At 65.0% G+C, this 57,671-nt stretch carries 47 protein-coding genes (2 of these 47 cut by a window edge); 34 read left to right on the top strand and 13 right to left on the bottom strand.

The annotated features are described in order from the left end of the window. The 8 genes from F3J14_RS02675 to F3J14_RS02640 form a co-directional block, all read left to right on the top strand. Window positions 1–1,451: the 3' portion of a TolC family protein gene (locus F3J14_RS02675; RefSeq protein WP_166721648.1), read on the top strand. The gene continues 40 nt to the left of window position 1, outside the view; the window shows 1,451 of its 1,491 coding nt (coding positions 41–1,491); the start codon falls outside the window, past its left edge; the stop codon is at window positions 1,449–1,451. A 1-nt stretch (window position 1,452) separates the two neighbouring features. After that, complete coding sequence (locus tag F3J14_RS02670) at window positions 1,453–2,748, top strand: copper oxidase (RefSeq protein ID WP_166721647.1); 1,296 nt, start codon at window positions 1,453–1,455, stop codon at window positions 2,746–2,748. Between the two features lie 81 nt (window positions 2,749–2,829). Next, a complete protein-coding gene (locus tag F3J14_RS02665; RefSeq protein ID WP_166721667.1) occupies window positions 2,830–3,177 on the top strand; it encodes a copper-binding protein in 348 nt (115 codons plus the stop codon). Between the two features lie 14 nt (window positions 3,178–3,191). After that, window positions 3,192–3,587 carry a copper homeostasis periplasmic binding protein CopC gene (gene copC, locus F3J14_RS02660; protein ID WP_166721646.1) on the top strand — a complete coding sequence of 132 codons (396 nt, stop codon included), beginning with the start codon at window positions 3,192–3,194 and terminating at the stop codon, window positions 3,585–3,587. Then, a complete protein-coding gene (locus tag F3J14_RS02655) occupies window positions 3,584–4,525 on the top strand; it encodes a CopD family protein (protein WP_166721645.1) in 942 nt (313 codons plus the stop codon). The genes copC and F3J14_RS02655 overlap by 4 nt, the downstream gene beginning before the upstream one ends. A 215-nt stretch (window positions 4,526–4,740) precedes the next feature. Beyond that, window positions 4,741–6,555: an ExeM/NucH family extracellular endonuclease gene (locus tag F3J14_RS02650; protein WP_166721644.1), complete on the top strand. Its 1,815-nt coding sequence runs from the start codon at window positions 4,741–4,743 to the stop codon at window positions 6,553–6,555. A gap of 822 nt (window positions 6,556–7,377) precedes the next feature. After that, window positions 7,378–9,228: a peptidase S10 gene (locus F3J14_RS02645; RefSeq protein ID WP_166721643.1), complete on the top strand. Its 1,851-nt coding sequence runs from the start codon at window positions 7,378–7,380 to the stop codon at window positions 9,226–9,228. A 44-nt stretch (window positions 9,229–9,272) separates the two neighbouring features. Beyond that, on the top strand, window positions 9,273–9,701 hold the full coding sequence (locus tag F3J14_RS02640; RefSeq protein ID WP_050810674.1) for a hypothetical protein: 429 nt from the start codon (window positions 9,273–9,275) through the stop codon (window positions 9,699–9,701). Between the two features lie 186 nt (window positions 9,702–9,887). On the opposite strand, the gene F3J14_RS02635 is transcribed toward F3J14_RS02640, so the two are convergent. Continuing rightward, entirely contained in the window at window positions 9,888–10,892 is a 1,005-nt protein-coding gene (locus F3J14_RS02635; RefSeq protein WP_166721642.1) for a helix-turn-helix domain-containing protein, read from the bottom strand. Between the two features lie 237 nt (window positions 10,893–11,129). Between F3J14_RS02635 and F3J14_RS02630 the strand changes: the two genes are divergently transcribed. The 3 genes from F3J14_RS02630 (at window position 11,130) to glyA (ending at window position 14,759) form a co-directional block, all read left to right on the top strand. Then, complete coding sequence (locus tag F3J14_RS02630) at window positions 11,130–12,377, top strand: D-arabinono-1,4-lactone oxidase (RefSeq protein WP_166721641.1); 1,248 nt, start codon at window positions 11,130–11,132, stop codon at window positions 12,375–12,377. 33 nt (window positions 12,378–12,410) lie between these two features. Next, the gene (locus F3J14_RS02625) at window positions 12,411–13,190 is read left to right on the top strand and encodes an SDR family oxidoreductase (RefSeq protein ID WP_168736090.1); all 780 of its coding nucleotides are present in this window, start codon (window positions 12,411–12,413) and stop codon (window positions 13,188–13,190) included. A gap of 321 nt (window positions 13,191–13,511) precedes the next feature. After that, complete coding sequence (gene glyA / locus F3J14_RS02620; RefSeq protein WP_166721640.1) at window positions 13,512–14,759, top strand: serine hydroxymethyltransferase; 1,248 nt, start codon at window positions 13,512–13,514, stop codon at window positions 14,757–14,759. A 148-nt stretch (window positions 14,760–14,907) separates the two neighbouring features. On the opposite strand, the gene F3J14_RS02615 is transcribed toward glyA, so the two are convergent. Together F3J14_RS02615 and F3J14_RS02610 are read right to left on the bottom strand one after the other, a co-directional pair. Further along, window positions 14,908–16,440, bottom strand: a complete 1,533-nt coding sequence (locus F3J14_RS02615; protein WP_166721639.1) for an amino acid permease — start codon at window positions 16,438–16,440, stop codon at window positions 14,908–14,910. A 230-nt stretch (window positions 16,441–16,670) separates the two neighbouring features. After that, the gene (locus tag F3J14_RS02610) at window positions 16,671–17,681 is read right to left on the bottom strand and encodes a helix-turn-helix domain-containing protein (protein WP_166721638.1); all 1,011 of its coding nucleotides are present in this window, start codon (window positions 17,679–17,681) and stop codon (window positions 16,671–16,673) included. A gap of 130 nt (window positions 17,682–17,811) precedes the next feature. Between F3J14_RS02610 and F3J14_RS02605 the strand changes: the two genes are divergently transcribed. After that, window positions 17,812–18,891 carry a DJ-1/PfpI family protein gene (locus F3J14_RS02605; RefSeq protein WP_247682103.1) on the top strand — a complete coding sequence of 360 codons (1,080 nt, stop codon included), beginning with the start codon at window positions 17,812–17,814 and terminating at the stop codon, window positions 18,889–18,891. Window positions 18,892–18,955: 64 nt separating this feature from the next. Here F3J14_RS02605 and F3J14_RS02600 read toward each other — a convergent pair whose 3' ends face one another. Next, window positions 18,956–20,440 carry an aminotransferase class V-fold PLP-dependent enzyme gene (locus tag F3J14_RS02600; RefSeq protein ID WP_166721637.1) on the bottom strand — a complete coding sequence of 495 codons (1,485 nt, stop codon included), beginning with the start codon at window positions 20,438–20,440 and terminating at the stop codon, window positions 18,956–18,958. Between the two features lie 502 nt (window positions 20,441–20,942). On the opposite strand from F3J14_RS02600, the gene F3J14_RS02595 reads away from it, so the two are divergent. From F3J14_RS02595 to F3J14_RS02550, 10 genes are all read left to right on the top strand, one after another. Next, window positions 20,943–22,193, top strand: a complete 1,251-nt coding sequence (locus tag F3J14_RS02595; protein ID WP_165752415.1) for an MFS transporter — start codon at window positions 20,943–20,945, stop codon at window positions 22,191–22,193. A gap of 146 nt (window positions 22,194–22,339) precedes the next feature. Further along, entirely contained in the window at window positions 22,340–23,269 is a 930-nt protein-coding gene (locus F3J14_RS02590; protein ID WP_166721636.1) for a LysR family transcriptional regulator, read from the top strand. 114 nt (window positions 23,270–23,383) lie between these two features. Beyond that, complete coding sequence (locus F3J14_RS02585; RefSeq protein ID WP_166721635.1) at window positions 23,384–23,878, top strand: hydroxyquinol 1,2-dioxygenase; 495 nt, start codon at window positions 23,384–23,386, stop codon at window positions 23,876–23,878. 43 nt (window positions 23,879–23,921) lie between these two features. Next, the gene (locus F3J14_RS02580) at window positions 23,922–24,941 is read left to right on the top strand and encodes a hydroxyquinol 1,2-dioxygenase (RefSeq protein ID WP_126226489.1); all 1,020 of its coding nucleotides are present in this window, start codon (window positions 23,922–23,924) and stop codon (window positions 24,939–24,941) included. A 32-nt stretch (window positions 24,942–24,973) separates the two neighbouring features. Beyond that, window positions 24,974–26,440, top strand: a complete 1,467-nt coding sequence (locus tag F3J14_RS02575) for an aldehyde dehydrogenase family protein (protein WP_166721634.1) — start codon at window positions 24,974–24,976, stop codon at window positions 26,438–26,440. 7 nt (window positions 26,441–26,447) lie between these two features. Beyond that, window positions 26,448–27,515, top strand: coding sequence for a maleylacetate reductase (locus F3J14_RS02570; protein ID WP_166721633.1), 1,068 nt, complete (start codon window positions 26,448–26,450; stop codon window positions 27,513–27,515). Window positions 27,516–27,543: 28 nt separating this feature from the next. Further along, window positions 27,544–28,416: an intradiol ring-cleavage dioxygenase gene (locus F3J14_RS02565; RefSeq protein ID WP_166721632.1), complete on the top strand. Its 873-nt coding sequence runs from the start codon at window positions 27,544–27,546 to the stop codon at window positions 28,414–28,416. A gap of 5 nt (window positions 28,417–28,421) precedes the next feature. Continuing rightward, window positions 28,422–28,733 (top strand): YciI family protein, encoded by a 312-nt coding sequence (locus tag F3J14_RS02560; protein ID WP_012365279.1) that lies wholly within the window; start codon window positions 28,422–28,424, stop codon window positions 28,731–28,733. Window positions 28,734–28,736: 3 nt separating this feature from the next. Beyond that, window positions 28,737–29,072 (top strand): Rieske 2Fe-2S domain-containing protein, encoded by a 336-nt coding sequence (locus F3J14_RS02555; RefSeq protein WP_006759991.1) that lies wholly within the window; start codon window positions 28,737–28,739, stop codon window positions 29,070–29,072. A 245-nt stretch (window positions 29,073–29,317) separates the two neighbouring features. Next, the gene (locus tag F3J14_RS02550) at window positions 29,318–30,406 is read left to right on the top strand and encodes a porin (RefSeq protein WP_166721631.1); all 1,089 of its coding nucleotides are present in this window, start codon (window positions 29,318–29,320) and stop codon (window positions 30,404–30,406) included. Between the two features lie 72 nt (window positions 30,407–30,478). Here the strand turns inward: F3J14_RS02550 and F3J14_RS02545 are convergent, their stop codons facing one another. Beyond that, complete coding sequence (locus F3J14_RS02545) at window positions 30,479–31,138, bottom strand: glutathione S-transferase family protein (protein WP_166721630.1); 660 nt, start codon at window positions 31,136–31,138, stop codon at window positions 30,479–30,481. Between the two features lie 120 nt (window positions 31,139–31,258). Here F3J14_RS02545 and F3J14_RS02540 point away from each other — a divergent pair, with 120 nt between their 5' ends. Then, entirely contained in the window at window positions 31,259–32,074 is an 816-nt protein-coding gene (locus F3J14_RS02540) for a helix-turn-helix domain-containing protein (RefSeq protein WP_166721665.1), read from the top strand. A 254-nt stretch (window positions 32,075–32,328) separates the two neighbouring features. After that, window positions 32,329–33,141 (top strand): hypothetical protein, encoded by an 813-nt coding sequence (locus tag F3J14_RS02535; protein ID WP_166721629.1) that lies wholly within the window; start codon window positions 32,329–32,331, stop codon window positions 33,139–33,141. 94 nt (window positions 33,142–33,235) lie between these two features. Here the strand turns inward: F3J14_RS02535 and F3J14_RS02530 are convergent, their stop codons facing one another. Next, the gene (locus tag F3J14_RS02530) at window positions 33,236–33,742 is read right to left on the bottom strand and encodes an adenylate kinase (protein WP_247682102.1); all 507 of its coding nucleotides are present in this window, start codon (window positions 33,740–33,742) and stop codon (window positions 33,236–33,238) included. Between the two features lie 2,031 nt (window positions 33,743–35,773). On the opposite strand from F3J14_RS02530, the gene zorA reads away from it, so the two are divergent. The 5 genes from zorA to F3J14_RS35525 all read left to right on the top strand — a co-directional run bounded on the left by zorA (window position 35,774) and on the right by F3J14_RS35525 (window position 45,476). Beyond that, entirely contained in the window at window positions 35,774–38,116 is a 2,343-nt protein-coding gene (zorA, locus tag F3J14_RS02525) for an anti-phage ZorAB system protein ZorA (protein ID WP_166721627.1), read from the top strand. Further along, window positions 38,117–38,842, top strand: coding sequence for a flagellar motor protein MotB (locus F3J14_RS02520; protein ID WP_166721626.1), 726 nt, complete (start codon window positions 38,117–38,119; stop codon window positions 38,840–38,842). Next, window positions 38,842–40,659, top strand: a complete 1,818-nt coding sequence (locus tag F3J14_RS02515; RefSeq protein WP_166721625.1) for an EH signature domain-containing protein — start codon at window positions 38,842–38,844, stop codon at window positions 40,657–40,659. The genes F3J14_RS02520 and F3J14_RS02515 overlap by 1 nt, the downstream gene beginning before the upstream one ends. A 17-nt stretch (window positions 40,660–40,676) precedes the next feature. Next, window positions 40,677–44,462 (top strand): SNF2-related protein, encoded by a 3,786-nt coding sequence (locus tag F3J14_RS02510; RefSeq protein ID WP_166721624.1) that lies wholly within the window; start codon window positions 40,677–40,679, stop codon window positions 44,460–44,462. A 657-nt stretch (window positions 44,463–45,119) separates the two neighbouring features. Continuing rightward, complete coding sequence (locus F3J14_RS35525; protein WP_247682101.1) at window positions 45,120–45,476, top strand: hypothetical protein; 357 nt, start codon at window positions 45,120–45,122, stop codon at window positions 45,474–45,476. A 388-nt stretch (window positions 45,477–45,864) separates the two neighbouring features. Here F3J14_RS35525 and glmS read toward each other — a convergent pair whose 3' ends face one another. After that, complete coding sequence (glmS, locus tag F3J14_RS02500) at window positions 45,865–47,694, bottom strand: glutamine--fructose-6-phosphate transaminase (isomerizing) (RefSeq protein ID WP_166721623.1); 1,830 nt, start codon at window positions 47,692–47,694, stop codon at window positions 45,865–45,867. Window positions 47,695–47,850: 156 nt separating this feature from the next. Here glmS and F3J14_RS02495 point away from each other — a divergent pair, with 156 nt between their 5' ends. Then, on the top strand, window positions 47,851–48,342 hold the full coding sequence (locus F3J14_RS02495) for an Lrp/AsnC family transcriptional regulator (RefSeq protein ID WP_006761025.1): 492 nt from the start codon (window positions 47,851–47,853) through the stop codon (window positions 48,340–48,342). Window positions 48,343–48,371: 29 nt separating this feature from the next. On the opposite strand, the gene panB is transcribed toward F3J14_RS02495, so the two are convergent. After that, on the bottom strand, window positions 48,372–49,226 hold the full coding sequence (panB, locus tag F3J14_RS02490; protein WP_166721622.1) for a 3-methyl-2-oxobutanoate hydroxymethyltransferase: 855 nt from the start codon (window positions 49,224–49,226) through the stop codon (window positions 48,372–48,374). 77 nt (window positions 49,227–49,303) lie between these two features. Between panB and F3J14_RS02485 the strand changes: the two genes are divergently transcribed. Beyond that, window positions 49,304–50,122 (top strand): helix-turn-helix transcriptional regulator, encoded by an 819-nt coding sequence (locus F3J14_RS02485; RefSeq protein WP_166721621.1) that lies wholly within the window; start codon window positions 49,304–49,306, stop codon window positions 50,120–50,122. A gap of 13 nt (window positions 50,123–50,135) precedes the next feature. Here the strand turns inward: F3J14_RS02485 and F3J14_RS02480 are convergent, their stop codons facing one another. Together F3J14_RS02480 and F3J14_RS02475 are read right to left on the bottom strand one after the other, a co-directional pair. Beyond that, on the bottom strand, window positions 50,136–50,669 hold the full coding sequence (locus tag F3J14_RS02480) for a methylated-DNA--[protein]-cysteine S-methyltransferase (RefSeq protein ID WP_166721620.1): 534 nt from the start codon (window positions 50,667–50,669) through the stop codon (window positions 50,136–50,138). After that, entirely contained in the window at window positions 50,666–52,159 is a 1,494-nt protein-coding gene (locus F3J14_RS02475; RefSeq protein ID WP_166721619.1) for an AlkA N-terminal domain-containing protein, read from the bottom strand. The genes F3J14_RS02480 and F3J14_RS02475 overlap by 4 nt, the downstream gene beginning before the upstream one ends. Window positions 52,160–52,503: 344 nt before the next feature. On the opposite strand from F3J14_RS02475, the gene F3J14_RS02470 reads away from it, so the two are divergent. Next, on the top strand, window positions 52,504–53,796 hold the full coding sequence (locus tag F3J14_RS02470) for an MFS transporter (protein ID WP_166721618.1): 1,293 nt from the start codon (window positions 52,504–52,506) through the stop codon (window positions 53,794–53,796). Window positions 53,797–53,887: 91 nt separating this feature from the next. On the opposite strand, the gene F3J14_RS02465 is transcribed toward F3J14_RS02470, so the two are convergent. Then, window positions 53,888–54,991 carry a LacI family DNA-binding transcriptional regulator gene (locus F3J14_RS02465; protein WP_166721617.1) on the bottom strand — a complete coding sequence of 368 codons (1,104 nt, stop codon included), beginning with the start codon at window positions 54,989–54,991 and terminating at the stop codon, window positions 53,888–53,890. A gap of 114 nt (window positions 54,992–55,105) precedes the next feature. On the opposite strand from F3J14_RS02465, the gene F3J14_RS02460 reads away from it, so the two are divergent. Next, a complete protein-coding gene (locus F3J14_RS02460) occupies window positions 55,106–55,942 on the top strand; it encodes an NAD(P)-dependent oxidoreductase (protein WP_166721616.1) in 837 nt (278 codons plus the stop codon). Between the two features lie 19 nt (window positions 55,943–55,961). On the opposite strand, the gene F3J14_RS02455 is transcribed toward F3J14_RS02460, so the two are convergent. Continuing rightward, window positions 55,962–56,282, bottom strand: coding sequence for a DUF1330 domain-containing protein (locus tag F3J14_RS02455; RefSeq protein ID WP_166721615.1), 321 nt, complete (start codon window positions 56,280–56,282; stop codon window positions 55,962–55,964). Window positions 56,283–56,420: 138 nt separating this feature from the next. After that, on the bottom strand, window positions 56,421–56,888 hold the full coding sequence (locus F3J14_RS02450) for a MerR family transcriptional regulator (RefSeq protein WP_166721614.1): 468 nt from the start codon (window positions 56,886–56,888) through the stop codon (window positions 56,421–56,423). 74 nt (window positions 56,889–56,962) lie between these two features. Here F3J14_RS02450 and F3J14_RS02445 point away from each other — a divergent pair, with 74 nt between their 5' ends. Next, window positions 56,963–57,671, top strand: partial view of an NADH:flavin oxidoreductase/NADH oxidase family protein gene (locus F3J14_RS02445; protein ID WP_166721613.1) — the 5' portion only. 527 nt of this gene lie beyond the right edge of the window; 709 of the gene's 1,236 nt are visible here — the first part of the coding sequence; the start codon lies at window positions 56,963–56,965; its stop codon lies beyond the right edge, outside the window.

The raw sequence follows: 57,671 nt of genomic DNA, 5'->3' as shown, positions 1-57,671 counted from the left end.
CGCTCGTGCTTGCCTTCCTCGCCGGCTGTACGACGTTCTCGAAGGACGGCGGCTTCGACGCCGTGTCGTCCGCCGCATCGGAGCGCATCGGGAAAGACGCCGTCATCGTCAGGACCGACGCCGACCGCGACGCCGTCGACGCGCGCACGAAGGAACTGCTCGCGAAACCGCTGTCGATGGACGACGCGGTGCAGCTCGCGCTGCTGAACAACCGCGGCCTGCAGGCGTCGTACGCGGCGCTCGGGCTGTCGGAAGCCGATCTCGTGCAAGCCGGCCGGCTGCCGAACCCGCGCTTCTCGTTCAGCCGCACGCGGGCCGGCGACGGCGAGCTGAGCCTCGGGCGCACGTTCTCGGCCAACGTATTCGCGCTGCTGACCCTGCCGCTCGCGACGAACATCGAACGCCGCCGCTTCGAGCAGACCAAGCTCGAGACGGCCGATGCGATGCTGAAGGTCGCGGCCGACGCACGCCGCGCATACATCGAGGCCGTCGCCGCCGAACAGGCCGCGAACTATGCGCAGCAGGTGCGCGACGCCGCGAGCGCCGCCGCCGAACTCGCGCTGCGCATGCGGCAGGCCGGCAACTTCAGCCGGCTCGACTACGCACGCGAACAGGCTTTTCATGCGGACGCGGTCGCCCAGCAGGCGAAGGCGCAGCAGCAGGCCGTGGCCGCGCGCGAGAAGCTCACGCGGGCGATGGGGCTGTGGGGCGAGCGCACGCGCTACGCGCTGCCCGAGCGTCTGCCCGACCTGCCGAAGGCGCGCCCGGACCTGCCCGATCTCGAACGCTACGCGATGAGCCACCGTCTCGACATCCAGGCCGCGAAGCTGCAGACGCAGGGCGTCGCGTCGTCGCTCGGACTCAGCAAGGCGACGCGCTTCGTCAACGCGGTCGATCTCGGCTACGTGAACAACTACGAGACCGACAAGGGCCACGAGCACGGCTACGAGATCAGCATCGAGATTCCGCTGTTCGACTGGGGCGGCGCGAAGGTCGCGCGGGCCGAGGCCGTCTACATGCAGTCGGCGAACCGGCTCGCGCAGACCGCGATCGACGCACGCTCGGAAGTGCGCCAATCGTACGCGGCGTACACGACGAGCTATGACGTCGCGACGCACTATCGCGACGAAGTCGTGCCGCTGCGCAAGACGATCTCGGACGAGTTGCTGCTGCGCTACAACGGGATGCTCGCGAGCGTGTTCGAGCTGCTCACCGATGCGCGCGAACAGGTCGGCGCGGTCAACGGCTACATCGATGCGCTGAAGGACTACTGGCTCGCCGAAACCGATCTGCAGATGGCCGTCGGCGGCCGGCTGCCGACCTCGCAGCCACCCTCCCAGCCCCCCCCGCGCGCGGTCGCGCCGGCCGCCTCCGCGTCCGACGCTGCACCGCAGCCGGCTTCCTCTCCCGTGGCGCAACCGGCGCCCGCAACGCATCCGGAAGGTCATTGACATGGTGTCCCGTCGACAATTTCTCAGCGGCTCGGGCGCCGCGCTGCTCGGTGCGGCGATGGTCAGCAAGGCCGGCGCCGCGTCGCTGCCCGAAGCGCCCACGATGGCGAAGGCCGGCACGCAGCCGCCGCTCGTGCCGCCCAACGGCCGTCCGTACACGCCCGTCGCGACGCTGAACGGCTGGACGCTGCCGTGGCGGATGAAGAACGGCTGGAAGGAGTTCCACCTGACGGCCGAGCCGGTCGTGCGCGAAATGGCGCCCGGAATGAACGCGAACCTGTGGGGCTACAACGGCCAGTCGCCGGGCCCGACGATCGAGGCCGTCGAGGGCGACAAGGTCCGCATCTTCGTGACCAACCGCCTGCCCGAGCACACGACGATCCACTGGCACGGGCTGCGGCTCCCCAACGGGATGGACGGCGTCGGCGGCCTCACGCAGCCGCACATCCCGCCCGGCAAGACCTTCGTCTATGAGTTCCAGCTGGAGGCGCACGGCACGTTCATGTATCACCCGCACGCCGACGAGATGGTGCAGATGGCGATGGGGATGATGGGCATGTTCATCGTGCACCCGAAGGACCGCGCGACGATGCCGGTCGATCGCGACTTCGTGTTCCTGCTCGCCGCGTACGACATCGACCCGGGCAGCTACACGCCGCGCGTGAACGAGATGACGGACTTCAACATGTGGACGTTCAATTCGCGCGTGTTCCCGGGCATCGACCCGCTGCCGGTGCGCGCGGGCGACCGCGTGCGGATTCGTTTCGGCAACCTGACGATGACGAACCATCCGATCCACTTGCACGGCTACAGCTTCGAGGTCGCCGGCACCGACGGCGGCTGGATTCCGCCGGCGGTGCGCTGGCCGGAGGTGACGGCCGACGTCGCGGTCGGCCAGATGCGCGCGATCGAATTCACCGCCGATCGCCCCGGCGACTGGGCATTCCATTGCCACAAGTCGCATCACACGATGAATGCGATGGGTCACCAGGTGCCGAACCTGATCGGCGTGCCGCAGAAGGATCTCGCGCAGCGCATCGGCAAGCTCGTGCCCGACTACATGGCGATGGGCAGCACCGGCGGCGCGATGGGCGGCATGGAGATGCCGCTGCCCGACAACACGCTGCCGATGATGACGGGCACCGGCCCGTTCGGGCCGCTGGAGATGGGCGGCATGTTCACGGTGCTGAAGGTCCGGCAGGGGCTCGGCCGCAACGACTATCGCGATCCGGGCTGGTTCCGGCATCCGAAGGGCACCGTCGCCTACGAATACACCGGCGAATTGCCGGACGGCTGAGCGGCGGCCAACAGTGGCAAGCGGCGGCCGCGCGGTGCGGCCGCCGGTTTCATTTCACTCACTCTGGATGGAGCAGGCATGATGAAGAAGGGACTGGTTTCAATTGCAACGGGTTGCGTGCTGGTGTTTTCCACGGCGTCGTACGCGGCTGGCGACATGGCTGGCATGGACATGGGCGGCAACGCGAAGCAGGGCGCCGACGCGGCGCGCGGGATGTCGCACGGCGAGATCCGCAAGGTCGACACGGCCGCGGGCAAGCTGACGATCAAGCACGGCCCGCTCGAGAACCTCGGGATGGAGGCGATGACGATGGTGTTCAAGGTCAAGGACCCGGCGATGCTCGCGCAGGTCAAGACCGGCGACAAGATCGATTTCGTCGCCGAGGACGTAGGCGGCGCGTTGACCGTCGTCGAACTGCGCAAGCCGTGAAGCCGGGGCGGAACATGCACACGAAGATCACGATGCTCACACGGTTCGTCCGCTGCGTCCGCTTCGTCGCGGCCGGCGCGCTGATCGCCGCCGCGCCGGTTGCGGCCTGGGCGCACGGCAAGCTGGAGAGCGCAACGCCCGCGACCGGCAGCACGGTCGACGCCGCGCCAGACACGTTGCGGCTCGCGTTCAACGAAGACCTCGAACCCACCTTCAGTTCGGTAAAGGTGTCGGACGCGAACGGCAAGCCCGTCGCGCACGACAGCGCGAAGGTCGATCCGGCGACGCCGCGCGTGATGACCGTCGCGATGCCGAAGCTCGCGCCCGGTGCGTACACGGTGCAATGGGCGGTGATGACGGCCGACGCGCATCGCACCAAAGGCACCTATACGTTCAAGGTGAAAGGGTGAACGAAGGCTTCGTCGGCATGCTGCGGCTGGCGGCCGTGGCGATCCAGAACGCCGGCTTTGCCGTCGTCGTCGGCACGCTGCTCGGCAGCCGCTGGCTCGCGCGGGGCGAGTCGGCGTGGCAGCACGGCATCGCGCGGCGGCTCCTCGCGACGCTGCGCGGTGCGTCCGTCGTGTCGCTGCTCGCGAGCATCACGGCGTTCTGGGCGCACTGCGCGTTGATGAGCGAAGTGCCGCTGCTCGAAGCGGGGCCGGCCGTGTGCGCGATGCTCGCCGGCACGGGGTTCGGTCATGCGTGGCTGGCCGGCGCCGTGTTCATGCTGGCGGTCGTGATCCTGTCGTTCGTGCGGCGCGTGACCGACACGCGCTTTCCGTTCGCGATGTGGGCCGCGCTCGCATGCGTCGCGCTGGCACGCAGCAATGGCGGCCATCCGGTCGACGCGGGGCTGTTCAGCGTGCCGGTGTGGGTCGACTGGCTGCATCTGCTGGCGATCAGCGCGTGGGTCGGGCTCGTGCTCGTGACGGCGTTCGGCGTGATGCCGCGATTCACCGGGATGCCCGCGAGCGAGCGCACGACCGGCGCGTCGTTCGTGCAGTCGCTCTCCGATGCGTCGACGCTTGCACTGGCCGTGCTGTTCGCGACCGGTGCATACAACGGGTGGCGCGGCGTCGATACGCCGGACAACCTGCTCGCATCGACATACGGGCAGATCCTGCTGCTCAAGCTCGCGCTCGTGCTGATCGCGGCGGCGCTCGGCGGACACAACCGGTTCTTCGGGATGCCGAAGCTGCTGGCCGCGCTGAAGGATCCGGAGGCCGCGATGCCGGTCATCGCGTTGCGCGGGTTCGGCGCGGTGCTGCGGATCGAGGCGGTCGTGCTCGCCGGCGTGCTGATGGTGGCGGCCGTGCTCGTGTCGAGCGCGTTGCCGGGGACGGTCTAGCGTCGCGGCGGGGTGGGTGGTGACGCCGGCAGCGGGAAATCGTCGGAACGGGGCCGGCATTTGTCGGACGATTTCCCGCTTTTCGAGCGCGAGCGCGCGGCCGAGCGCCATGGCGCAGCGATACCGGGAATTACAACTGCCTATCTTCTGGTTACTAAAAACTGTCACCGAGCGCCGCTAAGCTTTCGCCACCCTCACAACCGGGATTCCCCGTCATGCGCTCGACAATCCGCCTGTTTGCTCCGCTATTGCTGCTGCCCACGCTTGCTGCACCGGTCTTCGCGGCGACCGCCGCTCCCGTCAGCCCGAACTGCGGCGGCAGCACGACGCCGATCGCCGACATCCAGGGGCCGGGCGCGCCGTCGCCGCTCGCCGGCCAGAACGCGTCGATCGAAGCGGTCGTCACGGCCGATTTCGGCGGCACGGACGGCTTCGGCGGCTTCTTTGTCCAGCAGGCGGACCCGCAGCGCCGCAACCAGCCGGGCGTGTCCGAAGGGCTGTTCGTCTATGCGCCGAAAGTGCGCGCAAAGGCCGGCGATCTCGTGCATGTGACGGGCAAGGTCGAGGAGAAATACGGGCAGACGCAGCTCACGCTGTCGAGCGCGATCGCGGTGTGCGCGAACGGCCAGACGGTCACGCCGGCGACGCTCACGCTGCCGGTCGACAGCCCGAACGCGTTCGCCGCATATGAAGGGATGCTGGTGCGCCTGCCGCAGACGCTCACCGTCACCGACAACTACGAGCTCGGCCGCTACGGCAGCACGATGCTGAGCAGCGGCCGACTGCGCACGCCGACGAGCGTGGTGCCGCCGTCGCAGGCGCAGACGCAGATCGATGCGAACGCACGCAACCGGCTGATCCTCGACGACGGCTCGAACAAGCAGAACCCGGCGAGCGTGCCGTATCCGGCACCGGAACTGTCGGCCGCGAACACGCTGCGGTCGGGCTACACCGTGCGCAACGTCGAAGGCGTGCTCGAGGTGCGCTACGGCGCATGGCGCGTGCAGCCGCTGCCCGGCGCGGCCGCGCCGACGTTCGACACGCGCTCGAACCCGCGCGCCAACGCACCGGCACGCGATCCGAAATCGAACCTGCGCGTCGCGTCGTTCAACGTCCTCAACTACTTCAACGGCAACGGCATGGGCGGCGGCTTCGACGATCCGAACAACCGCGGCGCGAAGAACTACGCGGAATTCCAGCGTCAGGAAGCGAAGATCGTCAGCGCGCTGAAGGCGCTCGACGCCGACGTGATCGGCCTGATGGAAATCCAGAACAACGGCTACGGCGAACTGAGTGCGGTGCGCCAGCTCGCGGCGAAGCTCGGCAGCAACTGGCGCGTCGTCGATCCGGGCACGTCGCGCCTCGGCGGCGACGCGATCACGGTCGCGATGATCTACGACAGCCGCGCGGTCGAACCGGTCGGCCGCGCGTCGACGCTCGCGATCGACGACAAGAACCGCCAGCCGCTCGCACAGTCGTTCCGCCGCGTCGGCGGCAACAAGCAGGCGCTGACGATCGCGGTCAACCACCTGAAGTCGAAGAACTGCCCGGACGCGGCGAACGACGACCTCGACCAGGGCGACGGCCAGGGCTGCTGGAACCCGACGCGCACGCGCGCGGCGGCGAAGCTGGCCGACTGGCTCGCCGGCACGCCGACGGGCGTCGCGGGGCAGGGCACGCTGCTGATCGGCGACTTCAACAGCTACACGTATGAAGACCCGATCCGCCTGCTCGAATCGCGCGGCTACCGCAACCTCGTGTCGCGCTGGATCGGTGCGAACGCGTACAGCTACGTGTACAACGGCGAAGCCGGCTACCTCGATCACGCGCTCGCGTCGCTGCCGCTCGCGTCGCACGTGAAGGCCGTGCACGAATGGCACATCAACGCGGATGAGCCGCTCGCGCTGCAGTACACGCTCGCGTACAAGTCGGCCGAGCAGCAGAAGACGTACTACGCGCCGGACGCGTATCGCTCGTCGGATCACGATCCGGTGCTGATCGATATCGCGCTGCCGGGCGGCGGGCGCTGATCGACGCTCGAACGTTCGAAGGACGGCGTGCGGCGTTGCCGCACGTCGTCGCGTGAGCGGGGCGTCGCCGCTCGCTCGCGCGGCCGCTCCATTCCCCACGCATCACGTGCCCGATTCGCGATTGCCGCAATGCAATCCGCAATGCGCGGCGCGAATGATTGCTTCTTCTTTGTGAATAACCCGCGTATTACGCATCTGTGCCCTTCGGTGCGATCGTGCGGCTTTATTCCGATATCGGGTAAATAATTCCGTCGCGTATCCTGAAAATCATAGAAATCGGTATTTCGTGGATAGAGCCGGGTTTTATTCAGCAATTCGCGTCAATCGGCTTCGGGTAATTAAAATGAAAGAATAACCTTGTCGATTTGAAGGCATTCCATGCGCACGGCCAATGCCCGCAAAGGATTGTGCGACAGGCGACAAAGCTGCGGCATTCCGGGGAAAACGACTCGGATGGCGAGCCGGATGCGAACAATCATGCTTTCTTTCAAAAGCCAGACACTGATCTCTGTTCGCATCATCGGAGATTTTTTAATATCGGAATGATCTTTGACAACGCGGCGCAACACCGCCTATTTTTTGTTCTGTCGTAAATTTCGGTAATACAAAAGTCGTCAACACTGCAAAGGGGGCGGCGTTCCCGTATCATTCTCCGCCAGCAGTTTGCTGTGTCTGTATCAAGTTCAGTCTCTCGAAGAAGTCCAATCCCCAACCGCCGTCTGCCGATCGTGCAACGCGAGTGGCGGGTGTGCCTGCGCGTTTTTCGTCGGCGATGGCGGCCTGTGTGTGAAGCGATATTCGACCCAACACAAGGACAGAGGCATGCAACCAGACAGGAGCAGTACCGGCAGCCGCCGCGAACGCCGCGGCCGGCTGGCCGGGCTAGGCGCATTGACCGTCTTGACCATGGTGCTCGCGAGCTGCGGCGGCGACGATTCGTCGTCGGTCGGCGCGTCGAGCCTCGCGCAGGCCACCGCCAGCCAGCAGGCCGGCGCGCAGCAGGCGGCCGGCAATCAGACGCCCGCGGCGAACCAGCCTTACGTCGACCCCGTTGCCTATTCGATGAACGCGACCGACGGCCTCGCGGCCGCGCAGGTGTCGGAGAAGGCGGCGGTGATGCATTACCAGTGGAAATCCGGCGGCACGACGGTCAACTACACGACGACCACCGGCCACCTGACCGCGCAGGACGCGAACGGCAATGCGGAAGCGTCGATGTCGTATGTCGCGTACACCGCGCCGAGCACGAACGGCAAGCCGCGCCCCGTCACGTTCGTCTATAACGGCGGCCCCGGCTCGTCGTCGATCTGGCTGCGGCTCGGCTCGTTCGCGCCGACGCGCGTCGCGACACCCGATCCGCTGTTCGGCAACAACTGGCCGAACTATCCGCTCGTCGACAACGCGGAAAGCCTGATCGATACAACCGACCTCGTGTTCATCGACCCGCCGGGAACCGGGCTGTCGGAAGCCGTGTTGCCGAACACCAACCAGAAGTACTGGGGTTCCGACGCGGACGTCAACGTCATGCGCGACTTCATCCAGCGCTACCTGAACGTGAACGGCCGCGGCACGTCGCCGATCTACCTGTACGGCGAATCGTACGGCACGCCGCGCACCGACATGCTCGCGCTGGCGCTCGAATCGGCCGGCGTGCACCTGACGGGTATCGTGCTGCAGTCGGCGATCCTGAACTACTTCGCGGATGCGGTGGAGGCGGTGGCGATCACGCAGTCGACCGAAGGGCTGCTGCTCGACACCGATACCGTGGCCGGCTATCTGCCCGGCTATGCGGCGGTCGCGGCGTACTTCAACCAGGTGTCGCCGGCGCCGGTCAACCCATTTCTGTATGCATTGCAGACCGAACTGTTCACGACGCTGATCTACAACCAGCTGCAGAAGTACTCGCAGTCGTGGGTGCTGAGCCAGCTCGGCATTCCGGATGCGCTCGGCACGCCGGTGTTCCCGAGCGATGCGACGCTGAAGCTGTGGTCGATCCCGTCGAGCCTGACGCAACAGGCGCTGCGCGACTACTTCAACGCGAACCCGTTCGGCACGAACCTGGTGCCCGGCACGACGATCGGCCGCTACGACGGACGCGTGTCGTTGCCGAACAGCGATCCGCGGCTGCAGGCGGACGGCGACCCGTCGGACATCCTGATCTCGCAGCCGTTCACGAACGCGCTCGCGACGCAGATGCCCGACTACCTCGGCTACACCGCGCCGAACGCGACCTACCTGCCGTTGAACGACAACATCATCCAGGTGTGGGACTTCTCGCATGACGGCCAGCCGATGCCCGACACGATCCCCGATCTGCTCGGCGCGCTGCAGCTCAATCCGAAGCTCCAGGTGCTCGCGGAGAACGGCCTCCACGATCTGGCCACGCCGTTCTTCAACACGGAGAAGCAGCTCGCCCGTCTGCAGACGGTGAAGGGCCTGAATCCGAAGCTGCAGGTGAACTTCTTCCAGGGCGGACACATGACGTATCTGGATGACGTGGCGCGTCCGCAGATGAAGCGCGACCTGGCGACCTTCTACAAGGGCGCGCGGATTCCGACGGCGCTGACGCTGAAGACCCTGCCGCCGCCGTGGCCGGACGAGAATCCGGCCGGCACGCCGACCGGCAGCGCGCCGGGCGCGACGGCCTCGACTTCGCTGGCAGCGGCACCGTAAACGACGGACTCCTTGTGAAAAGGAACCCTCTATTCATCCATTGAATGCGAGTGATCATGTCTCCAATCAACTTGATGCGACGTATGTGTTCGTTGATCGTCCTCGGTGCGGTGATGAGCGCCGCCCATGCGCTGCCGCCGCAGGCGGTGGCGCCGGTGAAGCTGCCGCACGGCGGCCACGGCGTCGACGGTCCGTTCTTTCCGTCGACCCGCGTGGCGCCGGTACTGCCGTCGACCGGCGCGACGCTGCAGCAGCAGGCGCAGAAGCGCGTCGACGCCCGGCTCGGCGGCAACACGGTGCTGGGCAATGGCGCGGCGGTGACGAAAGCGCAGGCGCAGAGCAGCGGGCTCGGGTTCGTCGCGAAGCACTTCGACGAGATCGATGCGAAACACACCGGTCGCGTGACGATGAGCGATGTCCGGCAGTTCATCCAGCAGCGGCAGGTGCAGGCGCAGCAGGAACAGCAGGAGTGACGGTGTAGCGAGGTCGTGCGCGGGAAGGCGGCCGGTGCCGGTTCGGTGCCGGCCGCCCAACCGCGGTGGCGACCTGCGTTCAACCTGCCGCGGCGCACGTTCGGCCGCGGCCTTCTTCATGGAAGTGCGGTACGTACGCGCGAAGCCGCGTCATGCATCACGCGTTACGCATCGCGCGATCGATGCTCACGCTTCCCGGTGCGCGTAGCGCCTCGCCGTCGCCGACGGCAACTCGCCGAACATCGCGCGATAGTCCTGCGCGAAACTGCTCAGGTGCCAGAAGCCCCACTTCGTCGCGGCCGACGTCACGGAGCCGCCGAGCCGCAGCTCGCGGCGAACGTGATTGAGCCGGACGGCGCGCAGGTAGGCGATCGGATTCAGATTGAGCGTGTCGTTGAACGCGTATTGCACGGTACGCCGGCTGATGCCGAGCTGCACGCACAGCTCGGCGATCGACAGCGGGCACGTCGACGCATCCTGCAGCCGCGCCTGCGCCGCGTTGACGAGCGACCAGTACTTCGTCGAACGCGTCGCGAGGGCGTCCGCGTCCGGCGCGGGCACCGTCATCGCTTCGGAAATCGCATACAGCACGGTCCGCTCGAGCAGTTCGATCCGGTCCTGCGTCGTAACGTCGTCGACCGGCGTGCTCTTCGCGGCCGCGGCCATCGCATGGCGCAGCAGGTGACGCAGGCGATCCGCGACCTGGGCCGTCATCGGGATCAGCGGTGCGAAGGTGCGGGCCCGCAGCGACGCGGCGAACGTGCGCAGCGCTGGCGTCGACAGCTTGTCGGGCGCAATCTCGACGTTCACGAGCACGTGCCGGTCGGGAGAATAGAACTCGAACACGGGCTGGCTCGAGAACACGTGCAGGCTGTCGCGCCCGCTCTTTTCGCCGCACATGCGCGCATGGCCTTCGAGCTCCAGCGGCACGGCCACGGCGACGCGGTCCGACGGCACCGCGCCCTGTTGCAGGATCACCTTGTCGAGGTCTTCGACCAGCAGCCGGATGCCGCCGAGCGACACGATGGACGACGAGCCATGAAACAGGCCGCCCGAGATCTGCGTGTAGTTGAGGTGCCAGCCGTCGAATATCCGCGCCTGCTCCTCCACGTCGGTGAACGCGCAGAACGTCACCCTCCGCGCGAGCGGCGGCGCGCCGGAGTAATCGCTCGGATCGGCAGACGGCGTCATCGGAGTCGGGAGGGGAGCGGGCGGATCGATTCATTGTAGCCGCTGCACGCGCCGGTCAAAAAACCCCGGAGAAAACCCTCGCTTGCCGAAATCCGATAGTGCAAAGCCGGCCGGCGAAATATCGTTGGCACGAACACGACGCATCGCGCCGGCACCGGGAATCTCCCGCTTCGTTGCCGGCCGCGCCGAACACGGCGGCCGGCGCGGGCCGGCCGCCGCACTTCTGGAGAGACGTTGATGGAGCTTCCACGTGGCGGATTCTGGCGGAACTGGGTCGGCAATCAGTCGTGCGTCGCCGCGCACATGGCGGCCCCCACCAGCGAGGCGGAGATTGCCGAGCTGGTGCATGCCGCGACGAGCCGGGGCAAGAACGTCCGCTGCGTAGGGTCGGGGCATTCGTTCACGCCCATCGTCGCGACGAGCGGCCTGCTGCTGTCGCTGAAGGACTATCACGGCATCGTCGCGGTCGACGAGCAGCAGAAGCGCGTGACGGTGAAGGCCGGCACGCGGATCAACGCGGTGACGCAGCATCTGAAGGGAATCGGCTTCTCGCTCGTCAACCAGGGCGACATCGATTCGCAGGCGATCGCCGGTGCGTTGGCGACGGGCACGCACGGCACCGGGACGACGCTGAGTAACCTGTCGTCACAGGTGGTCGGGATGCGCATCATTCGCCCCGACGGCTCGATCATGGAAGTGAGCGACAAGCAGGACCTCGACCTGCTGCACGCGACGCAGGTCAATATCGGCATGTTTGGCGTGGTCTCGGAGCTGACGCTGCAGGTGACCGATGCGTTCTGGCTGCACGACCGCGTGTGGCGCGAGGACTTCGACGCGCTGATGGAGCGGTACGATGAGCTCGCGGCGACGCACCGGCATTTCGGTTTCTTCTGGTGCCCGACGTCCGAAAGCCGCCACCTGTACTGCCTCCCCGACACCACCGCGGTGTCGAATTCGAAGAAGGACTACGACGTGTGCGAAGTCAAGGTGATGGACGTCACCGATGTGCGCACGTACCACGAAGGCGAGCACGAGAAGATCGCGTACAGCTCGGAGGTCTACGCGATCCACTACGTCGCGAACTTCCACGAGCTCGAGTACGCGGTGCCTGCCGAACACGGCAAGGAAGCGCTGCGCCGCGTGCGCGACCTGATCCTTACGAAGCATCGGGACTGCATCTTCCCGGTCGAGTACCGCTTCACGAAGGGCGATCCGGCGTGGATCAGCCCATTCAATCACCAGGACAGCGTGACCATCTCGTGCTCGGGCGGTCCGAACGGCGTCGATTACTGGCCGTTCCTGAAGGATGTCGACGACATCCTGCGCGACTACGGCTCGCGTCCGCACTGGGGCAAGCTGCACTTCACGAACCGCGACGACGTGGACCGCTGGTTCCCGAAGGCCGAGGCGTTCCGGGAACTGCGCCGCAGCGTGGACCCGGAAGGCCGTTTCCTCAACGATCATCTTCGGACCCTGTTCAGCTGAGGGGTCCTGACGAATCACACTGGAGAACGACGCATGAATGCCAAGATTGACGGTCGCCTTGCCGGCAAGGTCGCCATCGTGAGCGGCGGCGCGGGCGGATGCGGCGCCGCCGCGTCCGAGCTGTTCGCCGCGCAGGGCGCGAAGGTGGCGATCATCGACCGTGACGGCGACGCGGCCGACACGCTCGCGTCGCGGTTGCGCGATGCCGGCCTGCAGGCGATCGGCCTGCAAGCCGACGTGTCGAAGCAGGCGGACGTGCAGAGCGCGGTCGATGCGGCCCGCGCGCAGTACGGCAACGCGGACATCCTGTTCAATCATGCGGGCACGCTGATCGTCAAACCGTTCCTCGATATCGAGGAGTCGGAATGGGACTGGCTGATGGGCGTGAACGTGAAGAGCATGTTCCTGATGACGAAGGCGGTGCTGCCGCAGATGCTGGAAAAAGGGCGCGGCAGCATCGTCTGTACGTCGTCGATCTCCGCCGTCTTCGCGACGCCCGGCGAGGTGCTGTATGACGCGACCAAGGGCGCATGCCAGATGTTCGCGCGCGCGATCGCCGTCGAATACCGCGACCGCGGCATCCGCTGCAACGCGCTGGCGCCGGGCTTTATCCGCACGCCGCACGGAATGCGCGAGCTGAAGGATCTGCAGGCGATGGGCGTGGACGCGACCGAGGCGGCCATCGCGGTGCAGCAGGGCCGGCTGTGCGAGCCGTCGGAAGTGGCCGCGGCCGCGCTGTTCCTTGCGTCCGACGAATCGAGCTTCGTCAATGGCACCCAGCTGTTCGTCGACAACTGTTTTTCCGCCGTTTAGGCCCCCATATTCGCAAGAAGCCGACGGGCAGGCACGATCTCTCCAGGAGCGGCAGGTTCGGTCGAAGGTTCCGCAGCGATGCGGACCTTCGATTTTTTTTGGCCGTGTCGCCGCGCGATGTGTCCTAGCGGAATGTCGCAATCCTTCTATCTGAACCACCTGGCGTCTGCTGGAATGGCAATGACGAGTCACCGTTCAGCCGGCATCGCGAGGCGGCATGGTTGTCGACGTCATCGAGCGCCGGTCCGGCGCTCGGCTTCGCGGGTCCGGGCAAGTCCGGCATACCAGGATCAATCCATCACTCTCTTCTGATCAATCATCATGTTCAATCGCACTACCAGCACCGTCGCCAACGTCGATCCCGAACTCTGGACTGCCATTCAGGACGAGAACCGCCGTCAGGAAGATCACATCGAGCTGATCGCGTCGGAAAACTACACGAGCCCGGCCGTGATGGCCGCCCAGGGCTCGCAGCTCACGAACAAGTACGCGGAAGGTTATCCGGGCAAGCGCTACTACGGCGGCTGTGAATACGTCGACGTGGTCGAGCAGCTGGCGATCGACCGTGTGAAGCAGCTGTTCGGCGCGGAAGCCGCGAACGTGCAGCCGAACTCGGGTTCGCAGGCGAACCAGGGCGTGTTCTTCGCGATGCTCAAGCCGGGCGACACGATCATGGGCATGAGCCTCGCGCACGGTGGTCACCTGACGCACGGCTCGCCGGTGAACATGTCGGGCAAGTGGTTCAACGTGGTCAGCTACGGGCTGAACGAGCAGGAAGACATCGACTACGACGCGGCCGAGCAACTCGCACAGGAACACAAGCCGAAGCTGATCGTCGCGGGCGCGTCGGCGTTCGCGCTGAAGATCGACTTCGAGCGTCTGGCGAAGATCGCGAAGTCGGTCGGTGCGTACCTGATGGTCGACATGGCGCACTACGCCGGCCTGATCGCGGCGGGCGTGTATCCGAACCCGGTGCCGCATGCCGACTTCGTGACGACGACGACGCACAAGAGCCTGCGCGGCCCGCGCGGCGGCGTGATCTTGATGAAGTCGGAATACGAGAAGCCGATCAACTCGGCGATCTTCCCGGGCATCCAGGGTGGCCCGCTGATGCACGTGATCGCGGCGAAGGCCGTGGCATTCAAGGAAGCGCTGTCGCCGGAGTTCAAGGCATACCAGGAAAAGGTGGTCGAGAACGCGCGCGTGCTGGCTGAAACGCTGGTCAAGCGCGGCCTGCGGATCGTGTCGGGCCGCACCGAAAGCCACGTGATGCTGGTGGACCTGCGCGCGAAGAACATCACGGGCAAGGCAGCGGAAGCAGCACTCGGTGCCGCGCACATCACGGTCAACAAGAACGCGATCCCGAACGATCCGGAAAAGCCGTTCGTGACGAGCGGCATCCGCCTGGGTTCGCCGGCGATGACGACGCGCGGTTTCGGCCCGGTGGAAGCCGAACGGGTCGGCAACCTGATCGCCGACGTGCTGGAAGCGCCGGAAGATGCGGCGACGATCGAGCGCGTGCGCGGGCGCGTCGCGGAGTTGACGCAGCGTTTCCCGGTCTACGGCTGACGCGCTGCAATCTGGCACCCGGTCGGGTGTTCAACTGCTCAGGCGGTTGAACCTCGTCCGGTCCGAAGCGATGTAAAAAAATCCGGCTCGCCGTGTATGTGCGAGCCGGATTTTTGCGTTGTGAGCCTACGTGCGAGCCCCTATCGCTTCACACCGACGCATCGACGTTCGCCTCGAGTTCGCGAATGCGCGCGTCGTTGCGCGTGTCCTTGAGCACCGGCGGCCCCGCGAACGACTTGCGCACACCGAAGCCGTACCAGATCACCATCAGCACGACCACGAACGCAACCAGCACGTAGAGCACCTTTTCGTTCGGCGGCTGGATGCCGACGTAAGCCAGCACGCAGGCGCCCACCAGGGCGAGGAGCGCGCACGGCTTCGACCAGATGCCGAGCTGGAACGGGCCTTTTTCGGTCCACGTGCGCCCTTCGGCGAGCATCCCGGAGCCGATCGGCATCGCATACGAGATGAACAGGAACACGGCGCTGCCCGCGCTCAACACCGAGAACGCGTCGCCGTACAGCGTGACGACGATCGCCAGCACCGCACAGGTCCAGATCGCGGGGCCGGGCGTCCGATGGTTGTGATTCACGCTGCGCAGCAGCTTCGACGCCGGCAGCCCGCCGTCGCGCGCAAACGCATACATCATGCGCGACGTCGACATGATCGCGGCGAGCCCGCACACGTAGTTGATGAAGAACATCGCGAGTTCGAGGCACACGCGCAAGGTCTTCGGAATCGGCGCGAGGATCGCTTCGAAGAAACCGGTGCCCTGTTTCATCGCGGCCGTCAGGTCCGGCATGACCAGCACGAACGTGCACACCATCACGTAGCCGAACACCGCGGACCAGAACACCGAGCCGATGATGCCGCGCGGCACGTTCTTCGCCGCGTCGTGCGTCTCTTCCGACGTGTGGGCGGACGCGTCGAAGCCCGTGATCGTGTAGGTCACCAGCAGCAGGCCGGACAGGAACGCGAGCGGCAGGGTCTGTTTCGGCCATGCACCGCCGTCGACGCCCGTGAAGTTGGTGAAGGTGACGAGTCGATGCAGGTCGAACGCGACCGGCGAGTAGACCAGCAGCGACACGACCAGCGCGATCGTCACGACGAAGATCAGGTAGCCGGACAGGTCGGTGATCTTGCTCGCGATCTTGATGCCGCGTGCGTTCAGGATCGCCTGCGAGAGCGTGATGAACGCGATGAACGCGGTCTGATGCCACCACGTCAGGCTGTCCGAACTGACGCCGAACATCGGGGCGATCAGCGTCTTGAAGAACGGATCGTAGGTGCCGAAATTGATCGCGGCGATCACGAAGATCAGGCCGATCAGATTGAGCCACGCCGTCATCCACCCCCATTGCTTCCCGCCGAGGATGGCGCCCCAGTGATAGAGGCCGCCGGCGGTGGGAAACGCCGACGCGATCTGTGACATCGACACCGCGACGATCAGCGCGAACAGCGAGCCGAGCGGCCAGCCGAGGCCGATCGATGCGCCGCCGGCGGCGGAAAACGCAAGCTGAAATGCCGTGATGCCGCCCGACAGAATGCAGATCACCGAAAACGACACGGCGAAGTTCGAGAAACCGCTCATGCGTCTCGACAACTCCTGCGCATATCCCATCTTGTGGAGAAGGCTTACGTCACTGTCGGTGCCTGAGTCAGGCTGGATTTTCGCGTCCATGTTCGCTCCGTCACGAATGTCCTGCATGGCAGGACTGTCATCGCTGCCCGGGCCCGGCATTGCGGCCCGCCCCTGGAATTCGTCGGCGGCACGCGACGTCATGGGTGAATGACACGTCGCTTTCCGGTCCGATGCGGGAACGGTATGAAGCCAAATCTCGCGGCGCTATCGGATTTCGGCAATGCACCCGAAACTCCGGACGGATGCACCTTTCGGGGGCATCGAGCGGTCTATGGCGCCTTTTGCTCGTCGGGCAACCGCCCGAAGCGCGCCCGATAGTCGCGCGGCGATATCCCGACCCGCTTCGCGAATGCACGCTGCAACGCATCCACGCTGCCGAATCCCGACCGTTGCGCGATCCGCTCGAGCGGCCAGTCGGCCCGCTCCAGCAGCGCCTTCGCGCGCTCGACGCGTGCGGCCAGCACGAACTGCGCGGGCGAGCACCCCGTCTCCTTGAGAAAATTGCGCGCGAACGTCCGCTCGCTCATGTGCAGGCGCGCGGCCAGCGCGGCGATGCCGAGGTCGCCGGTCGGATCGTCGGCGAGCTCCGTGAGCAATGCGCGCATCCGCGGTGTCGCGCTGGCCTGGATACCGAGGCCGACGCTGAACTGCGACTGTCCGCCCGGACGGTGCATGAAGAGCACGAGTTCGCGAGCGACCGCGAGCGCGGTCGGCGCGCCGCAATCGGCCTCGACGAGCGCGAGACACAGATCGATGCCGGCCGTCACGCCGGCCGACGTATGAAACGGCGGGTCGCTCACGTAGATCGCATCCGGCTCGACCCGTGCGTCAGGACACAGCGCCTGCAGCGTCGCGCACTGGTTCCAGTGCGTGGTCGCGCGTTTGCCGTTCAACCATCCGCCCGCGGCGAGCACGAACGCGCCCGTGCAGATGCTCGCGATACGCCGCGTGTCGGCGATCCGCGTGCGCAGCCACGGCAGCACGCCGGCGTCCGACGCCGCGTGCCGCAGCGCCGCTTCGCTGCCGCCGGCGACGATGAGGGTGTCGATGCCCGCGGGCAATGCCGCGAGCGCGGTCGGGCCGGCCAGGCGCAGGCCCGCATGCGTGACGATGTCGTGACCGTGTTGCGACGCGAGCGTGAGCCGATAGGGCGCGACGTGGTCGGGAAGGTGGCGGTTCGCGACGGCGAACACCTCCATCGGGCCCGTGATGTCGAGTGACTGGACGCCTTCGAAGCCGACGACGACGATGTCGCGTGCCGAACCGGTTGACTGGGACATGGCGGAAAGTGCGGTGGGGTTGTCCTTGTGACCGCGAGCATGATCCTTGTAATTTTCCGGACGTGCAATCGATTGACGCGGGTGGGCGATGCGGGAACGGAACAGGAACTGGAACGGCGTGGCGTGCGCAATGGTTGCGCTGGTCATGTGCGCGGTGTCGGGCGCGTGCGCGCCGCGGCACGCCGGGCAGGCGGTGGGAGACGGCGCACGAACGGTCACGCAAACGCTGACCGTGAACGCGCCGAAAGCGGGCCGCACGCGGCCGCTCGTCGTGATCGTTGCCGACAACGCGGGAACGGAGACGACCGATTTCATCGTCCCGTATGCGATTCTGAAGACGTCCGGCGCGGCCGATGTGGTCGCCGTGTCGGCCGACGCCGGCGCGGTCGAACTGATGCCCGCGTTGCGGATGCTGGCCGATACGACCTTCGACCGGTTCGATGCCGCCGAGCCCACGGGCGCGGACCTCGTGATCGTGCCCGCGCTGCATCGTGCGGACCGGCCGGCCGTGCTGGCGTGGCTGCGCAAGCAGGCCGCCACCGGCGCCACGATGGTGGCGATCTGCGATGGCGCGGCGGTGCTCGCGAACGCCGGGTTGCTGCGCGATCGCATCGCGACCGCCCACTGGTATTCGCGCGACGGGCTGCGTCGCCGTTTTGCCGATACGGCGTGGGTCGCCGATCGCCGTTACGTGATGGACGGCAACGTGATGACGACGACCGGCGTGTCCGCATCGATTCCCGCGTCGCTTGCGTTGGTGAATGCGCTGGCGGGGCCGGCGGCGGCGCGCGAAACGGCGCACAACATCGGCGCGGATGGATGGAGCGATGTGCACGACGGCAGCCGCTTCGGGCTGACTGCGCGTGCCGTGGCGACCGCGCTGACGAATCGCGTCACGTTCTGGCGGCATCGGACCTTCGATCTGCCGGTCGCGGGCGGCTTCGACGAACTCCCGGTGGCGCTCACCGCCGATGCGTGGTCGCGGACATGGCGCAGCGATGTCGTCGCAACGGCGGACGCGCCCGTGATCGAATCGAAGCACGGGCTGCGGTTGCTGACGCAGCCGGCACATGCGACGCACGCGCGCGTGACGATTCCGGACGGGCGGCGTGGCGACGCGGTGCTGCCCGGTGTGCTCGGAGACGTCGCGGCGCGCTACGGCGACGCGACGTCAGACTGGGTGGCGCTGCAACTGGAGTATGCGAAGTAGCGGCGGAGAGCTTGCGCGTCGCCCGACGCGAACCGCGCTTTCCGGCCCGGTAACGGCGTTGCGCTCAGGCCGTTGCCGTCCGCCGCGCCGTCAGCCGGTTCCACAGCATCCCGGAGCGGCTCCCGCTGCGGCAATACGCGAGCACGGGCTTCGGCAGCGCATCGACCAGCGCGCCGAATGCGTCGACTTCCGCATCGGCGATTCGGTCGCGTTCGACCGGCAGATAGCGCGCGTCGAGGCCGAGTTCGCGCGCGGCGGCCGCGATTTCGTCGAAGGCCGGCTGATCGGCGCCTTCGCCGTCCGGCCGGTTGCAGATCACCGCGCGAAAGCCTGCATTGCGGATCGCCTTCAGGTCCGCCGGCGTGATCTGTCGCGACGCGGTGAACCCGGTGGCGGCCGCGGCCCGGCATTGCTCGATCGCACGCGCGAAACACGCGACCGCGAAATCGACGTCCTGCTCGGTCGTGAAGCGGCCGAAGCTGATGCGCACCGTGCGGCCCGCGGCTTCCCCATCGAGGCCGATCGCGGTCAGCACGTGGGACGGCGCGCCGCTGGTCGAGTTGCATGCGGAGGTCGACGACACGGCGAGCGAATCGCCGAGCATGAACGGGAAGAAGCCCGGCGCGTTCACCGTGAGGCTCAACGTGTGCGGGATGCGGCGCGCCGCTGCCGCGTTGTGCGTGATGTCGCCGAGCGCGAGCAGCGCGTCCTTCAGGCGCGTGCTGAGTGCCGCGATCCGCTCGGCTTCGCGCTCGAGTTTGTCGGCGGCCAGCTCGCACGCGGTGCCCATCCCGACGATCTGATGCGTCGCGAGCGTGCCCGAGCGCAGGCCGCGCTCGTGCCCGCCGCCGTGAATCTGCGGCGCGATGCGATCGGCGATGTCACGGCGGACGAACAGCGCGCCGATGCCCTTGGGGCCATACACCTTGTGCGCGGACATCGACAGCAGGTCGATGCCGAGCGCGCGCACGTCGATCGGCGTCTTGCCGAGCGCCTGCGCGGCGTCGACGTGCAGCAGCGCGCCCGCCGCGTGCACGATGCGCGAGATCGCGCCGATGTCCGTCAGCGTGCCGAGCTCGTTGTTGACGAGCATCAGCGACACGAGGCCCGTATCGGGACGAATCGCCGCGGCCACGGCGTCGACGGTGATTTCGCCGTCGGCGGTGGGGCTCAGGTAAGCGGCCGTCATCCCGCGCTTCGACAGGTTCGCCATCGTGTCGAGGATGGCCTTGTGTTCGATGCGGCTCGTGATCAGGTGGCGCTTGTCGGTCGCGGCTTCCGCGTAGCCCTTCAGCGCGAGATTGTTCGATTCGGTGGCGCCTGACGTCCAGATGATCTCGTCGGCGTGCGCGCCGATCAGCGCGGCAACCTGCGCGCGGGCGTGCTCGACTTTTTCCTTCGCCAGCCGGCCGGCGGCGTGCGAGCTCGACGCGGGATTGCCGAAGATGCCGTCGGCACCGAGGCAGGCCGTCATCGCTTCGATCACGCGGGGATCCGCAGGGGTGGTGGCTGCGTAGTCGAGGTAGTGCAGCGGGGTGGTATCGCTCATGTCCTTCTCTTGCTCTTCTCTTCGGAATGGGAGAAATGATACGAGGTCGGGTGGGGAAAAAGGATCCAAAAAGAGCTGAGAGTTCGCGGGTGCGTGAAAAAATATTCCCTCGATGTCCGTTTTGATGGAATCTGATCCTTTCGTCGCCGGATGGCTCCCCAAACCGATCCGACGATGTCTATGAGGGATTCCCCCCGTGACGCGGGCATTCGCGCCGTTTCGCCCCTGCCGCCGCGCGTTCCACGCTGGCCGCTGACGCCTCCCGCACCGCGCCCCCGATTATTTGCGTTTCGCGAATGGCGCGTTCGCCGGTTGTTCCATACCCGATCGGCGGCCGCGCCCCTATCGTTCGGGCGTCGGCTGATTGAATTCGACGCCTGCAACCGGAAAGGCGGCCGCCACTTTCTCGCGACTCGCGTCGCATCACACACCAAGACAACGGACCTGGCTTCATGCACCCGCGCTCCGGCGCGTGCAGGCGGACCGATCCACGGAGACAGACATGAAAGCAAACGAGTGGGATACCTCCTATGAGTGGAAGGCGGTGACGCTGCTGGCGCTCGGTTTCGGGCTGGTCGGCCTCGACCGCTGGCTCATCGCGCCGCTGTTCCCATCGATCATGAAGGACCTGCACCTGACCGCGCAGGACGTCGGCAACTGCATCGGCGTGCTCGGCCTGTCGTGGGGCATTTTCGCGGCGCTGATGGGCGGCATCTCCGACAAGATCGGCCGCCGCAAGGTCCTGATCCCCGCCATCGTCGCGTTCTCGCTGCTGTCCGGCTTCTCGGGGCTCGCGGGCGGGCTGCTTGGCCTGATCGCGATCCGCGGGCTGATGGGCGTGGCAGAAGGTTCGTTCTGCCCGACCAGCTTCGCGGCGACCGCCGACGCGTCGCACCCGCGGCGGCGCGGCCTGAACCTCGGGCTGCAGCAAAGCGGCTTCGCGCTGTTCGGGCTGGCGCTGTCGCCGATCATCGCGACCCAGTTGCTCAACGTCGTGTCGTGGCGCTGGGTGTTCGCGCTCGTGGCCCTTCCCGGGCTGATCCTCGGCGCGATCATGTTCTTCGTGATCCGCGAGCCGAAGCGCACCAAGGAGGTCGCGTCGGAACACGCGCCGGCCTCGCTCGGTCATGTGCTCAAGAGCCGCAACATCCTCGTCGCGATGGCCGCGCTCTGTTGCGCGATGACCGGCGTGTTCGTGCTCGGCGCGCTGCTGCCGTTGTACCTGACGGACTACCTGTCGCTCGGCACGCAGAAGATGGGCCTCGTGGTGTCGGCGATCGGCTTCGGCGGCTTTCTCGGGCAGTTCGGGCTGCCGGGCCTGTCCGACCTGGTGGGCCGCCGCCTCGCGAGCATCGTCGGCTTCGCCGGCACCGCGGTGATGCTCTACATTTTCCGCGGGCTCGGCCCGCAGCCGGTCGTGTTGTTCGTCGTCCTGTTCGTCGCGTCGTTCTTCACGCTCGGGCTGGTGTCGCTGCTGTCGGGCCCGGTGGCGACCGAAGCCGCGCCCGTCGGCCTCGTGTCGACGTCGATCGGCGTGGTGGTCGGCTGCGGCGAGATCTTCGGCGGCGGCATCGCGCCGGCGCTGGGCGGCTACGTCGCCGCGCACTTCGGGATCCAGAACATTCTGTGGCTGCCGATGATCGCGGTGCTGCTCGGCATCGTGGTCAGCATGCTGCTGCGGGAAACCGCGCCGGCCGTGCTGCAGCGCCGCGTGGGCGTGCAGCCGGAGCTGACGGCGGGCGAACAGCCGTAACATGCGGCTCGGTAGCACCTGCACCCGCGCCCGGCGGCCCTGCGAGATTGACACCTGCCGGGTGACAGTGTGACGCTTTGCGCATGCTCCAACCGGCCGGCAGGTGCGGTTAGACTGGCGGTTTCGCTTCCCGGAAAAGGCGCCGCATGGACCGCTTTCTGAGCATCGAGGCATTCGTCAGGGTCGCGGAGGCGAGCAGTTTTGCGGAAGCGGCGCGACAGCTTGGGGTCACCAGTTCGGTCGTGACAAACCGCATCCAGCAGCTGGAGAAGTTCGTCAACGCGCCGCTGTTCCATCGCAGCACGCGCCACGTGCGGCTGTCCGACGTGGGTGAGACCTTCTACCGCGAATGCGCGGAGGTGGTCGGGCGCGTCAACGAGCTGACCGACCAGATGCGCGAACTGCGCGCGACACCGACCGGGCGGCTGCGCATCCAGATGCTGCCCGGTTTCGCGCTCGATCACTTCGGCGTGCCGCTCGCCGAATTCAATCGGCGCTACCCGGGCATCCAGCTCGACATCATCGTCAACGACCGTGTGGTGGACCCTGTCGAAGAAGGGTTCGACATCGCGTTCCAGATCTTCCCGCCGATTTCCGAATCGCTGATCGAGCGGCGCCTGTTCGTGGTCCGACGCCTCTTCTGCGCGTCGCCCGCGTATCTCGAAGCGCATGGTGCGCCACAACATCCGCGCGAATTGCTGCAGCACACGACGGCGCTGTATTCGGGTTATCCATCGCGCAACCGCTGGACGATGACGCGCGGCGACGAGGTCGTCGAAATGGAATTGCCCGGCATGATCCGCTCGAACTCCGTGCATCTGCTGCGCGAGTACGCGCTGACGGGCGGCGGTGTCGTGTGCCTGCCCACGCTGGTCGCGAGCGAGGCGCTCGTCGCGGGCCGGCTGGTGCCCATCCTCACCGACTTCCAGATCGCGCCGCTGAGCTTCGCCGCCGTCTATCCCGCAACGCAGCGACAGGCGTTGAAGGTGAAAGCGCTGGTGGAATTCCTCGCCGAATACATCGGCGACGAGTCGCCGTGGGACCGTCCGCTGCTGGAGCGCGGCTGGGTCCGCTGAGCCGGGTGATTATTCGCGAAACGCAAATGCCGTAGTCGCGCTCCGTTGCCTTGTTGAGGGGCGCCCTTGCCCCTAGAGTTGAATCCAACAAGCGGTACAACTCAGGAGACAGCAATGACCGACACGGCATTCCACACCGTCTTTGGCTCGCTCGACAGCTACACCAAGGGCGAGATCGAAATCACCAGCGGCAGCGCGCAGCACTACGCCTTCTCGAACGTGTTCGAGGTGGCATCGAAGTCGGCCCCCTACGAGAAAGTCGTCGCCGGCAAGAACCTCGAATACGTGATCGAAGTGCTGCGCACCGACGGCCAGTCGCCGTGGTTTGCCTGCGCGCACGACGAGTTCGCGATCCAGATGGACGGCGAAGTCCGCATCGAATTCATCAAGCTCGACAACCCGCCGACCACCGGCCGCGGCACCGTGAGCGCCGGCACGCAGCCGGCGGGCCGCGAGATGGGCTACGTCGTCCTGCGCAAGGGGCATCAGGCGCTGCTGCCGGCCGGCTGCGCGTATCGGTTTTCCGCCGACAAGCCGGGCGTCGCGCTCGTGCAGACCGTGCTCGGCGAACTGTCCGTCGAGAAGTGGGCCGACATCTGCCTGCACTGACCGATCCGACCGCCCCCCATTCGACTATTCCAGGAGACACGTGATGGCCACTCTCGAGACCCTCGATCTTTCCGCAGGCTTTGCCGCCGATCTGGTGCAAGCCACCGAAGCCGATGCCGTCACCGGCTACCGCCGCTTCCACCTCGGCGCGTTCGCGTTCCAGCGCGACGAGTACTTCGTGAAAATCAGCTGGCCGGCGAAGGGCAGCACGCGCACGCATGCGATCCCCGCGGACGCGTTTTTGCGCGCGATGATGCGCGACGTGGCGTGGGGCTTCTTCTACGGCTGGGTGAATTTCGATCACGTGTTCGGCACGCGCAATCACTACGGCAAGGTGGACGTCTATGCCGGCACGTTCAACGGAATCCTGAAGGAAGCCGGCGTCGACTACACCGAGACCTTCGAAACGCCGACGATCATGGCGACCTTCAAGGCGATGCTGCACGACTGGACCAACGAGGGCTTCGACCCGTTCGCGGCGCCCGAGGAAACCGGCACGGCCTTCGGCCGCAAGCATGGCGAGAACGGCGCGGCGATCGAACGCACGCGCATCGCGACGCGCCGCATGCCGGGCCTCGAAGGCGACTCGCCGCTGCGCGACGAACTGCCGGTCAACCGCGCGTTCCGCGACGTCGGCCAGGACGAGCCCGAGGTGCATGTGAAGCCCGGCTTCGAAGGCGAGCTGCACGCGTTCAACCTGTTCAAGTACCTGTCGCGCTCGGACGTGACGTGGAATCCGTCGGTCACCTCCGTGTGCGGGCGCAGCCTGTTCTGCCCGACCACCGAGGAATTCATCCTGCCGGTGTTCCACGGCAACGACCGCGTCGAATGGTTCCTGCAACTGTCCGACGAAATCGTGTGGGACATCGGCGACAAGAACACCGGTGCGCCGCGCGCGCGCATCACGATGCGCGCCGGCGACATTTGCGCGATGCCCGCCGACATCCGGCACCAGGGCTACTCGACGAAGCGTTCGATGCTGCTGGTCTGGGAAAACGCGACGCCGGACCTTCCGCAGCGATACGAGAGCGGCGAGCTTGCGCCGTATCCGATCGAATTCTAAGCAGCGCATGCGCGCGATACCGAGGACGATTCATGCAAACCCAACTCTTCATCGACGGCCGCTTCGTTGACGCCGTCGAGCGCGGCACGATCGACGTGCTCAATCCGCACGACGGCTCGCTGATCACAAAAATCGCCGCCGCCACTGCGGCGGACGTTGACCTGGCCGTGGAAGCCGCCACGCGCGCGTTCCCGAAGTGGTCGGCCATGCCGGCGGCCGAACGCGGCCGGCTGCTGCTGCGTCTCGCCGACGCGATCGAAGCCAACGCGGAGGAACTCGCGCAGCTCGAATCGCTGGACACCGGCCACCCGATCCGCGATTCGCGCGCGCTCGACGTGCCGCGCACGGCAGGATGCTTCCGCTACTTCGGCGGGATGGCCGACAAGCTGCAGGGCTCGGTGATTCCGGTCGAAACCGGCTTCCTGAACTACGTGCAGCGCGCGCCGATCGGCGTCGTCGGCCAGATCGTGCCGTGGAATTTCCCGCTGATGTTCACGAGCTGGAAGATGGGCCCGGCGCTGGCCGCGGGCAACACGGTGGTGCTCAAGCCGTCGGAGATCACGCCGCTGTCGACGCTGCGTATCGTCGAACTGATGGCCGAGGTCGGCTTCCCGGCCGGTGTCGTCAACATCGTCCCCGGTTACGGGCATACGGCGGGCCAGCGGCTCGCCGAACATCCCGGCGTCGGCAAGATCGCGTTCACCGGTTCGACGGCGACGGGCCGCCGCATCGTCGAGGCATCGCAGGGCAACCTGAAGCGCGTGCAGCTGGAGCTGGGCGGCAAGGGCGCGAACATCGTGTTCGACGATGCGAACCTCGACGCTGCCATCAACGGCGCCGCGTGGGCGATCTTCCACAACCAGGGGCAGGCGTGCATCGCGGGTTCGCGTCTCGTGCTGCACGAACGCATCGCCGACGCGTTCCTCGAGCGCTTCGTGTCGCTGGCGTCGTCGATCCGCGTCGGCAATCCGCTGGACCCGGACACCGAGATGGGCCCGCTGACGTCGAAGCAGCACCTCGACCGCGTGCTGTCGTTCGTCGACGTCGCGCGCGAGCAGGGCGGCCGTGTGCTCGCGGGCGGCAGCGTGCCGCAGGATGCGGCGCTCGCCAACGGCTACTACGTGCGCCCGACGGTCATCGAAGCGAAGAGCGCGGCCGATCGCGTCGCACAGGAGGAAGTGTTCGGCCCGTTCGTCACCGTGCTGCGCTTCGGCAGCGACGAGGAAGCGCTGTCGATCGCCAATGCGACCGAATACGGGCTCGGCAGCGGCCTCTGGACCAACGATCTGTCCCGCGCGCACAAGATGGCGGCGCGCATCGACGCGGGCATGTGCTGGATCAACTGCTACAAGCGCGTCAATCCGGGCAGCCCGTTCGGCGGCGTCGGTCAGTCGGGCTACGGCCGCGAGATGGGTTTCGAGGCGATGCACGACTACACCGAAGCGCGCTCGGTGTGGGTCAACGTCGACGGCAACGTGCCGCCGCATTTCAAGCGCTGAGGCCGAGATGGAGCGCTTCGTCTATCAGGGAACGCCGTCGCGCGTCGTGTTCGAATGGGGCGCGCTCGAGCGGCTGCCCGACGAGCTGTCCGCGCTCGGCGCGCATCGCGCGCTGATTCTGTCGACGCCCGAGCAGCGGCCGCTCGCCGAACGGGTCAGCGGCGTGCTCGGCGAGCGGGCGGCCGGCGTATGCGCGCAGGCCGTGATGCACGTGCCGGTCGAGGTCGCCCGTGCCGCGCGCGAGAGGGCGGCCGAGCTGGGCGCGGACTGCTGCATCGCGATCGGCGGCGGCTCGACGATCGGGCTCGGCAAGGCGATTGCGCTCGAATCGTCGCTGCCGATCCTCGCCGTGCCGACGACCTACGCGGGTTCGGAGATGACGCCGATCTACGGGCTCACGGAAGGCCGGCTGAAGCGCACCGGGCGCGATGCGCGCGTGCTGCCGCGAACGGTGCTCTACGACCCGTCCCTGACGTTGTCGCTGCCGCCGGGGATTTCAGCGGCGTCCGGCGTCAACGCGATGGCGCATGCGGTCGAAGCGCTCTATGCGGAAGATGCGAACCCGGTGATCAGCCTGATGGCCGAGGAGGCGATTCGCGCGCTCGGCGAGGCGCTGCCGGTCATCGTGCGCGCGCCCGACGACCGCGAGATGCGCAGCCGCGCGTTGTACGGCGCATGGCTTGCCGGCACGTGTCTCGGCGCGGTCGGCATGGCGCTGCACCACAAGCTCTGTCATACGCTCGGCGGCACCTTCAACCTGCCGCACGCGCAAACACACGCCGCGATGTTGCCGCATACGGCGCACTACAACCATGCCGCGGCGCCCGACGCGCTGCGCCGGGTCGCGCGGGCGCTGGGCGGCACCGACGCGGCCGACGCTGGCCCGCTGTTGTTCCGGTTGAATCGGCAGCTCGGCCTGTCGGCGGCGCTGGCCGATATCGGGATGCCGGAAGCGGGCCTCGACGAAGCCGCCGACCTCGCATGCCGGAACCCCTACGCGAATCCGCGGCCGATCGAGCGCGCGCCGATTCGCGAATTACTTCAGCAGGCGTGGCAAGGGCACGCGCCGCAGTGAGCGGCCGGCCGCATCCAAGGAGACGAACGTGACGAATGAACATCATGACGGCGACACCCGGCTGACCGAGCAGGTCGTCGCCAGCTTCGACGGTACGCCGAACCCGCGCTTGCGCGTGCTGATGCAGAGCCTCGTGCGGCACCTGCATGCGTTTGTCCGCGAAACGGAGCTGACCGAGGCCGAGTGGATGACCGCGATCCGCTTCCTGACCGAAACCGGGCAGATGTGCGACGACGTCGTGCGCCAGGAATTCATCCTGTTGTCAGACACGCTGGGCGTGTCGATGCTGGTCGATGCGATCAACCATCGTTTCGCCACCGGCGCGACGGAAACGACCGTGTTCGGGCCGTTCTACATCGAGGGCATGCCTGAGCGTGCGTACGGCGAAAACATGGCGTTCACGCCCGGCACGCCGGTCGTCGTGCAGGGTCGCGTGCTCGGCACTGATGGTGCGCCGGTGCCGGGCGCCGTGCTCGACGTGTGGCAGACCGCCGACAACGGCATGTATTCCGGGCAGGACAAGGCACAGCCGCACGGCAATCTGCGCGGCCGCTACCGGACCGACGCCGAAGGCCGTTATGCGATCACGACGATTCTGCCGGTCAGCTATCCGATTCCGACCGACGGCCCGGTCGGCAAGATGCTCGATGCCACCGGACGCCATCCGTGGCGGCCCGCGCACCTGCACTTCATGATCGACGCGCCGGGCTACCGCAAGCTCGTCACGCATCTGTTCGACGAGGAGGACGCGTATCTGAAGTCGGATGCCGTGTTTGGCGTGAAGCCGTCGCTGATGGTCGCCTATCGGCCGCGTGCGGCGGACGATGAACTTGCACGCCGGTTCGGGTTGAGCGGCGCGTACCGCGAAGCGACGTATGACTTCGTGCTCGACCGGAGCTGACCGACATGGCTCGATTTTTCGCGGTGTTTGCGACCGACCAGCCCGGGATGCGCGACGTGCGCGACCGCGTGCGCGCCACGCATCGGACCTACCTGCGTTCCGCCGCGCAGCACGGCGTCTATGTGCGGCTCGGCGGGCCGACGCTCGATCCGCAGGGCGATGCGATGAACGGCACGCTGCTCGTCATCGAGGCGGACGACATCGATGCGGTGATGCAGTTCGTCGGCAACGATCCGTACGTGAAGGAAGGGCTGTTCTCGCGGGTCGAGGTTCGTCCGTGGGACTGGAGCCTCGGCAATCCCGAGCGGAGAGTGTGAGTCATGGGCGCCACGCAACTGTGTCGCTTCTCCGAGGTGCCTGACGGCGGGGCGCGGGTCGTCGACGAGGCCGGCATCGGGCGACCCGTCATCGTCGTGCGGCGTGGGGAGCAGGTGTGGGCGTACGTGAACCGTTGTCCGCATTTCTCGGTTCCGCTCGATTTCGTGCCGGGCAACGTTTCCTGTTACCGGTCGCAGGTGCTGATGTGCGCGCATCACAGTGCGCTGTTCCGGTTCGACGATGGTGTGTGCATCGATGGACCGTGCTCGGGGGCCGGGCTGGAAGCCGTGGCGGTCGAGGTGGATTCGGCGGCGTGGGTGGTCTGTCGGGGCGCTTGAGTCGGAAGGTGGGATTGCCCAACCGTGTTCGGGTGATCGGGCAATCGCATCGAGGTGGATGAAATCGGGAATGAGCGGGATTTCATCCATTCTATTAAATCAGTAAAGCTAAATACCTAGTTATTTTTCCGACCCGGATGAAAGCAACTCCGGGCTGGGGGAGTCGTTGTTTCACGAAACATCGGTCGAGTGCCCGCGAGACAGTAGGCGACCGTTCGCATTGACAGAAAAAAGACGGAGACGCAATGAAACTGAGGTTTGGAGCAGCCGCGATGCTTGTCATCGCGCAGGGCGCGTACGCGCAAAGCAGCGTGACCTTGTTCGGTCTGATCGACAGCGGCATCTCGTATGTCAGCAACGAGGGCGGAGGGAAGAACGTCAAGTTCGACGACGGCATCTTCACGCCGAACCTGTTTGGCTTGCGCGGCACGGAAGATCTCGGCGGCGGATATCGCGCGACGTTCGCGCTCGTGAACCAGTTCTCGATGGCGAACGGCAGCATCATCGGCACCGGGATCTTCGGCCGCAATGCGTACGTAGGCATCGAGAGCGACCGCTTCGGCAACATCACGCTCGGGAACCAGTACGACTTCATGGTCGATTCCCTGTTTGCGAAGGGGAACGCGATTTCGATGGATATCAGCGGGCTGTACGGGTTCAGGAATGGCCCGTTCCAGCGTCTTGCGCTGCCGAACAATCCGACCGGCGCATTCGATTGGGATCGAACGGCGGGCAGCAAGCCTGTGGCGAATTCGGTCAAATACAGTTCGCCGACGATTGCCGGTTTCTCCGGTGGCGTGATGTATGCGTTCGGCGGCGTGGCCGGTTCCATCGGCGCGGACAACGCCGTGAGCGCCGGGTTGAACTACGAAGTCGGGGCGTTCGGTATCGGCGCGGCCTATACGAACGAGAAGTACGGTCCGGCGCCCGGTACACCGTCGACCAGTGTGCGCAACTGGGGCGTCGGGATGCACTATGACTTCGGCGCGGTGACCGCGAAGGCGTTGCTGACCACCGTCCACAATTCCTTCAACGACGCCGGTGTGTGGATGGCTGAAGCCGGCGGCATGTGGCGCATCAGGCCGGACGTTTTTCTCGGCGCGAAGTACATGTACATGAAGGGCAACGAAGCCGTGAACGACAACCACGCGCATCAGGTCAGCGTCGCGCTTCAATACCTGCTGTCGAAGCGGACGATGGTTTATGTGTCCGGGGACTATCAACGCGCGAACAGCGGCGCGAACGCGCAGATCAACGGCGTGCTGGACCCGAACGGCGCGTCGAGTTCAGCGACCCAGGCGGTGGCGCGGATCGGGTTGCATACGATGTTTTGACGGAGGCGGAGGCGGCGCGCGGGTCGGCCGGCGTCGGGGCGGAGCTTGCGTCAAGGTCCGCCCGGCACCGGACTACCTCGCCGTCGCGGCTGTCTCCTTCGCTTTGTCCTGCTCCGCCGCCAGCGCTGCATCTGCGGCCTGTGCGCGCTGGATGGCCGGGCGCGCCAGGATGCGATCGATGTACGCGCGAATGCGCGGTGTCTCGGGGATCAGCTTGAACATCGTGGTCCAGTTCAGCGCCGCGCCCCACAGCACATCGGCCGCCGTGAAGCGCTCGCCCAGCAGGTACGGCCCCTTTGCCAGTTGCGCATCGAGCGCGTTGATGACGGCATCGAAATCGCCGTAGGGCGACATCGAATAGGCGGCGGGCGGACGATTCATCGAGCGGTCGACAATGGCCGGCTCGAAGCACGAACCGTAGAACGTCATCCAGCGCAGGTACGGTCCGCGCAGCGAGTCGCCCGGCGCCGGCGACAGGCCGGCTTCCGGATACAGTTCCGCCGCGTACAGGTAGACGGCGGCCTGCTCGGTGACGATCACGTCGCCGTGACGCAGCGCGGGAACCTTGCCCAGCGGATTGATGGCGAGGTAAGCGGATTCGTGATGCTTGCCGGTCGAGAGATCGAACGCGTGCAGTTCATAGTCGGCGCCCAGTTCCTCCAGCAGCATGCGGGCGCCCGCCGATCGGCTGCGCGGGGAGTGGAACAGGGTCAGGTGACGGTCTTGCGGCATCGCGGGCTCCGGTGTGCGTTCGGGACAAGGTTTCCAATGTAGGTGGGTTGCATGCCGCCGTCTTGGAAAAATCCGCTGTGGCGGTGCATCATTACGCAATCCCCCCACCCGTTCGTCACCATGGCCGACTTGCGTAACGTGACCGACCCGCCCAAGGGCGTCGTCGGCCCGAAAGCCTTCAACCAGCGCTTCCGCCTGAATCGCTACTACCCGTGTGCCGAACTGGCCGGGGTGCTCGATCACCACTGGATCGTCGAATGGGATCTGCGCGACCAGCCGCCGTACGTGCAGCGCACGCTGCCGTATCCGTGCGTGAATCTGGTGTTCGACCGGCGGCGCACGGGGATCTTCGGTGTGGTGTCGGGGGCGTTCGAGACGACGCTGGCCGGGGCCGGCAGGGTGATCGGCGTGCGGTTTCGGCCCGGGGCGTTTCGCGCGTTCCTCGGCAAACCCGTGCATGTGCTGACCGACAAGGTGGTGCCGGTGTCGACGCTGCTTGACTGCGGCGATGCGGAAGCCGAAAACGCCGTGCTCGGCGCCGAGGATGATGCTGCGATGGTGGCGGCGGCCGAGGCGCTGCTGTTGCGCGTGCTGCCACCGCCGGATCCGCAGGTCGAGCGCATTCATGCCATTTTGCAGATCCTGCAGCAGGACCTCGCGCTGACGCAGGTGCGTGATCTGGCCGAGCGTGCGGGGTTGAGCGAGCGCACGCTGCAGCAGCTCTTTTCCAGCCATGTGGGGGTAACGCCGAAGTGGGTGATCTGCCGATACCGGTTGCACGAGGCCGCCGACAAGCTCGCGGGCGGCGAGCCGGTCGATCTCGCGGAACTGGCTCATGCGCTCGGGTATTTCGATCAGGCGCATTTCACGCGCGATTTCCGCAAGCTGGTGGGGAAGGCGCCGGCGGAGTATCGGCGGGAAGATCGGCAGCAGTGAGGTGGCGGTTGCGGCTTCGTGACGGGCAACCGAATGTCATTGCCCGACGCACGTCGCGCCGCTGCTCGCCGGTCGTGGATTGTTGTAGTCCGGGCAATACGATAGTGTGGCGAGATGGCCTGCCGCCGAGCTGCAATTGAACCTACGATGTGACGCGTGGGCGCTCCGTGAGCTCGAACGGTTGACGCGCTGCACATCATTTCATCCTGCCGATCGCGTGGTCGGCCGGTCAGCCAGATAATCAGGAGTCTGTCGTGTTTTACCGAAAATCCATGTTGGGTCGTCGGAATGTCGTGTGCGTTGCCGCCGTGGCGATCATGCTGGCGCAAGTCGCGACGCGTGCAGAGGCCGCCAATGTCGGCGACACGGCGAGCGCTGCGATCGCCGTCACGCCCGACATGTCGCCCACGCGGCCGATTGTCGGCGACGATCCGGTTGCCATTCGGGACGCGCTGCAGAAGCAGCACATCAAGAGCGCGGCTCCGTCCCTGAGCGATCGCGTCCGCAGGCTGGTCCCCGGCGGGGCCGACCAGCATGGCCGGAACGCCGACCTGGCCGCGATCAATCTGGATCGTGAGGTGACTTTTCTGGTGCCGGTGTCGTATGGGCTGCTGTATCAGTCGAAGAAGCATGTGTTGAAGGTGAACGTCGACCTGGTCGACAGCGACGGCGAAGGTCGGACAGGCATCCTTCTGAGAAAGAGCATCACCGGGAAGCGCGGGCGACGGCTCGTGATCGCAGCCGAGGCAAAGGCAAAAGGCTATATCCAGCAGATCGACATCATCGAGCTCGATCCCGGAAAAGGCGGGAAGTCCACCGTTCGTGGCCGCGCGAACCTTTCACCGGCCGCATACGCGCAAACGCATGGCGACTTCGCGTTCGCTATTTCCGGGCGACTGGTCAGGCCGTATCTGACGGAGCATGTCGAGCACGCGGAGCCGAGCAACGACGAGCCGACCGACATCACGACGAGGACTTCCAGGTTGTATCTGGATGTCGAATCCATTTCGCTGGTGAGTCCGGCGAGTGGGATGGTGGTGTTGAAGAAGTTGAGTTTGTCGAAGTAGGGGTGTTGCGATCAAGTGCATTTCACGCGCGATATCCGACGCCGTCTTGACTCGCCGCGGTGAATTGGAGTAGCCGATTGACGCACCGCAGAGTCTAGGAAGACTGCGCGTCCCAACGATGGAGGAAGGCCAGTACGTCATCGCGTGATTGAAGAATCCGCTTGTCGGCCCCGTATTCCTCAAACAATTTCTGGTGGCCAACGTACGAACTCCATCCCTGACGACTTCGGTACGTCGAGGCCCAATCCAACAACGCGGCGAATGACGCCGCGTCTCCTCCTCGACGAATACCGCGTTGACGAATATTCTCAACGCATTCCGCTTCGTCGAGGCACAACCAGATCAGCGCGGTGGAGTCATCGCGGATCTCATTGACGAGCGAACCGTAAATGCCTTCGATGACCCATCGATCAGCTTTCGCGGCATCTCGCAGTAATTGAAGGGCATCGTTGCGCTCCCGAGCAACGCTGTATCCGCCCGGAAGCCAATGAATCGAATCCAGGTCTACACAGGGCGCCGCCAAGCGATTCGCGATTCGTTCGGCGAGCCAGCTTTTTCCGGAGCCCGAATTCCCCACTATGAGCGTTCTGTACAGATCCATACGTTGGCTCGTCTCGTTGGGTCCAACGGCTAATCTCTTGATCGTCATGGCCGCAGCTCAATTGATCGGCGACGGCTCAGAGCGTAAGCTCGCCAAGCCGGTCAATCGCATGATCGCAGATGCACGCGTAGCAACTTCGAATAGTTTCGCTTAAGCAGCGAAGTTTCACTTAACGACCAGACGGACTCTATATAAATCAAAAGCTTATTGGCGAGGTATTCTAGGCTTCGAGGGCCCCGTCCGGGAAACGTGATGTCGCGCTCGGTCCGTGTGGAAAATCATCGCTGTTCTAATAGTTTCACTTAAGGCCGAACCGTTCAGGCTGCGAACTGTTCGGCGTCTGTATCGTTGGGCCGCGATTCCGTGGGGAAGGTCGACGAACGCGACGTCAGCTTGGCAAAGCTTCCGTCCGGAGAGGCCTCACCTTGCAACATCTCCGCACGGGGTTTGGCTCGACCACAAGAGTATCGATACCGATTACATTTCCGATATGGGCGTGGTCGAGGCCACGCTAGACCAACTTTTTCACTCGGATTCAATTCACGATGAAGAAAGGCGATTCCATTTCGCGTGCGCTTACGGTCGTTGATACGTCGCTGAAGCAATTTTTCCCCCAAGATTTTCACTCCCGGTGTATGTACGCATCGCTAGGGCTACTCGCGCTACTTGAGGACGAGGGAATTTACGCACAGATGGTCGGCGGTGACTTTGTTTGCGCTGTCATTGAGAAGGGCGGAGACCGTCGAGGGTTGCATGGATTCGGTCGGTCTAGCACGGGGACACCGACGCACTTCTGGGTACAGACTAAGGATATGTTGCTGGACCTGGGGCCGACGTACCTACCATACAGCGCTTCGTTCCCGCTCTCAAAGCTACCGGCATTGCGGTGGAAAACGGAGAAGCCGTTGCCGGATTTCGTCGAGTACAAAGAGCAAAGTCGCTTTGAGCCCAATGTCCAGTTACAGGATAGCGTTCTGCAGCAACGCGCTATTGACTTTCGAACGCTTTGCCGCAAGAACGCGGAATCACTTGGTGTAAAGGCGACTCTGGGCACGTGGGAACTGATAGGGCATACATCGCTTCTTAGCGCCGCTCAAAGAGGTGACCGTTGGGCGAAAGCTATGCTCTCCTTTATCAAGGCGGGGCTCCGAGCACAGGTGCCTCAGTAATCGCGGGACAGTGTGGTCGACCAAATAATTCAGGCTGCCGGAGGGAAAGCTGTCGACGCGCTGCCTATGCCGCTTCGGCTCAGACTGCGAAGCCGCGAGCAGGCGACGGAACCTTGACTGTCCTGGTAGCCCTCGTCAACGCGACGTACTGTGGTCGGCAATGCCAGCGGCACTTCAGCCGCCACGGCGCACTTCGCATTCGCCATGCGGTCGCTGCATCGCCCACGGCAAACGCTCCTAGAACGGTTGTCTGCTGGAACTCGTTCACACGAATTGTTGGTTCCGTTGCCTTCGCGCTCAAGCCTTGGCCTCGGCCAGGGCACGTCGCAGTTCATTGAACACGGCTGACGAGTCGATGGACTGGCGGGCGGCGTTCTCCGGGAGAGGATAAAGACCCATTGGCCGTGTCTTTTCGTGTTTTCGAATTTATACGGCTAACTCTATAGTTCGCGAGCGTTCTAGCGGGGGGCGCAACTCCGTCAATAAACAGGGTCTGCTAGATAGTGCAGCCACCGCTGGGTGAGGCCCCGCTGCCATTGGTTGGCACGGTCAGGTTCGACGCGGAACAGGGGGCAATGCCAGCGCAGGCAAGAAGGGCCAAGGAACCTGTCCCGATTGCATTGCGTGCTGCAATACATCTACCATACGTTGCAGGTAACGGGGATACCTCTGATGAAAGAACGAAAAGACACGCCAATGAGCTTTCGGGCGTCCGCGCGCTTCAAGACAGGCACGTGCGGCTCAGCATGAAAACCGAAGTCAGGCCAACCTGCTCGAGACGCTCGTCTACGAGTTTTGCCGCCTGAAAGGTATCGAGGTGCCGGACACGCCGGTTAACCAACAAGACTAAGCAGATACTTCAATGATTGAGACTATCCTTGAAGCGCCCCTTGTGGCGAAGGTGTGCGCATTCTTCATTCTTCTGTTCGTCGTCTGGTTTTTTGCCCATTTTTTCTGGCGCGCCGCGGGGCGCTGGAGGGACCTGAACAGCATCATCACGGGGCTTACCCACCTCAAGGGTTCTGGCGGCGACCCGACGGCGTTGTTTTCCCGAAGGCAGGACTTGGCGCACCTGTGGAGTGAGTTCCGCAAGAGCCTCTTCGATCCGAAATCGTTTGATTCGGTAACCGGTGAATACGTCCCCGAAACGTCTCGACGGACGGTGCCGGCCGAGCAGATTTTCAATGCGCAAGTGGTGGTCGACAGCCGCGTCGGTGCCGAGTTCTTCCGGCACCTGCCAGGCATCCTGACGGGTATCGGGATTATCGGTACGTTTGCGGGGCTGTTGCACGGCCTGTATGGCTTCATCATTTCGGATAACACCCAGGTGGTTCGGGCCAGCCTGAGCGCGCTGCTGCACAGCGTGGCTGAAGCCTTTCTCGTTTCGGCTACCGCGATTTTCTGCGCGATGGTCATCACGGTCATCGAGAAGTTCTTCATCTCCCGGCTTTACCAGAAAACCGAAGAGGTGGCGTGTCTGCTTGACAGCCTCTACAAGGCAGGCGCAGGCGAGGAGATGCTCGAAGAGCTGCTTCACTCCTCAAAAGAATATGTTTCCAACAGCAAGACGCTGAAAGACGCCCTTGTTCAGGACCTGAAGGGCATTCTCACGTCGTTGACGGAGAGCCAGATTCAGGCCCAGCAGAAAATTATCGACGAGCAAATCAGGGCGCATAACCAGACGAGTGAAGAGCTTGGCCGGCAGATTGGCCAGCACATCACCGAAGGCTTGAAGGCGGCACTCGAAGAACCAATGAAGGCGGTGCAGCAGGCCGTGCAGAGCGCAACGGATGACCGTACAGGTGCCGTCCATACGCTGCTCACGGAAGTGGTGCAGGGGCTGAACCAGAGCCTGAAGGACCTGTTTGGCGACCAGATTGCCGGCATCAATACGATGCAGCAGCAGACCATTACAGCTTTGCAAACCGCTGTGGCCCGCATGGAGCAGATGTCTTCGTCGCTGGAAACCGCCGGCACACGCGCAACGGACACCATGGCCGCGAAACTGGGCGAAGCGCTCACCGGCATGGAGGCACGCCAGGAAATGATGGCCCGACAGATGGCGCAGATTGTCGAGGACATGAAGGCAACTGTTGCCAGCTCGCAGACCGAGACCAACAGTCGGTTGCAGGAAACGCTGGCAGCGGTGAGCGCCACCATCGAATCCCTCATTTCGTCGCTGTCCCAGTCCGTCGCTACCTCCCAGGACTCGACCAACGAAAAGCTTCAGGGCGCGCTCAATAGCGTGACGCAATCGGTTGAGTCGCTCATCAGCTCTCTGTCGCAGCAAGTGGCGAGCTCCCAGTCCGAAGTCAGCACGAAGCTTCAGGACACGCTTGCTAACGTCAGCAATGCGGTCGAGAACCTGGTGACGAACCTGTCGCAGTCGGTGGCGGCATCTCAGGCGCAAAGCAACGACCGCTTGGAGCAGACCGTCTCGAGTGTGGGTCAGACCGTCAATACGCTCGTCTCCGACCTGACCCAGCATGCCGCTTCGGCGGATGCGGAGCATCGGGAGCGGCAGGCACAGCTCGTCGCGCAGGCAGAAGCCGCTACGGCGGGCGTGAAGAGCGCCGTGGAGGCGCTGACTGCCGAAATGCGTACGCTCGTGGCCGGTACCCGCAGCGCGGTCGATACCATGCGTGTGAGCGTCGACTCCATGCGTACCGTCACGACCGACGCGGTCACCCGGATGAATTCGGGCGCGGAGACGCTCTATGTGGCGTCCACCGAATTCGGCAAGGCAGGCGCAGCGGTGACCGGCGTGCTCCAGCAGGCAACAGGCACCTCCGACAAGCTGGCTGCCGCCGCAGCCTCTGTCAGCACGGCCGCCCAGACCATGCAGGGCGTCGTAACGGACTATCGGGCAACGCGTGACCAGCTTGCGCAGATGCTCACGGAACTGACCCGGGTCGTGGACAACGCGCGGACCAACGCCTCCCTCACCAGCGATGTGTTAAGCCGGATTGAGGCATCCACCCAGGCGCTGAATGTCGCGCAGCGCAGCGCCGAGGAATTCCTCGAAGGTGTGGGCGACGTCATGACCGAATCCCTGACGACCTTCCAGCAGCGGCTGGCCGACTCCATGACTGAGGTAAACCGAGAGCTTGTCGACAGGACCGGAAGAGTGACCAGCCTGCTCAAGCAAGCCATTGCAAGCCTCGCTCAGTCAATCGAGCTGGCTGTGCCGAATCCGGAGGCTTAAATGCTAGGCACACGCATTGTCATCAAGCGTGGCGCCCGGTCCGAGGCGGAAAAGCCATTCTGGATTAGCTACGCGGACCTCATGACCGCCCTCATGGTGCTCTTTCTCGTGACCGTGTCGGTCGCGCTGCTCGCCGTGACCAAGCAGGTCAGTGAAGCCGAGCGCCTCAAGGCGCAACGCGAGAGGGACATCAGCGAACTGCTGCATCGCGTTGAGGTGGCCGCGAGCAAATATCCCGGCGTCAAGGTCGACCGTTCACGCAACGTCATCGACTTCGGCGACAAGGCCCACTTCGACAAGAATAGTTACGACCTGAAGCCAGACCAGCAGCGGTTGCTTCGCGCATTCGTTCCAGAGGTCCTGGCCATTGCACGCAACCCGCTCGGCAAAAAGTGGCTCAAGCAGATTGTGGTGGAGGGGTTCTCGAGTCCTGAGGGCGATTACCTCTACAACCTCAACCTGAGTCTTGAGCGCAGCCAGCGCGTTCTTTGCGTCCTCCTCGCCAAACCGTTCACGGACGAGCGCGTTATGAGCAATGACGAGCTTGAGCAGGTTCGGGACCTGTTCCTGGTGGGCGGGTACTCCTTCAATGCAGCCAAGGCGTCGTACGAGGACAGCCGGCGCGTCGAGCTGCGGCTCGAGTTTCTCGGCATTGGTGAGCAGCGGCCATCTGTCTCGGGCGCCCCACGGGGCAATTTCGGCACCTGCGCATTGGGAGCAGCCTGATGAACCTCCTCGACAGGATGCGCAGGTCGCTCGCACGTGGCCCCGAACCCGTCGTGTTGGCACATCCGCTCACCGAACTGGAGCATCAGGAACGCGCGCTTGAAAAACAGATACGGGAGAGGCGACCGGTGCCTCCTCCGATAGACTTTGTCATCGAAGCCATCGAGCTTTTCCGCGAAACGCGCCGGCTTGCCAATTCCCGGCAGGCCCGGCTCGTCGCGCTCGGCTGTATCGAACCGGTTGGCAAGATGCGGTACCGCCTGATTGAGGACGCGGAATGCTTCGGATACCTGCTCAAGGGCGTTGAGAACTTCCGCAGCCATCGCCAGACGTTTCGTAACTGCTACCAGGGGCTCCTCGACGCGTACCTTGATTACCATCCGGACACGAAAGGGAGTCTGTCGTCGGGGCGGCCGAACTGGGAGATGTTGCGCCAATGGCTGCACCGCAATGTGGCAGACATTCGTGAACAGAACGGCGTCGATGAGGCGTGGGTGACTGAGGTGGCGGAAAACCTGGATGTCTTTTCGGAATCACCCGTTGCCCGGTTTGGGGAGGAAGCCCTCCATGGCCACCAAGAGCTTTTCCTGCTTTTCAGGAAGGCGCTGGGCATTAAGGACTCGTCATGGATTATCGACCAGCTTGTTCTCGCGCAGGTGAATGCAGCTGGGCAGTTGAGCGGTTCTGAATTCCGGCGCCATCTGCCTGGGCTTATCCGCTTGCTGGGAACGGTCAGCGCCGACAACAAGACACTCTTTAACAAGGCGCTCGCGCAGATTCTGGCGTATTACCACGCAAAGCCACCGCGTGCCGCGCACAAAGCGTTGCAGGACTTCACGGTGTTGCATTGGGGCAATCCATGGCTCAAGCGTAATAACAGCGGCTGGGTACTCGTGTCGGAGCCCGTTCGTAGCATGGTGTCGTCGTGGCTCAAGCTCCATTACATCCAGCACTTCTTCAGCGTCCTCGCACAGGAGGGCAAGAGTGACCCTCGACGTCTGAAGTTCTGGGAAAAGTACTACGAGGCAGTCGGTACCGTAACGTTCGCCCTGGGCCCGCAGACCCGCTGGAGCACCGACCCGGATATGGTCCGCGCCCGCAAGCTCATGGACGGCCTGATTGTCGACCTCGTGGGCAACGGTGCCTCGAACAACAACGCGTTCATCATGCAGTTCGGGGAGTGGGTGGTTGTTGAGTTCGGCCAGAAGGGTAACGCCTGCTTCTTCTTCCGGGAATCGGACCTACCATTCGAACTGAACCGCGACGTCTCAGTGCCGGCCGTCAAGAATCACATCCAGGGCGATTCAGACGGTTCGCGTGCCCCGGTCCGACGCACGCACCGCGACCTCATCGAAGCCGTTTGGGAAACCAACTTCCAACGGGTACTGAGTGCACGCGGTATTTTCCCGGGCAAGCCGTCACTGTCGAGTCAATCGGCTGCGCGGAGTTCAGCTCCCGACACCGTGCGGCAGGTCGAGACACGTTCAGGCACCACCCAGCATGACGCGTCTCCTATGCAGCGGGCGGCAACAAGGGACACGCAACCCCGGCAGGCCGGGAATGGTACGAATGTCCAGCCTGGCAGTACGGCCCCCGTATCGCGGACGCGAGCGCACAGGCTGACACCCCAGCAGGAAGCTGGCGTCAAGGCGCTCTGCGGGAGGCTCGGTATCAAGTGCGAGGACCTTCGTGACAAAAACGGCAACCTGTGGATATTTCACGACTGGCCGCGCGATTCCCGCATCACGCCTCAACTGAACGAATGGGGTTTTACCTACAGGCCCGGCAAAGGCTGGTGGTACAAGGACCCCGCATAACAACAAAGGAATTGACCATGCTGAAGTGGCTCAAACGTACAGGCGCTGCCCGCAACGAGGAGAAGCCCGCCGAGGTATGGCGCCACCTGGATAGCCAGGGCCTCCTGCTCGGCACCTTCGAATCGGTCGGCGCTATCCCCGGGGCAACGCCACTTGCATCGCCCATGATGCCGGCGATGATTACGCAGCTTCATGACGAGGGCTATGCAGTCGCCGAAGAACAAAGCGCGCGCCTGTCGTGGGAGTCGCTGTACAGCCTGATGGAAGACCGAGCTTATGGCAGAAGTCTCGAGCTGCTCGAGCTTCCCCCTGCCTGCGACTACGTCCTGGAACTGAAAAGCCATAGCAGCCTGTCGGAACGGGACTTCGCTATTGGCGTGACCCGCTGGCGTGATGGCTGCGGGCGTGTCCTGGATGGAGCGACGCGAACTGGAGCGCTTATCCAGGTCGCCGGCCAATCCCATCTGCTCTCGCGCCGGGTATGGGATACGGCTGAGCAGGTCGCCCGGTTCCACAACCGACCGGAATCCGAGCGTGACGAAGCTTCGCAGCGACTGCGCTGGGGGCAAATTCGCCGCACCGCCATGGCGGCCAGGGCGCGCATGGACGAGTTCCTCTACCAAAGCATCGTTCTGACGCCCGACACCATCGACATTCACCTGCGCAAGACGGAAACGGGCGGAACACGCGTGGTTGAAATCATGCCCGGGTTCGAAGGAGCACCCGAGAACTGGCTCAAGGTCTTCGATTCGTACCAGAACGTGCCCCAACGGTATGACATCAACACCGACAAAGGCATTGTCCAGGTGCTCATCACGCCCGAGGTCCGCACGGTTCTCGACAACATCCGCCGTCTGCCCGGGCGCCTGGTTGCGGGCTCCCGGGCCGAGGCTTTCCTTCTGAATCCGTTTGCGACGCTGGGCGAGGATGCCAGTGCGGTCATTGATGAAGAGCAGTTCGAGCGCGCACGCATCGAAGCCGACATCTTCTTTGACCACTTCACGGCACTCATCGAGCGGGACGCCCTCGGATTTCCCGAGAAGATTGCTCTGGCCATTGAGACGCCGGGTCCGACCCACGTCTCCGCGGAGGAACGGTTTTTTGTAGATGACGCCGAGCTGGAGGACTTCATCCGGGGCGTGGAGCGGGCGCTGGCAACCGACAAGCAACTGTATGGATGGCAGGGGTACGACTTCGAACTGCTAGGCGACAGCGCCGCACAGGTCGAGCTGCTCAAGGCGGCGCTTGCCGAGTGGCAGCAGCCCCGCATTCTCGTGCGCTACGAGGATGTCTACGACCTGAGCGCCTACACCTCGCGCGTCAATAACATCGGTATCGAACAGCCGTACTATTCGCCGTACATTGCCAAGAAGGGCGAGGAATGGTGGCCGGAGAATCTGGTCAATGTCATCGTCTATACGCCTGAAGGCAGTACCGAGCCGGTTGCCGTGCCCGTCACCGATGCGGTGCGGGACGAATTGCAGGCAAAGGTCGAACAGGCCCAGGCAAGCGGCCTGTCGTCCGTCGAACTACCGGGCTTTCCCAAGCCGCTTCCGGTCACGGAGGCGCGGGACATCCTCGATGCGTTTGACCAGTTCGGCAAGAGCGTTCGCGACGGGCATGACAAGCCGCCCAAGTCGCGCGACGACGAGGGTGGGCGCGAGGGGGAGCGCGGTAAGCGACCCAAGGCGAAACAGCTGCTCATCAAGCCCAACGTCAATGCCGTCGACTACGAGGAAATCCGTCACGACATCCTGACGACGTTCTCTCCGGTGCCCGCGCTGCCGGCCGGTTTCCTGCCGACGACTCAACTGCTGCCACACCAGGACAGCGGCGTTGCCTGGTTGCAGCACCTCTTTCGCCACGCACCCAACCATTGCAGGGGAGCCGTGGTGGCTGACGACATGGGGCTGGGCAAAACCCTGCAACTGCTCACCTTCATGGCGCGCGCGTTTGAGGACGCCCCGACGCTGCCGCCCGCAATCGTCGTGGCACCGGTGTCACTTCTTGAGAACTGGGCGGAAGAAATCGGCAAGTTCTTCAAGTCCGGCACCTTCCGGCCGCTCATCGCGTACGGAGACAATCTCGCTTCGCTACGAGTGCCACGCGCCGCCATCGACGAAGAACTGCGCAGTGAGAACCTTGTCCGATTCCTTCGCCCAGACTGGGTCGGTGACGCCAATATCGTGCTGACGACCTACGAGACCCTGCGCGACCTGGAGTTCTCGTTCGCCGCACAGAAGTGGTCCATCATGGCGTGCGACGAAGCACAGAAAATCAAGAACCCGAATGCGATGGTCGCACGCGCTGCGAAGAAGCAGAACGTGATGTTCAAGATTGCCTGTACCGGAACGCCCGTTGAAAACACGCTGGTCGACCTGTGGTGTCTGTTTGACCTGGTGCAGGCCGGGTACCTCGGCGCACTCAACGAATTTGGAAAGCGGTATCGCAAGCCGATTGAAGCGGAGACGGACGAGGAAAAGGCTCGCGTAGAAGAGCTGCGTCGCTTGATTGAGCCGCAGATTCTGCGCCGGATGAAGACCGACGTCGCGACGCTCCCACCCAAGCATGTTGTGCCGACGTTCGTACCTATATCGAACCTTCAGCGCAGCTACTACACCAACGCAGTCAACGCATTCAGGGCAAGCAAAGACCCGGACAGCAAGGAAACGATAGTCTCGCCCTTCAAAAACCATCTCGGACTGCTTCAGTACCTGCGCTCTATCTGTACGACGCCTCACGCGCCGGGTATGGGGCGATTCAAGCCGCAGGCGCTTGAACAGGCGCGTAATGAAGCGCCCAAACTCGCGTGGCTCCTCGACACACTCGAGCAGATTCGAGCGAAGGGTGAGAAGGCCATTATGTTCGCGGAGTTCCGTGAAACCCAACAGATGCTGGCGCATTACATCAAGGAGGTGTTCGGATTCTCCCCGGACATCATCAATGGCGATGTGACGGCAACTGCAAAACACGTTGCGAGTCGTCAGAAGCGCATCAAGGCGTTCCAGGCCAAGCCCGGATTTGGGACCATCATTCTTTCGCCTGTCGCCGTCGGTTTTGGCGTGAACGTTCAAGAAGCCAACCACGTTATCCACTACACGCGCAACTGGAACCCTGCGAAGGAAGACCAGGCGACCGACCGGGCTTACCGTATCGGGCAGAAGCGGGAAGTGTGGGTCTATCTGCCGATTCTGAGTGCGACCGATTTCGCCACGTTTGAAGTGCGTCTTAACGAGCTGCTCGAAGCCAAGCGCAAACTGGCGAGCGACATGCTCAACGGTACAGGAACGGTTCTGCCGAGCGACTGGAATCTTCAGGACATCATCCCGGGGGGAGCCAATGACCCTGTGTTCAGCCGTGCCCTGACGGTCGACGATGTGTTGCGCATGGAATGGGATTACTTCGAGGCCCTGGTGGCCGCCATTTGGCAGAAGAAAGGTTTTCGCACGGTGTATCGCACGCCGCGTCAGGACGAGGGCGTCGATGTGGTCGCATTCACCGGCAACAAGGGCGACCTCATCCAGTGCAAGAGTTCGGGGAACGAGGGTGCCGCGCTTGATTCGCAGGGAGTCAAGGACGTCGTGTGGGGAGAGGCCGAATACCGGTTGCGGCACCCGGGCGTCGACTTCTCCAAATGGGCGGCGACCAACCAGTACTTCAACGAAACAGCGGTGGACAGCGCACGCAAGAACAACGTTGCCTTGCTGAACCAGAAAGATATCGAGACCCTGTTGGGGCAACATCCTGTGACGCATGGTGATGTGCAGCGTTTCCTGCACTCATACTGGGAAGACGCCGCGTGACGAAGCGCAGACCTTCTCGCTCAAATTCTTGGGTGCCGTCTGTCGAGCTTCAATCCCTCACATGCGACATATTTAGGCGGTCATCCTTCGACCGAAAAGACTATGTCTCGCCTTGGCATCGCACACGAAAATGGCCTCATCTATGAAGGCACCGATAGTCCGAGCCATCTCACGGTCCCGGTACCGATAATCTCGCAGTGTGTGCTCATCGAATCCCCGTCTGACCTCGAGAATTTGCCTCGCGGTATGCTGAGCGACCCGTTCCGATGGATTTTTCGAGAGGACTCGTTTGACCCGGTATCTCGAGTGCGGCGAGGTCGTCTATTTCAGTCATTCACCAAGACCAATCGGGAATTTGTCTTCGTCGAAGCTGATCCCAATTCACTATCTGACAACAGGCGGAGCCAGCTAGATGGTTGAGTATCTAAAGAATTGAATGTGTTTATCCACTGCACTGAATTGCTGGGACGTCCGAACCGGGGAGAAAGCCTCCAACTAGCGATTGGCCACGTAGGCGCGCACTCGCTTTGGCGGATATTGCAGACTAAACAAACCGTCAGTCAGGACGTGCTGGTTACTCTTCGAGCTGAGTCTGCATTTGGCATACTACCCGCTCTCGACATGGCACAAATCCCAGAGGAAAACCGGAAGCCAGTCGTGGATGCTTACGACCGCGTCATGAAGGTCGCGTACCGCGATTCCCCAACGTCCGTTGTCGACCAGTGCCGAAATCTGTGTGCGGTTCTTGCCGGCCGATGGTTACGGCAATTGACCGGTGAGGAGAAAGCAATCCACAAGGACCTGGGGTCATGCCTCACCGCAATCGGAAAGCATGTTGGCGAGAATGAGCGGCGCTTGATTCGTGCGGCTCTCGAGACAGTCAACCTTCTCCACCCTCGTGCGAAGGATAACGAGCGTGAGCGTCTCGACCTGCGAGAGGTATCGAGCGAGGACGCCGAGCTTGCCATGCATGCAACGGGATTCGTTCTCAGAGAGCTCGGTTGGGGGCATTGACGGCATCGCGCGGTCTCCTGCTTTCGTGGCGCCTCAAGGTTAATGGTGAGGCTATCCGCATTTCTCCCCCTCCAACCCTCCAACCCATCAACTCAGCGACGGCGATTCGGTTGTTGAGGCTGCACGCGCGGGAACGCATCGCAAGCGCGCTTGCCCATATCGGCCATATCAAATATGGAAGGTGGCATGGGGACGGCCACGCGACGGGACTTCGATTTTCCGTGACATTCTACACCTCGGCCACACGCAATTGCTGTTGGAATAGTTTCGCTTAAGCACCGCCCCGGTGTCCGTTTGCGGGAATTTAATGGGGCGTTAAGTGAAACTTTGCGAACCGCTTTAAGTAAAACTATTCGAAGTTGCCACGCGAGCACAAACAGCAGACACCTCACTCCACCGTCACCGCCTTCGCCAAATTCCTAGGCTTATCAATATCCGTCCCCCGCGCCAACGCCGCGTGATAAGCCAGCAATTGCATCGGCACCGTATGCAGAATCGGCGACAGCGGCCCGTAGTACTCGTTGAGCCGAATCACCTCGATCCCTTCACTCGGCACCAACCCGCAGTCCACATCCGCGAATACAAAAAGCCTGCCATTGCGCGCACTGACTTCATGCATGTTCGACCGGAGCTTCTCGAGCAGCGCATCATTCGGCGCCACCGCAATGACCGGCATTTCATTACTGACCAACGCCAGCGGCCCGTGCTTCAACTCTCCGGCGGGATAAGCCTCCGCGTGGATATACGAAATCTCCTTCATCTTCAGCGCGCCTTCCAGCGCGATCGGATAATGCATCCCGCGTCCGAGAAACAGCATGTTGTCGCGTCGCGCGAGCAACTCCGACCAGCCCATGATCTGCGGCTCCAGCGCGAGCACCTTCGACATCGCATCGGGCAGATGCCGCAGCGCACGCAGATGCTCCTTCTCCTCGTCATCGCTCAACCGCCCACGCACCTGCGCAAGCGCCAGCGTGAGCAGAAACAACGCGACGAGCTGCGTCGTGAACGCCTTCGTCGACGCTACCCCGATCTCGATCCCCGCACGCGTGACGAACTGCAGCGCACATTCGCGCATCAGCGCACTCGTCGCGACGTTGCAGATCGCGAGCGTATGCATCATCCCGCGCTGCTTCGCGACATGCACGGCGCCGAGCACGTCGGCCGTCTCGCCGCTTTGCGACACCGCGACGACCAGTGTGCGCGGATTCGGCACGCTGTCGCGATAACGAAACTCGCTCGCAATCTCGACACTCGCCGGCAGCTTAGCGATGCTCTCGATCCAGTACTTCGCGGTCAGCGCCGCGTGATAACTGCCGCCGCATGCGAGCAGCAACACCGAATCGACGTCGTTGAACACACGCCACGCACCGTCGCCGAACAGCTCCGGCATGATCGACGCGACGTCGAGCAGCGTATCGGCCACGGCCTGCGGCTGCTCGAAGATCTCCTTCTGCATGTAGTAGCGATACGACCCAAGATCGGCCGCGCCGCTGTGCGCCGCCACCCGCTGCACCGCGCGCTCGACGCGCTGGCCGGCCGCATCGACGATCCAGTAGCGATGCAGCTGGATATCGGCGACGTCACCGTTCTCCAGATACGCGATGCGATCGGTGATGCCCGACAACGCGATCGCATCCGACGCCAGGAAATTCTCGCCATCGCCGACACCGACGACGAGCGGCATCCCGTCGCGCGCACCGACGATCCGGTGCGGCTCGTCGCGGCACATCACCGCGATCGCGTAGCTGCCGCGCAGTCGTGCTACCGCGCGCCGCACCGCGTCGAACAGGTCGCCGTCGTACAGGTGATCGATCAAGTGGGCGATCGCCTCGCTGTCGGTCTGGCTCGCGAACACGTAGCCGTGCGCCTGCAGCTCCGCGCGCAGTTGATCGCAGTTCTCGATGATCCCGTTGTGCGACAGCGCGATGCGCGCGTTGTCGTCGCTCGGCGAAAAGTGCGGATGCGCGTTGAGCGTGACGGGAGCGCCGTGCGTCGCCCAGCGCGTATGCGCGATGCCGGTGTAACCCGACAGCGCGTGCGCGGCGATCTCGCGCTGCAGGTTGGCGACGCGGTCGACGCTGCGCGCGCGTGCCAGCGCACGGTCGCGATAGACCACGACGCCGCACGAGTCGTAGCCGCGGTATTCGAGCCGCTTCAGCCCGTCAACGAGGTTCGGCAGGATGTCCCGCTGGGCAACCGCCCCGACAATTCCACACATATCGCGCTCCGTAAATGTCCTGTCTGGACCCGTGACAGCGATGGTAGAGGCGAGCCTGTGGAATTAAATTTCGAAATACGTCGATAAATGAAACGAGGCGGCGATCGGATATCATGTTGAAATTAAATTTCACGCCCTGACCGGAAGGAGCCGCCGATGGCCGGCATCACGCTCGACGATCTCGACCTGCGCATTCTCGCGATCCTGCAGGACGACGCATCGGTATCGAATCTGCAACTGGCCGAGCGTGCGCTGTCGTCGCCGCCGACCTGCATGCGCCGCGTGCGGCGGCTGACGGAGGCGGGCGTGATCCGCCGCCAGGTCGCGGTGCTCGATCCGGTCGCGATCGGCACGGCGGTCACGGCATTGATCGAGATCAGCCTCGACCGGCAGACGGCCGAAGACTACGACGCGTTCGAAGCCTACGTGTGTGCAGAGCCGGCGGTCACGCAGTGCTACCGCGTGTCGCCGGGGCCGGATTTCGTGGTGGTGGCCGATCTGGCCGACGTCGCCGAATACGACGCGTTCGCGCGGCGGCTGTTCACCGGCGCATCGAACGTGCGCAACGTGCGGACGTTCTTCTCGACGCATCGCGCGAAGTTCGAGGCGAACGCGCGGGTCGCGCATGCGATGCGCAAGCGCGCATAGCGTGAGGTGAACGCGTCATTCGTCTTACGTCACACCGTTGCGCCCGCATCGGCCAGTTGCAGCGGCTTCCCGTATCCGAAGCAATGCGCGGGCTCCGGAAACACGCGGTGCCGCACGTCATGCGCGTACTGGCGGATCGCGTCGCGCATCACCGCATTCGCATCCGCGTAACGCTTCACGAAGCGCGGCGTGTACGCATCGAATGCGCCGATCATGTCCTCGGTCACGAGCACTTGCCCGTCGCACGCGGGCGATGCGCCGATGCCGATCGTCGGGATCGTCAGCGTTCCGGTCAGGTGGCGCGCGAGCGCCTCGGCAGTGCCTTCGATCACGACGCTGAACGCGCCGGCCCGTTCGGCAGCACACGCGGCGTCGAACACCTGCGCGGCCGAAAGCGGGTCCATCCCCTGCGCGCGAAAACCGCCCGTCGCGTTGGCCTGCTGCGGCATGAGGCCGACATGCGCCATCACCGGAATGCCGCGCTCGGTCAGGAAGCGGATCGTATCGGTCATCTCGCAGCCGCCTTCGAGCTTCACGGCCTGCGCGCCGGTTTCGGCGAGCAGCCGCGCGGCGGAGCGGTACGCCTGCGCGGGCGATTCCTGGAACGTGGAGAACGGCAGGTCGACGACGACGCACGCCTGCGCGGCGCCGCGCACGACGGCCGCGCCGTGTGCAATCATCATGTCGAGCGTGACGCGCAGCGTATCGGGCATCCCGTACAGCACCATGCCGACGGAGTCGCCGACGATGATCACGTCAGCCACGTCGTCGACGAGTTTTGCCATTGGCGCGGAATACGCGGTCAGCGACACGAGGCTGCCGATCCCTTTGGTCGAGCGGATCGCGGTGACGGTCTTGCGGGTGGTGCGGGTATGAGCGCTCATGAACGGAAGCCGTGTGAAAGAAGAGCCGCCACGGTAGCATCGCGCTCGTTCGTGCAATGACCTTCGGAGGACGTCTTATGTTGCTGGCGGGACAACCCGGCGACCCATACGCAGTGCCGCCGATGGCGCGCCTGCCGAGGCCGCTATACGTGCGCGCCTTCGGGATTCCCGGCAACGTGAGCGTCGATGCGCACAGTCATCCGTGGGCCCAGCTAATGTATGCGACGAGCGGCGTGCTCGAGGTGTCGACGCCGTCGGGCCGGCAACTGCTGCCGCCGCACTATGCGATGTGGATTCCGCCGCACGTGCCGCATGCGGTATCGACGCGCGATTGCGTCGCGTTCCACAGCCTGTATCTCGATGCGGCGATCGCACGGCGCGACATGAACGACGATTGCACGATCCTCTGCATGACGCCGCTGCTGCGCGAGCTGGTGATTGCGACTCGCGAATTGCCGGTGAATTACGACGAGACGGGGCCGGACGGTGCGCTCGTGTGCGTGATCGCGGACCGGATCGCCCGCATGCAGCCCGCGCCGCTCACGGTGCCGCTGCCGCGCGATCCGCGCCTGCTGAAAATCGCGCGCGCATTGCATGCGGCGCCGGGCGATACGCGCAGTCTCGACGAATGGGGCCATCAGGTCGGCGCGACGCGGCGCACGCTGTCGCGGCTGTTCCGGCAGGACACGGGGCTGTCGTTCACCGAATGGCGGCAGGCCGTGCGGCTGCTCGCGTCGCTGCCGCTGCTCGACGCGGGCGAGCCGATCGGCACGGTGGCCGCACGACTGGGTTACGACTCGACGTCGTCGTTCATCGCGCTGTTCCAGGCGAAATTCCGCGTGACGCCCGGCGCGTATGCGAAGCGTGAAGCGCGTCGGCCGCTGTTGAGCGCGTGACGCGCGGCATGCGTCAGAACCCGAGCGTCTGCTGCACCGGATGATGCTCGCCGCGCGCGAACCCGGCGCCTTCGAGCGACAACAACGCGCGTTTCCGTTCAATCCCGCCCGCATAACCGGTCAGGCTGCCGGACGCGCCGATCACGCGATGGCACGGCACCATGATCGACACCGGGTTGCGGCCGACCGCGCCGCCGACGGCGCGCGCTGCACTCATCGGCAGCCCGACGCGTTCGGTGATGTCGCCGTACGACACGAGCTCGCCGAACGGAATCGCGAGCAGTTCCTTCCACACGCTGCGCTGAAACGCGGTGCCGCGCAGATGAATCGGCACCGAGAAGGTTTCGCGCGTGCCGGTGAAATAGTCGGCGACTTCTTCGGCAACCTTGCGCGCGAGCGGCGGCACGTTGCGCGCGTCCGCATCCGGCGCGATTGCCAGCGACGGATAGTATTTCTGGCCGACGAAGAACAGGCCCGTCAGCGCATCGTCCTCGATACGAATGGCGATATCGCCCAGCGGGCTCGGAATCAGATGAGCGAGAGTCATCGCGAAGCTTCTCCATGAAGGCGCCACACATGCAGTGCGGCATACGCGCGCCACGGCGCCCAACGCGCCGCATCGGGCGCGGAAGACGCGGATGACGCGGATGACGCGGATGACGCGATGCGCGGGCGTTCGGCGGCGACGCGCGGCGCAAGCCACGCGTCGTCGGCGGGGAACGCGTTCGGCCAGGCCATCGCACGCATCGCGACGTACTGCACCGCGCGTTCGTCGAAGCCGGACAGCGCGCGCAACGCGGCGAGCGTCGCATCGAGCGGCGCCATCGGTTCGAGCGCGAGCGTGCCGTCTGCAACGACGCGCGCCAGTGACACGATCGCCCGCGCGGCCTCGCGCGTCACGCCGATCGCTTCGAGCGCCGCCGGCGGCGCGACCGCCAGTATCGCAGCCGAAGGCAACGCATGCGTGAGCCCGGGCGCGGCGTTGGCGACCGGCGTACCGAAGCGTTCGGCAACACGCGTCAGCACCGGGCCTGCGTGCGTCGCGGCCAAATGCTCGCCCGCGAGCGCACGGATCGCGATCTCGAGCCCGTCGAACGCGCCGGGTACGCGCAGACCGGGCGAACCGTCCGCGAGTTCGCCGAGATGTGCATCGATCACGTCGGGGCGGCTGTCGAGATCGAACAGCCGCCGCACGCGCGCGAGCACGGCCGGCACGACGGGCGTCAGCGCGGGCGACACGGTGACTGCGAGCGCGAACCGCTGCGGCACGTGCGTGACGGACAGCCAGCCCGTCACATGACCGCTGCCGTTCGGCAGTGCGACGACGCGCGCATAGCCCTGTGCGTCGATCCGCTCGACGCCGTCGATCTGCCGCTGCGCGAGAAAGCGCATCAACTCGGGCCACGCGAACGGCGGCCGGTACGGCAGCGGGAACGTCATGTCGCCGCCGGCCGCTGCGCCGGCGCCCTTGCGCAGGCGCAGCGGATTGAGGCTGTAGCGTTGCCGGAACAAGTCGTTCAAGCGCCGCACGCTGCCAAACCCGGCGGTCGACGCGACGACGGCCACCGGCAGCGCGGTATCGGTCAGGAGGCGCTTGGCCATCAGCAGCCGGTGCGTCTGTGCGAACTCGACCGGCGAGACGCCGAACTGCGCGGCGAAGATCCGGCGCAGGTGGCGCTCGGTCACGCCGACGCGCTGCGCGAGCGCGTTGACCGAGCGCTCGTTCAGGAAACCGTCCTCGATCAGCGTGGCGGCCGCGTCGGCGAGATTGCCGGACAGGTCGAGCAGCCCGTGGCCGGGCGCGAGCTCGGGCCGGCAGCGCATGCACGGCCGAAAGCCGGCTTTCTCCGCGGCGGCGGCGCTCGCGTAATAGCTGCAGTTGCGCGCCTTCGGCGGTTTCACCGGACAAACGGGGCGGCAATACACCCCCGTCGTGGCCACGCCGACGAAGAACCAGCCGTCGAAGCGGCGGTTCCGCGAAAGCAGGGCTGCGTAGCAGGTGTCGGGATCGAGGCGCATGCGACGACTGTAAACCATCGTCGCCGCCGATTCTGGCCGGAATCGGACCTGTGTCTCGGCGCTCGGGTTCGCGTCATGCCCCCGTTTTGCCCGCGGGAAAATTCCGGAAAAACGGTTAATGCCAATCTGCGAAACAGTCGTCTCTTTTTGCGCGGCCAAATTCGAGATGACTCATCGAAATCCCCGACTGACACGGCACCGGCCCACGCCCTATTCTTTGAAAAACGTTTTCCACGAGACTCGACGGGCAATCGGCCGCGCCACGAAAGGGGCGGGCCGCCGCCCGTCCCGGCGCCCGTCGCCGGTCACGGACAGGCAACAAACTGCGGCGCGACGGGCGCGGCCGCGCATCGGAGACACTCATGCAATCTGCCGTCGTCGGCGCGGTGCGCGCCGCCGCCAGCCGCTACCGCTGGACCGTCTGTGCGCTGCTGTTCTTCGCGACCGTCATCAACTACATGGATCGCCAGATCCTCGGCCTGCTCGCGCCGATGCTCCAGCACGACATCGGCTGGAGCCAGGTGCAGTACGGCCGCATCGTGATGGCGTTTTCCGCGTTCTACGCGATCGGCCTGCTTTGCTTCGGTCGCATCGTCGACTGGCTCGGCACGCGCATCTCGTATGCGGTCGCGATGCTGGTATGGAGCATTGCGGCGATGCTGCACGCAATGGTCGGCTCGGTGATGGGCTTCGCGGCGGTGCGCGCGTTGCTCGGGATCGGCGAGGGCGGCAACTTCCCGGCCGCGATCAAGACCACGGCCGAATGGTTTCCGCGCCGCGAACGCGCGCTCGCCACCGGCATCTTCAACTCGGGAGCGAACATCGGCGCGGTGTTCGCGCCCGCGATCATCCCGGCGATCGCGGTGGCCTACGGGTGGCGCGCGGCGTTCGTGATCGTCGGCGCGATCGGCATCGTGTGGCTCGCGGTGTGGCTGGTGCTCTATCGCACGGCCGACACGCGCGCGCTCGCCGAGGCATACGACGAGCCGCGCGACGAAGTCGAAGCGCTCGACGCGGCGAACGTGAACGCCGGCGCGCCGCGCTGGGGCGAGCTGATCCGCAAGCGCGAGACGTGGGCGTTCCTGATCGGCAAGTTCCTGACCGACCCGGTGTGGTGGTTCTATCTGTTCTGGCTGCCGAAGTGGCTCAACGAGTCGCGCGGGATGGACATGCAGCATATCGGTCTGCCGCTCGTGTGCATCTATGCGCTGACGACGGTCGGCAGCATCGGCGGCGGCTGGCTGTCGTCGGCGTTGCTGCGCGCGGGCTGGAGCGTGAACGGCGCGCGCAAGACGGCGATGCTGATCTGCGCATGCTGTGTGCTGCCGATCGCGTTCGTGTCGCAGGTGCAGAACCTGTGGATCGCGGTGCTGATCGTCGGCCTCGCCGCGGCCGCGCACCAGGGCTGGTCGGCGAACCTGTTCACGACGGCGTCCGACCTGTTCCCGCGCCGTGCGGTCGCGTCGGTGGTCGGCATCGGCGGGATGGCCGGCTCGATCGGCGGCGTGCTGTTCTCGGAAGTGATCGGCCAGGTGCTGCAACGCACGGGTCACTACTGGGTGCTGTTCGCGATCGGCGCGCTGGCCTATCTGCTCGCGCTGGCGGTCATGCACGTGCTCACGCCGAAGATGAAGCCCGCGAAGCTCGACGCGTGATTGCATGTTGGCAAACGAACGCGCCGCCCGGAGGCGGCGCGTTCTCATGTGCGGGGCGCGCAAGCGCTGGGTGTCGCAGCGGGCGCGTGCGTCAGCCGACCGCGGCCGTCGATGCGCGCATGATCAGCCGCGGCTCGAACGTCGAATAGCTTGCGTCGGTGCGCCCGGCGAGCGCGTCGATCAGCTTCTGCATCGCGAGCTCGCCCATGTTCTCGCTCTGGATGTCGATGGTGGTCAGCGCGGGCGCCGCGTATTCGCCGTACGGCACGTTGTCGACGCCGGCGACCGACACGTCGCGCGGCAGCTGGAAGCCGAGCGACGCGGCTTCCTTCATGAAGCCGAGCGCGATCAGGTCGTTGTAGCAGATCACGGCCTGCGGACGCTGCGGTCCGAGCATCACGCGCGAGCACGCGCGCTCGCCGGCCTCGGCGGTCGGCGCATGGGCATCGTGCACGTCGAGCGTGAGGCCCGCCTCGGCGAGACAGTCGCGCGCGCCCTGGATCCGTTCGTCGTTCACGCGCGCCGGCCCGAAGCCGAGGTACGCGATGTGCGTATGGCCGAGATTGAGCAGGTGACGCGCGAGCATGTAGGTGGCGAGCCGGTTGTCGATGCCGACGCTCGGAATCGGCAGGCCGGGGCTGCGCCGCAGCAGCACGAGCGCCTTGTGCAGGTCGAGCATCCAGCCGGCTTCCTCGTCGGGCATCCGCGTGCTGACGATCAGCCCGTCGACGCGCTGCGCGAGCGCCTCGATCAGCGAGCGTTCGCGCGCCTGACTCTCTTCGGTATCGACGAGCAGAAGCGTGTAGTCATGCTGGAGCGCGACGCGGTTCGCGCCTTTGACGACGTTCGTGAAATACGGGTTGCTGATGTCGAGGATCACGACGCCGATGGTGCGCGTGCGTCCGGTGATCATCGAACGCGCGAGCGGGTTCGAACGATAGCCGAGCCGCTCGATCGCTTCCTTGAGCCGCGCCTCGACGGCCGGCGAGAAGCGCTGCGTGCCGTTAACGTACTTGGATACCGTCGCGACCGACACGCCGGCTTCCGCCGCCACGTCGCGGATCGTCGGGGAAATTTTTTTCATGAAGAGGGTAACGTTTTCGTTCCGTTGCCCCGGATTGTGGCAGAAAAAGCCGGCATCCGGCCACCGGCCCATATCGGGAAAGTTCGGATGGGTGCGAGCGGGTTCAAGCATTGACGGTCGGCTTTTGTCCCGCGTATAGTTGGAAAACGTTTTCCGCTTTCGGCCGATTCCACCGACTTCGGGCAACTTCCCGGACACCCTTCAGGACAGATTCAAGGAGACTCGATGAACGCCTCATCCACCGGCGCACGCAAGCCGTTCGGGCGCCTGCTGCTGACCGGCGCGGCCGGCAACCTCGGCCGCCAGGTGCGCGGCGCGCTGGCGAACTGGGCCGACGTCGTGCGCGTGAGCGACATCGCCGCGCTGGACGACGCGGCCCCGCACGAAGAAACCCGTGTCGTCGACCTGGCCGACCGCCCGGCGGTGATGGAGCTCGTCGACGGCGTCGACGCGATCGTCCATCTCGGCGGCATTTCGGTCGACGCGCCGTTCGACGATCTGGTCGATGCGAACATCACCGGCACGTACAACCTGTACGAAGCTGCGCGCAAGCACGGCGTGAAGCGGATCGTGTTCGCGAGCTCGAACCATGCGATCGGTTTCCATCCGGTCACGGAAGTGCTCGATGCCGATTCGCCGCTGCGCCCGGACAGTCTCTATGGCGTGACGAAGTGCTTCGGCGAGTCGCTGTCGCGCTACTACTTCGACCGCTTCGGGATCGAGACGGTGTGCCTGCGGATCGGCTCGTCGTTCGAGGCGCCGAAGAACCCGCGCATGCTCGTGACGTTCCTCAGCTATCGCGACTTCATCGAGCTCGTGCGCTGCTCGCTGCTGACGAACCGCGTCGGGCACGCGATCGTCTACGGCGTGTCCGACAACCCGGTGAAGTGGTGGGACAACACGAAGGCCGGCTTCCTCGGCTTCCGGCCGCAGGACAGCTCCGCGCAGTTCGAGGGGCTGTTCCCGCTCACCGCGCCAACCGCCGACTACGACGATCCCGCGCAGCGCTACCAGGGCGGCGGGTTCGTCGTCGGCGAGCCGATGGAGCGCAACGCGAAGTAAGCGCCGCGCACGGCGTGGCTCAGCGCAGGATGTCCGTCGCCTGGTGCCGTTCATCGACGCCGTCGATCAGGATCAACGGGCCGCTCGCGTGCCGCGCGCGTAGCGGCTGGATCTGCTGGTACGCGTCCGATTCGTACCAGGCGCGGGCAGTGTCGAGATCGGGAAACGCGATCGCGATCAGGTCGCCGCGCCACACGCCTTCGCGCACGTCGGGCCGCGCGCCGTGAATGACGAAATGGCCGTCGAACGGCGCGAGCGTGCCGTCGATGCGCTCGAGGTAGTCGACGATGTCGTCGCACATTTGAACGTCGTGCAGGTGGGCGATGGCGTAGGCGGTCATGGCGGGCTCCGTTGCGTCGATGCGATGTGTCGTCGATTCGTTGATCGATGCGGCCATGATCGGCGCGCGGGCGGCGCGCGTCGATTACCTGCGACGTAAGCAAATCCATCCGGCCGAGCGCGATGCCGGCCGAGCGCGTCACGCACGCTTGCGCATCGGCCGCGGGCGCGGCACCGCCTCGGGTGCCGGCGCCGACTCGGCCGCTTCCTTGCCCAGCTTGTCGAGCATGCGTTGCGCGGCGCCTGCGCAATCCACGCCGGCCGGCTTGCTCGCGATCTCGTCGATCAGCGTTTCGAGGCTGCGCCGGTTCTGCGCGAGCCGCTGTTCGAGCAGCGCGATTTCGTCGACCTTGTGCCGCAGCGCGTGCAGCAGTTCGTCGCGCGGCCAGTCGCCGAGATCGGGCGGCAGCAGCGCGCGGATCTCGTCGAGCGCAAAACCCGCGCGCTGCGCGCGGTCGATGATCGCGAGCCGCGTCAGCGCTTCCGACCCGTATTCCCGATAGCCGTTCGCCTGCCGGCGCGCCGGTTCGAGCAGGCCGCTCGCTTCGTAGAACCGGATGCGCGACGCCGCGATGCCGCTGGCGCGCGCCAGCTCGCCGATTTTCATGGGGTGCTCCAGGGGCTTGACCTTGAAGCTGACTTTAAAGTTATGGTTGGGCATCGTCAATCGAGGATGTCCACATGAAGCTGTTCGCGCCCCTCACACTGCCCAATGGCGCGGTGATTCCCAACCGGCTTGCCAAGGCCGCGATGGAGGAAAACATGGCCGATGCGGATCACGCGCCGTCCAACGCGTTGCTGCGCCTGTACCAGGCGTGGGCCGACGGCCGCGCCGGCCTGATCCTGACCGGCAACGTGATGGTGGACGGCCGCGCGATGACGGGGCCGAACGGCGTCGTGCTCGACAGCGACGCGCATCTCGACCGCTTCCGGCGGTGGGCGCAGGTCGCGCGCTCCGGCGGCGCGCACGTGTGGATGCAGATCAACCATCCGGGGCGCCAGATGCAGGCGGCGCTCGGCCAGACGACGGTCGCGCCGTCGGCCGTGCCGCTCGCGCTCGGCGCGCTGTCGAAGCAGTTCCCGGTGCCGAAGGAGATGACGGAAGCCGATATCGTCGACGTGCAGCAGCGCTTCGTGCGCGCCGCGCGGCTCGCCGAGCAAAGCGGCTTCACCGGCGTGCAGATCCACGCGGCGCACGGTTATCTGCTGAGCCAGTTCCTGTCGCCGCTGACGAACCGCCGGCAGGACGCGTGGGGCGGCCCCATCGAGCACCGCGCGCGGCTGCTGCTGGATATCGTCCGGGCCGTGCGCGCGACGGTGTCGCCGGCGTTCGTCGTATCGGTCAAGCTGAATTCGGCCGACTTCCAGCGCGGCGGCTTCAGCGCGGACG

Source organism: Burkholderia sp. Tr-862 (assembly GCF_011753085.1).
Lineage (GTDB): Bacteria > Pseudomonadota > Gammaproteobacteria > Burkholderiales > Burkholderiaceae > Burkholderia > Burkholderia ambifaria.
The sequence above is the reverse complement of the archived record's forward strand: the minus strand, read 5'-3'. Positions and strand labels throughout refer to the sequence as shown.

Excerpts from the sequence above, each read along its gene's own strand:
- F3J14_RS02550 (WP_166721631.1), top strand. The coding sequence starts at position 29,318 with ATGAAACTGAGGTTTGGAGCAGCCGCGATGCTTGTCATCGCGCAGGGC.
- F3J14_RS02600 (WP_166721637.1), bottom strand. The coding sequence starts at position 20,440 with ATGAGCGATACCACCCCGCTGCACTACCTCGACTACGCAGCCACCACC.
- F3J14_RS02580 (WP_126226489.1), top strand. The coding sequence starts at position 23,922 with ATGGCCACTCTCGAGACCCTCGATCTTTCCGCAGGCTTTGCCGCCGAT.
- F3J14_RS02450 (WP_166721614.1), bottom strand. The coding sequence starts at position 56,888 with ATGAAAATCGGCGAGCTGGCGCGCGCCAGCGGCATCGCGGCGTCGCGC.
- F3J14_RS02615 (WP_166721639.1), bottom strand. The coding sequence starts at position 16,440 with ATGGACGCGAAAATCCAGCCTGACTCAGGCACCGACAGTGACGTAAGC.
- F3J14_RS02480 (WP_166721620.1), bottom strand. The coding sequence starts at position 50,669 with ATGACTCTCGCTCATCTGATTCCGAGCCCGCTGGGCGATATCGCCATT.
- F3J14_RS02465 (WP_166721617.1), bottom strand. The coding sequence starts at position 54,991 with ATGCTTGAACCCGCTCGCACCCATCCGAACTTTCCCGATATGGGCCGG.
- panB (WP_166721622.1), bottom strand. The coding sequence starts at position 49,226 with ATGAGCGCTCATACCCGCACCACCCGCAAGACCGTCACCGCGATCCGC.
- F3J14_RS02485 (WP_166721621.1), top strand. The coding sequence starts at position 49,304 with ATGTTGCTGGCGGGACAACCCGGCGACCCATACGCAGTGCCGCCGATG.
- F3J14_RS02595 (WP_165752415.1), top strand. The coding sequence starts at position 20,943 with ATGAAAGCAAACGAGTGGGATACCTCCTATGAGTGGAAGGCGGTGACG.
- F3J14_RS02455 (WP_166721615.1), bottom strand. The coding sequence starts at position 56,282 with ATGACCGCCTACGCCATCGCCCACCTGCACGACGTTCAAATGTGCGAC.
- F3J14_RS02625 (WP_168736090.1), top strand. The coding sequence starts at position 12,411 with ATGAATGCCAAGATTGACGGTCGCCTTGCCGGCAAGGTCGCCATCGTG.
- F3J14_RS02610 (WP_166721638.1), bottom strand. The coding sequence starts at position 17,681 with ATGTCCCAGTCAACCGGTTCGGCACGCGACATCGTCGTCGTCGGCTTC.
- F3J14_RS02590 (WP_166721636.1), top strand. The coding sequence starts at position 22,340 with ATGGACCGCTTTCTGAGCATCGAGGCATTCGTCAGGGTCGCGGAGGCG.
- F3J14_RS02575 (WP_166721634.1), top strand. The coding sequence starts at position 24,974 with ATGCAAACCCAACTCTTCATCGACGGCCGCTTCGTTGACGCCGTCGAG.
- F3J14_RS02640 (WP_050810674.1), top strand. The coding sequence starts at position 9,273 with ATGCGAGTGATCATGTCTCCAATCAACTTGATGCGACGTATGTGTTCG.
- zorA (WP_166721627.1), top strand. The coding sequence starts at position 35,774 with ATGATTGAGACTATCCTTGAAGCGCCCCTTGTGGCGAAGGTGTGCGCA.
- F3J14_RS02510 (WP_166721624.1), top strand. The coding sequence starts at position 40,677 with ATGCTGAAGTGGCTCAAACGTACAGGCGCTGCCCGCAACGAGGAGAAG.
- F3J14_RS02585 (WP_166721635.1), top strand. The coding sequence starts at position 23,384 with ATGACCGACACGGCATTCCACACCGTCTTTGGCTCGCTCGACAGCTAC.
- glyA (WP_166721640.1), top strand. The coding sequence starts at position 13,512 with ATGTTCAATCGCACTACCAGCACCGTCGCCAACGTCGATCCCGAACTC.
- F3J14_RS02630 (WP_166721641.1), top strand. The coding sequence starts at position 11,130 with ATGGAGCTTCCACGTGGCGGATTCTGGCGGAACTGGGTCGGCAATCAG.
- F3J14_RS02645 (WP_166721643.1), top strand. The coding sequence starts at position 7,378 with ATGCAACCAGACAGGAGCAGTACCGGCAGCCGCCGCGAACGCCGCGGC.
- F3J14_RS02665 (WP_166721667.1), top strand. The coding sequence starts at position 2,830 with ATGAAGAAGGGACTGGTTTCAATTGCAACGGGTTGCGTGCTGGTGTTT.
- F3J14_RS02470 (WP_166721618.1), top strand. The coding sequence starts at position 52,504 with ATGCAATCTGCCGTCGTCGGCGCGGTGCGCGCCGCCGCCAGCCGCTAC.
- glmS (WP_166721623.1), bottom strand. The coding sequence starts at position 47,694 with ATGTGTGGAATTGTCGGGGCGGTTGCCCAGCGGGACATCCTGCCGAAC.
- copC (WP_166721646.1), top strand. The coding sequence starts at position 3,192 with ATGCACACGAAGATCACGATGCTCACACGGTTCGTCCGCTGCGTCCGC.
- F3J14_RS02560 (WP_012365279.1), top strand. The coding sequence starts at position 28,422 with ATGGCTCGATTTTTCGCGGTGTTTGCGACCGACCAGCCCGGGATGCGC.
- F3J14_RS02520 (WP_166721626.1), top strand. The coding sequence starts at position 38,117 with ATGCTAGGCACACGCATTGTCATCAAGCGTGGCGCCCGGTCCGAGGCG.
- F3J14_RS02650 (WP_166721644.1), top strand. The coding sequence starts at position 4,741 with ATGCGCTCGACAATCCGCCTGTTTGCTCCGCTATTGCTGCTGCCCACG.
- F3J14_RS02605 (WP_247682103.1), top strand. The coding sequence starts at position 17,812 with ATGGTTGCGCTGGTCATGTGCGCGGTGTCGGGCGCGTGCGCGCCGCGG.
- F3J14_RS02495 (WP_006761025.1), top strand. The coding sequence starts at position 47,851 with ATGGCCGGCATCACGCTCGACGATCTCGACCTGCGCATTCTCGCGATC.
- F3J14_RS02515 (WP_166721625.1), top strand. The coding sequence starts at position 38,842 with ATGAACCTCCTCGACAGGATGCGCAGGTCGCTCGCACGTGGCCCCGAA.
- F3J14_RS02555 (WP_006759991.1), top strand. The coding sequence starts at position 28,737 with ATGGGCGCCACGCAACTGTGTCGCTTCTCCGAGGTGCCTGACGGCGGG.
- F3J14_RS02670 (WP_166721647.1), top strand. The coding sequence starts at position 1,453 with ATGGTGTCCCGTCGACAATTTCTCAGCGGCTCGGGCGCCGCGCTGCTC.
- F3J14_RS02475 (WP_166721619.1), bottom strand. The coding sequence starts at position 52,159 with ATGGTTTACAGTCGTCGCATGCGCCTCGATCCCGACACCTGCTACGCA.
- F3J14_RS02540 (WP_166721665.1), top strand. The coding sequence starts at position 31,259 with ATGGCCGACTTGCGTAACGTGACCGACCCGCCCAAGGGCGTCGTCGGC.
- F3J14_RS02570 (WP_166721633.1), top strand. The coding sequence starts at position 26,448 with ATGGAGCGCTTCGTCTATCAGGGAACGCCGTCGCGCGTCGTGTTCGAA.
- F3J14_RS02460 (WP_166721616.1), top strand. The coding sequence starts at position 55,106 with ATGAACGCCTCATCCACCGGCGCACGCAAGCCGTTCGGGCGCCTGCTG.
- F3J14_RS02635 (WP_166721642.1), bottom strand. The coding sequence starts at position 10,892 with ATGACGCCGTCTGCCGATCCGAGCGATTACTCCGGCGCGCCGCCGCTC.
- F3J14_RS02530 (WP_247682102.1), bottom strand. The coding sequence starts at position 33,742 with ATGGATCTGTACAGAACGCTCATAGTGGGGAATTCGGGCTCCGGAAAA.
- F3J14_RS02545 (WP_166721630.1), bottom strand. The coding sequence starts at position 31,138 with ATGCCGCAAGACCGTCACCTGACCCTGTTCCACTCCCCGCGCAGCCGA.